The sequence below is a fragment of the Micromonospora sp. Utrum1 genome, assembly GCF_057197805.1.
Genome location: NZ_CM170071.1, coordinates 5,428,660 through 5,484,526, shown reverse-complemented (window position 1 = coordinate 5,484,526; position 55,867 = coordinate 5,428,660). Strand labels below are relative to the sequence as shown.

Sequence of the window (55,867 nt, the reverse complement as noted above, 5' to 3'; positions counted from 1 at the left end):
AACGTGCGGGCGCAGGTCGCCAAGGCCAGCCGGATCTGGGTCGAGGGCGTGCACGACGCGGCGCTGGTCGAGCGGATCTGGGGCGACGACCTGCGGATCGAGGGCGTCGTGGTGGAACCCCTCGACGGCATCGACGCCCTCGCCGCCGAGGTGCGCGCCTTCGGCCCCGGCCCGGGTCGCCGGCTCGGCGTGCTGGTCGACCACCTGGTGCCCGGCTCCAAGGAGAGCCGGATCGTGGCGCAGGTCACCTCGCCGCACGTGCTGGTCACCGGGCACCCGTACGTCGACGTGTGGCAGGCGGTGAAGCCGCGCGCGCTGGGCATCCCGGCCTGGCCGGTGGTACCGCCGGGGCGGCCCTGGAAGGAGGGGGTGTGCGCGGCCCTCGGGGTGGCCGAGCCGGCGGACATGTGGCGGCACATCCTGTCCCGGGTGGACAGTTTCGCGGACGTGGAGACGCCACTGATCAACGCGGTCGAGCGGTTGATCGATTTCGTCACTTCGCCTGAGTAGTGGTTGCACCCCCGGCCCGTCGTGTGTCGGGTGCGCGGTTCGGTTGCGGCGGGGTGACTCAGGGGCGCTACGAACTTGATGAGGTGAACGGATCGCGGGGTGAGTCGTCCGTGTCATCAAGTTCGTAGCGGCTGGAACGGAGTAGGGCGATTCACCTACGTCATCACGTTCGTAGCAGCTCGAACGGATCAGGGGCGATCCACCTGCGTCATCAAGGTCGTAGCGGCTGAACGGGAACTGGTCGTCCCGGCGAGGGCGGGTCAGGGTTCCTGGTCGGGGGTTCGGGTGAAGACGAAGGTGGCGATGTCGAGGGCGACGGGGTGGCCGGCGGCGTCGCGGATCACCGTGAGGAGTTCGCCGTCCTGGGAGCCGGAGCGGCCGCGCCAGCGGTCCGGTGCCTCCGGGGTGAACCGCAGCACCGGGCGGCCCACCGGGCCGCCCACCAGGTCGCCGGCGGGGTCGACGCGGAACTCGTACTCGCCGCCCATCCACCACCAGCGGCCGGTCAGCTCGGCCAGGTCGGCGGGCGGCGCCTCGGCTGGGCGCCACGGGGTGGGCGCGGCGGGCTCCGCGTCCAGCACCAGGGTGAGGATCTCGCGGGCCAGGCCGACGACGTGGTGGCCGGCGCGCAGCCCGTACGAGTTGGCGAAGTCGACCACGGCGGTGCGGGTGGGACGGTGCACGGCCAGCCCGGCGACGTACCCGGGCATCGAGCCGCCGTGGCCCACGTACACCCGGTCGCCGACCCGGTAGAGCTCCACGCCGAGGCCGTGCCCGCCGGTCCAGGCGTCCAGGTCGCTGATCACCACGGGCGCGCACATCTCGGTGAGCGTCGCCGGGGCGAGCAGATCCGGGGCCGGGTCGGCCAGGAAGGCCGCCCAGCGGGCCAGGTCCTCGACGGTCGACCAGAGCTGGCCGGCCGGCGCCATCGCCCCGGTGTCGGTGCGCGGCTCCTCCCGGAGCGTGTCGTGCCAGGGGTGCACCACGTAGCCGGGGGCGTACGGCTCGGTCGGGTGGTAGGTGGTGCGGCGCATGCCCAGCGGTTCGAGCAGGCGCTCGCGGAGCAGGTCGGCCCAGGGCGTGCCGGTGATCCGCTCCAGCACCCCGCCGAGCAGCCCGTACGCCAGGTTCGAGTAGTGGTAGACGTGGTGCGGCGGGTGAGCGATCTTCGCCGGGGTGAGCCCGGCGAGCAGGGTCGCGAGGTCGGCGCCCGCGGCCCGCTCCCACCACTGCCCGTCGGGCTCCCGCTGCAGGCCGCTGGCGTGCCCGAGCAGCTGGCGCAGGGTGAGCGCGCCGACCGGGGTGCCGGGCAGGTGCTTGGCCAGCGGGTCGTCCAGGGCCAGCCGGCCGGCGTCACGCTGCTGCATCACCAGCACGGCCGTCATGGTCTTGCTGATCGAGCCGATCCGGTACTGGAGGTCCCCGTCGGGGTGGGGCTGCTCGCCGGCGAGCGCGACGTGCGCCAGGTCGCCGTCCCGGACCACCCCGAGGGCGAGCGAGGGCCCGCGCCCCTCCGCCTGGGCCCGGGCGACCAGCAGGTCCACCTGTCGGGCGGTCTCGGGCAGCAGGGCCATGGCGTCCTCCTCGGCGGTCTTCGGGGCGGTGCCGAGCTTAGGTGATCATCGGGGGTCGTTGTGGCGAGCGTCGGCGTGTCACGATTCAAGGGTGGACGCCGTGTTCTGGATCGTGCTGGGTGTGTTGCTGGCGGTCGCCGAGATCTTCACGACGACGCTCTTCCTGATCATGTTCGCGGCCGGGGCCTTCGCCGCCGCCGGGGCCGCCGCGCTCGGCGCCCCGGTCGCGCTCCAGGCGCTGGTCTTCGCGGTGGTCTCCGCGCTGTCGGTGGCGCTGGTTCGGCCGGTCATCAAGCGGCACGCCATGCCGGCGCTGGAGAGCGGCGAGCAGCCGTTCGGGATCGAGGCGATCGAGGGCTCCAGCGCGGTGGTGCTGGAGCCGGTGGACGCGGAGCGCGGCCTGGTCAAGATCGACGGTGAGCTGTGGACGGCCCGGTCGTACGACGCGACGCGCAGCTACGCGGCGGGCGAGCGGGTGCAGGTGATAAAGGTCCGGGGCGCGACCGCCCTGGTCTGGCAGGACGAGATTTCCACCCCGGGCGGACTGCCCGAAGGGAAAAGGTGAAGGCATGGAGTTTGCAGCGGTCCTGTTGATCGCCATCGCGGTGATCGTCGTGGTGACGCTGGTGAAGGCGGTGCGGATCGTGCCGCAGCAGCGCCAGGACGTGGTGGAGCGGCTGGGCAAGTACAAGCGGACCTTGAACCCGGGGCTCAACCTGCTCGTGCCGTACATCGACGCGGTGCGGACCAAGGTCGACATGCGGGAGCAGGTGGTCAGCTTCCCGCCGCAGCCGGTGATCACCTCGGACAACCTCGTCGTCTCGATCGACACGGTGCTCTACTTCAAGGTGGTCGACTCGGTCCGCGCCACCTACGAGATCTCCAACTTCCTCCAGGCCATCGAGCAGCTCACCGTCACCACGCTGCGCAACGTGATCGGCTCGCTGGACCTGGAGCGGGCGCTCACCAGCCGCGAGGAGATCAACCGGCACCTCTCCGGGGTGCTGGACGAGACCACCGGCCGGTGGGGCATCAAGGTGACCCGGGTCGAGATCAAGGCGATCGAGCCGCCGCCGAGCATCCGCGACTCGATGGAGAAGCAGATGCGCGCCGAGCGTGACCGCCGCGCCGCCATCCTCAACGCCGAGGGGCACAAGCAGTCGCAGATCCTCACGGCCGAGGGTGAGAAGCAGGCCGCCGTGCTGCGCGCCGACGGTGACCGGCAGGCCCGGATCCTCCAGGCGGAGGGCCAGGCAAAGGCGATCCGGACCGTGTTCGACGCGATCCACCAGGCCAACCCGAGCCAGAAGGTGCTCGCCTACCAGTACCTCCAGGCCCTGCCGCAGATCGCCAACGGCACCGCCAACAAGGTCTGGATCGTCCCGACCGAGCTGACCAAGGCACTGGAGGGCATGGGCGGAGCGCTCGGTGGCCTGGCCAACATGGTCGGCGACGTGCCGTCGCCGGAGGCCACCAAGAGCGCCGTCGAGGTGGAGCGGGAGGCCGCCGAGGCCGCGCACGCCGCCGCCACCGCGGCCCAGGAGATCCACGACGAGGTACGCGTCGCCGAGGCGCAGGCCACCGGCGGCAACGCCCCGCAGGGGCTGCCGGCGCCCGAGCCGGTCTCACCGCAGAGCCTGCTCAACGACCCCTCCGACCAGCGCGAACGGGGCTGAACGAGGACGCCGCCGGCAAATCCGAGAATCCCTCATGCGGCGCCCCGGTGCCTGCCACGATCGGTCTGAGGACGGGTGGTGACCAGGACCGGGGCGCCGTTGCGCGTCCCGCGCCGCCCGCGGAGCGAGGTGACGCATGAAGGATCCGGCGAACCGGCTGTTTTCCAGGACCCCGGTCCCCGGCGCGCACGACCCAGCCGGGCCGCTCGGCAGCCGGCGTACCGGGGGTGGGTTCGGGGTGCTGCCGTTCGTCGCCGAGCCCGGGCCGGCCGCCCCGGCCACCGACGCGAGCTGGGCCTGGTCGGTGCGCCGGTTCGCCCGCGCGGCGGTCTGGCTGCTGCCCGCGTACGCGGTCCTCTACGGCCTGGTGGCGATGGCCAGCGACGGCGGGGTGGGCAACGACCCCTACCCGGCCGAGGGGCAGCCGCTCTACCTCGTGGGCTGGGTGGCCTCGGTCTGGCTCGGGCTGCTCGCCCTGCTGGCGCTCACCGGCCTGCTCGCCGCCACCCGGTGCCGGCGGATCGCCCTGGTCGGGCTGCTGGCCAACATCGGCGGAATGGTGCTGATGCTGCCCTTCGCCGGGCTGGCCGAGCAGGCGCCGGTCTTCGGCACCACCGCGCGCACCCTCGTCCTGATCGGCTCGACCTTCTACAGCCTGGGCTGGCTCCTCGTCGGCTGGTCGGTCGCCCGGTCCGGGATGTTCTCCTACGGCGACGGGACGATGCTCATGATCGCCGCCCCGCTGCTGGGCCTGGGCGGCGCGCTGATCGGCTCCTTGCAGACCTTCGGCGCGATCTTCGTGCTGGTCGCCGGCATCGGCATCGGCTACCGCTCCGGGCGCCTCGTGCCCGCCACGATCGCCCGCGACACCGTCGCGGCGAGCGTCGCCGCCACCCCGGCTCCGCCCCCCAACGGCCCGCTCGCCGCCGGCTGACCGTTCCGCCCGGTTCCGCGTCTCCGCCGGAGCTGGGAGGTCGCCGTGAGGTAACTGACAGTTGCCTGGCGGGGTGGCCGGTTGGCGACATTCGCGGCAATCCTGGAGTCCATGCCGTCTCCCCGGTCGCCACTGTCGCGGCTCTTCACCGTGCTGCTCGCCGGCGTCCTCGCCGGGCTGGTCCTCGCGGTCGCCGCGCTCCCGAGCGGCCTGCTCGGCGGGCTCGCCGCCAAGGCCGGCCTGGGTGCGTACGCGGAGCTGCCCGACGCGCTGCGCACCCCCGCGCAGCCGCAGCGCTCCTACCTCTACGCCAACGACGGCAAGACCCTGATCACCACGTTCTACGACGTCAACCGCACCGACGTGCCGCTGGCCGAGATCGCCCCGGTGATGCGGCAGGCGATCATCGCGGCCGAGGACCGCCGCTTCTACTCCCACGGCGGGGCCGACCTGCGGGGCATCGCCCGCGCCCTGGTCGCCAACGTCAAGGGCGGCGGCACCGAGCAGGGCGGCTCCACGCTGACCATGCAGTACGTCCGCAACGTGCTCAAGACCGACCCGACCCGCACCGCCGAGGAGCGGCAGGCCGCCACCGAGCAGACCGTCGGGCGCAAGCTCCAGGAGATCCGGTACGCGAACGCGCTGGAGAAGACGCTCAGCAAGGACGAGATCCTCAACCGCTACCTCAACATCGCGTACTTCGGCTCCGGGGCGTACGGCGTCGCCGCGGCCAGCCAGCGCTACTTCGGCAAGGCCCCGGCCGACCTGACCCTGGGCGAGGCGGCGCTGCTCGCCGGGCTGGTCCAGTCGCCCGACGAGTACAGCCCGATCGACGGCGACAAGGACCAGGCGCTCGCCCGCCGCGGCTACGTGCTCGACTCGATGGCCGCCACCGGCGCGATCACCGCCCAGCAGGCCGCCGCGGCCAGGGCGGAGCCGCTCACCCTGCACCCGACCGCCCAGCCCAACGGGTGCACCGCGACCGCCGCGGGCCACGACGACTGGGGCTTCTTCTGCGACTACCTGCGCCAGTGGTGGCTCGCCCAGCCGGCCTTCGGGGACACGGTCAAGGAGCGCGAGCAGGCGCTGCGCCGGGGCGGCTACACCGTGGTCACCACCCTCGACCCGAAGATCCAGCAGACCGCGCAGAAGCAGGCCACCTCCGTCTACGGCTACGGCAACAAGCGCGCCCTGCCGATCGCCGCGGTCGAGCCGGGCAGCGGGCGGGTGCTCGCCATGGCGGTCAACCGGCACTACAGCCTCGCCGACAACCCGGCCGGGCAGGCCAACCACCCGAACACCGTCAACCCGCTGATCTCCGGCGGCGCCAGCGTCGACGGCTACCAGGCCGGCTCGACCTTCAAGCTGTTCACCATGCTCGCCGCCCTGGAGGCCGGCAAGCCGCTCGCCACCGGCTTCGACGCCCCAGCCAAGCTGCCCACCCGCTACGCCTCCGACGCCGAGGGCAACTGCGCCGGCAAGTGGTGCCCGGCCAACGCCAACCCGGAGTGGATGGACGGCTACCGGATGATGTGGGACGGCTTCGGCCGCTCCGTGAACACCTACTTCGTCTGGCTGGCCGAGCAGGTCGGCGAGGACAAGGTGGTGGAGATGGCGCAGCGGCTCGGCATCACCTTCCGGGCCGACTCCGACGCCACCTTCGCCAAGGACAACGCGGAGAACTGGGGCGCGTTCACCCTCGGCGTGGCCGCCACCACCCCGCTGGACCTGGCCAACGCCTACGCCACCGTGGCCGCCGAGGGGACGTACTGCTCGCCGCTGCCGGTGGTCTCGGTGACCGCCGCCAACGGCGAGAAGGTCGACGTCGGCCAGCCCTCCTGCCGGAAGGTGCTGGACGCCGACGTGGCCCGGGCGGCGACCGACGCGGCCCGCTGCCCGGTCGGCCAGCAGTCGGCGTACGGGCAGTGCAACGGTGGCACCGCCACCTCGGTCGACCGGCTCGTCGGCCGCCCGGTGGCGGGCAAGACGGGTAGCTCCGAGCAGAACGCCACCGAGACCTTCGTCGGGTTCACCCCGCAGGTGGCCGTGGCCGGCATCGCGGCCAACCCCGACGACTCGACCGACCTGGTCGGCTCGGCGGTGCAGGCCAGGGTGATCGACGCCGTGGCCCGGGTGATCAGGACGGCGGTGGACGGCAAGCCGGTGCGGGACTTCACCGCGCCAAGCCGCGAGCTGGCCGGCGACCCGCAGCGCCCGCAGCCGCGTCCCACCCCGCCACCCGAGCGGCGCCAGCAGGACCGGGACAACCTCCCCTCGGACCTGCTCCGCTGGCTCCAGGGCCGCGGCCGCGGCTGACCTCGATCCGCGGTGTCACCCCGCCACCAGGGGTGACACCGCGCGGTCCAGGGCCGCGGCCACCTCGTCGGGCTCGGCGTCGCCGTCGAGCACCACGAACGAGCCGAACTCGGGCAGGGACCGGTAGGCGGCGTCCAGCGCGCGCAGGTGACCCAACTCCTCGGTGTCGATGCCCCGGGCCGCCACCCGCCGCTGCGCCACCTCCGGCGAGGTGGCCAGGAAGCAGACCACCGCCGGGCGCGGGAAGATCGCGAACGCGGCCCGGACCGCCCGCCGCCCCCGGTCGCCGCGGGCGGCCATGATGACGTCCTGGCACCAGGTCCACCGGTCCAGCACCGCGGTGCGCCCGGTCAGCCGGGCCACCAGCACCGTGCGGGCCATCGCCAGCGCGCGGACCGTCGCCTCCAGCGCCGGATAGAGGGTACGGCCGAACAGCGCCACCCCGTCCGGCCGGCCGAGCGCGCGGGCCAGCCGGTTCCACAGCGGCCGGCCGCCGGCGTTCTCGAAGTAGGTCGCCGGGATCCCCCCGGCCGTCAGCCGGCGGGCGAGCGCCCTGGCCTGGGTGCTCTTGCCGGAGCCGTCGACACCGACCAGGGCGATCATCACGCAACGGGCCACGGATCCGGACGGTAGTCGCCCTCGGCAAATCTCCGGAAAAGATCCGCGCCGGCTGTCGGATCGGGTCGGCCGGCTCCGACCCACCGGTGAGCGCGCCCGCCGGGGCGTCACCGAGCGAGGAGAGACACCATGCGCAAGCTCATCCACTGGGTGCACCAGTCGGTCGACGGCTTCATCGAGGGGCCGAACGGGGAGTTCGACTGGCCGGTCATGGGGCCGGAGCTGTCCGCGTACTCCTTCGAGCTGACCGACCGGGCCGACGCCTTCCTCTACGGCCGCAAGGTGTGGGGGTTGATGTCCTGGTACTGGCCGCGTGCCGAGCAGATCTCCCAGGACCCGCACGACCTGCGGTTCGCCCCGATCTGGGCCCGCACCCCGAAGATCGTCATCTCCCGCACGCTGGAGAGCGCCGAGTACGGCGCCCGGGTGATCGGCCGCGACCTGGCCGCCGAGGTCGCCGAGCTGAAGGCGCAGCCGGGCAGGGATCTGCTGCTCACCGGTGGCGCCGGCGCGGCGGCGGCCCTGACCGAGCTGGGGCTGATCGACGAGTACCAGGTGGTGGTGCACCCGGTCGTGCTGGGCGGCGGCACCCCGGTCTTCCCCGGCAAGGACCGCCTCGATCTGCGGCTGACCGGGACCCGCGGCTTCGACGGGCGGTCGGTGCTGCTGCGCTACGAGCGGGCCTGACGCCTCACCGGCCGCGGCGGCGGGGACGGTACGTGGCGAGTACCGAGGGCAGTCCCCGCCGGAGGATCTCCGTCCGGTCGCTGTCCCCGCGCAGCACCGCGGCGGCCGTCTTGCGGGCCTGCTCGACGGTGGAGTGCGGCGGCAGCATCAGCTCCGCCGGGTCCACGACCGCGTTCACCACCACCGGCCGGTCGGCGCTGAGCGCCCGCTGCCACAGGTCCGGCACCTGGTCGGGGGAGTCGACCAGCACACCCTCGAGCCCCAGCACCTCGGCCCACTTGTGGTAGCCCACGTCCGGCAGGTCCTGGCTCGCCGGGAACATCGGCGTCCCCTCGCCCGAGCGCTGCTCCCAGCTGACGAAGGACAGGTCGCGGTTGTTGAGCACCAGCACCACAAAGCGGGGGTCCGCCCACTCCCGCCAGTACTTCGCCACGGTGATCAGCTCGTTGACCCCGTTCATCTGCATCGCGCCGTCGCCGATCAGCGCGACCAGCGGGCGGTCCGGGTGGGCGAACTTCGCGCTGATCGCGTACGGCATGGCCCCGCCCATCGAGAGCAGGGTGCCGGAGAGGCTGGCCAGCATGCCGGGGCGGACCCGGACGTGGCGGGCATACCAGGCGGTCGCGGTGCCGCAGTCCACCGCCAGCATGGCGTCGTCCGGCAGGGCGTCGTCCAGGGTGGCGAAGAGCAGCTGCGGGTTCACCGGGTCGGCCGTCTGCTCGGCCAGTTCCCGCTGGGCCTGCCGCCACTTCCCGGTGGCGTCGGCCAAAGTGGCCCGCCAGGCGGCCGGCACCGGCCCGGTGCCCAGCTCGCGCAGCAGCGCCCGCAGGGTCGGCGCGGCGTCGCCGGTCAGGTTCACCTCGGTCGGATAGCGCAACCCCATCCGGCTGCCGTCCAGGTCGATCTGCACCGCCCGGGCCTGCCCCTGCGGCGGGTAGAACTCCGAGTACGGCATCTGACTGCCCACGATCAGCAGCCGGTCGCACTCCTGCATGAGCTGCCAGCTCGGGCGGCTGCCGAGCAGGCCGATCGCCCCGGTCACCCAGGGTTCCCGGTGGTCGACGGCGGCGAAGCCGAGCAGGGCGGTGGCGACCCCGGCGCCGAGCCGGTCGGCGACCCGGCGGACCTCCTCCTCCGCGCCGAGGGCGCCCTGCCCGACCAGCATGGCGACCTTCTGCCCGCCGCGCAGCACCTCGGCCGCCCGGCGCACCTCCTCCTCCGGCGGCACGGTCGGCATGCTGCTCGGCACCGCGCTGGTGTGGTAGTAGCCGTGCGCGTGCGGCGGCTCCGGCACCGCCGGCTCGTCCTGCACGTCGGAGGGGAGCACCAGGGCGGTGACCGTACGCCGGGCCAGCGCGGTCCGGCAGGCCCGGTCCACCAGGTGCCGCGCCTGCGACGGGTCGTCGAGCTGGGCGAGGAAGGCCGACGCCACGTCCTTGTAGAGGGCGAGCAGGTCCACCTCCTGGTAGTAGCCGCCGCCCTCGGCGGGCAGCGCGGTGTGCCCGAGCAGCGCCACCACCGGCTGGTGGTCGAGCTTGGCGTCGTACAGGCCGTTGAGCACGTGGATCGCGCCGGGGCCGCTGGTCACCACCACACAGCCCAGCGGGCCGCCGCCGTACTTCACGTGGGCGCTGGCCGCGAAGCCGGCCGTCTCCTCGTGCCGGACCTGGATGAACTGGGCCCGGCTGGCAGCCCGTTGCAGCGCGGAGGTCATCCCGTTGATGCCGTCACCGGGATAGCCGTAGTAGCGGTGCACGCCCCACTCGGCCAGCCGGGCCACGATGAAGTCGGCGACCGTGGCGTCCCGGGGCAGCCGGCCGTCGCCGGTGGGGTCCGCGCTCATCGTGGTGATCCCTTCGTCGCTGTCCGCTTTCCGGGGCTCCGTTCCCCGCCCGGGGCGGCGGAAACCCGGGCCGCGCCGGACCGGCCGGACCGACCAGGCAGAATCGTCCGGTGCCCGTCCACGAGATCACCGACCCCGACGACGACCGGATCGCCGACTACCGCGCGCTGACCGACGTGGAGCTGCGCACCCGCTGGGAGCCGCCGCACGGGCTGTTCATCGCCGAGGGCGAGCTGGTGCTGCGGCGGGCGCTGCGGGCCGGCTACCCGGCCCGGTCGTACCTGGTCGACGCCAAGCGGGTCGACCAGCTCGCCGACCTCGACACCGGCGACACCCCGGTCTACGCGGCCACCCAGGAGGTGCTCCAGCGGGCCACCGGCTTCCACGTGCACCGGGGCGTGCTCGCCTCATTCCGCCGCAAGCCGCTGCCGTCCGCCGCCCAGGTGCTGACCACCGCCCGGCGGATGGTGATCCTGGAGGACATCAACAACCACACCGCTATTGAGAGCGGTAAAGTGCCCCCATCAAAGTTCCTGGCCAGGAGGCGCATTGTCCGAGCAGCCGGCTTTTGAGCGGGCAGTCGCGCCCGAAGAATTGGACCGCATCCCGTTCGAGAAGAGGGCGCTCGGATACATCCGCGTGTCCGACGAGAAGGGTCGAGGCGAGTACCTTATCTCGCCCGAGATCCAGAAGCACTCGATCCAGACGCTCGCTGGTCGCGAGGACCTGGTCGTCGTTGCCTGGATCTACGACAAGGACAAGTCAGGTCGAAACTTCACCAAGCGCCGGGTAAAGGACGTCGCCCAGGGCGTACGCGACCGGCAGTGGAAGAACGTGCTGCTCTGGAAGTGGTCCCGCTGGGGCCGCAACATGAAGGAGTCGCTGGTCTACCTCAGCCACGTCGAGGACGAGGCGCGGGGCATCGTGCGGGCGGCCACGGAGGACTTCGATCCGAGGACGTCGGTCGGCAAGTTCAGCCGGAACCAGATGCTGCTCATCGCCGAGCTTCAGTCGGACATGATCAGCGACTCATGGAAGGAGGCGCAGGCCAAGCGTCGCCGCGACGGGCTGCCGCACACGGGCGGTCCGCGGTTCGGCTACGACTACGACAGGCGCACCGGCTACACCGTGAACGAGGACCAGATGAAGGTCCTCAAGAATGCCTACGAGCGGTACGTGGCTGGCGAGTCCATGCGCGCGCTGGCCCTGGAGTGGAACTCCCTGGGGTTGACTACCCTCAGGGGCAACCGCTGGTCGCTCCAGTCGATCTCCCGGATGATGGATACCGGCTTCGCCGCCGGCCTGATCCGCGAGCGCACCAACCCGCCCACCTCCAGTGAGGCCGGCGGGAGCAACGGGCGCTCGATCTGGTGCTTCGACGTATGGCGCGAGGGCAAGCACGAGCCGATCATCGACCGCGAGACGTGGGACGCCTACAAGAAGCGCCGCGACGAGCAGGCGCTCATGGCGCCACGCCTGCGGACCACGGTGCACACCCTGTCCGGCCTCATGACGTGCGGCTGGGAGGGCTGCGGCGGGCCGATGGTGTCGGTGTACTCGGGGCGCCACAAAAGGCACTCCTGGACCTGCTACCGGGCGCGGGACCGCAAGGAGCACCCGTTCAACTCGGTGTCCAACGCTCGCGCCGAGGCCGACGTGCTCGCCTGGCTGGATCGGGAGGCTGAGGGCGGTGACGACGTCGAGGGGCGCAAGGCGAGGCTGGAGGCGGGCCGCGATGCGGTCGCGGATGCGACGGCGCTGGACCGGGAGGTCCGCAAGCTGAAGGCCAAGCTCTCCCGGTATCAGGAGATGTACGCCGAGGGTGACCTGGACAAGGAGGGCTACCACCGGAGGCGTGACGGGCTCAAGCAGGAGATCGAGGTCGCCGAGTCCAACAGGGACGCCGCCCTGGCTCGTTCGGAGGCAGCCGACGCCTACGCGCAGCAGAGATTCATCGCGCTGCGGGAGGAGTGGCCGGAGTTCACCCCGGGTGAGCGTCGGGAGATGCTGCTGCACATGGTCAGCTCGATCACGGTCATGCCGGGGCCGTACGAGCCGGGCAAGAAGGTGATCCCGGTGCCCAAGTGGGCCAAGGCTGCCGCCTGAGACACGAGAATGCCCCGTTACCTTTTGATCGGCCCCAGCCAGGGACTGCTCGGTCGCCCGGCCCGGTATGACTTACTGCCCCTGTCGTACGGATGATCCGGGGGGTGTCCCTATGGGTTTGGTCAAGTCCCGGAAGGGGCCGACGTTAATCGGTGGGTGAGTTCGTCGAGGCAGGCGGTGAGGTCGGCGGCGGTGGACATTTCGTAGTGGGTGCTGATGACGGTGCCTGTGGAGATCTGGACGAGGTCAAGTTCGGCTTCGCCGCTGGTCCAGACGGTCAGCTGGGCCTCGCGGTCGGTGGTGGTCCAGACGATCCAGGCCGCTGACTTGTCGCGGGTGGGTCCGCGGTGCAGTTCCCATCGCACGCGTGCGCTGTTCCATTGGCTGGCGCGGGCGGTGACAGCATCGGCGAAATCGTCGAGGTCCAGGTCCATCACGCCGCTGATGCTAGAGCCGGCAGCGGCCGGGGCTGGTAAGGGATCTTGTCGCGGAGCATGGCGAACAGGACGTCGGAGCGGCGGCGGGCCAGGCAGATCAGGGCGGCGTTGTATTTCTTGCCTTGGGCGCGTTTGCGGTCGTAGTAGGCGCGGCTGACCGGGTCGGCCAGAGCAGCGAACGCGGCGAGGAAGAACGCGCGTTTGAGCTGTTTGTTGCCGCCGCGGGCGGGGTGTTCGCCGCGGATCGAGCTGCCGGAGCGGCGGGTGACCGGGCCAGGCCGGCGTAGGCGGCCAGCTGTCCTGGGGTGGCGAACGAGCTGCCGTCGCCGACTTCGAGCAGGATCCGGGCGGCGGTCCTGACGCCTCGACCCGGCACGGGCGGGTCCTGGTGGTGGTCGACCAGCCCGCTTCGATCGGGGCGCTGCCGGTCGCGGTCGCCCGTGCGTGCGGGCACCAGGTGGCCTATCTGCCTGGCATGCCGATGCGTCACATCGCTGACCTGCATCCGGGCGCGGCGAAGACCGACGCCCGCGATGCCTACTTCATCGCTGATGCCGGCCATAGTCGTTGGCCGTGGCCCGCAGGTAGACGCTCGTGTCGGTCACCGCTCGACCTTGCATCGGACGGGGCGCCGCTCGTCGTCGAGCCAGTACGCGAGATCATCTGCGGTGAATTGCCACGCATCGGCACCATACGTCCGACTGGCCAGGCTATACGACAGTTGGTGACAGGAGTGCGGGCGTGAGCAGGGAAAGCGTCTTCGTTCACACGGGAGACGGTCACAGTTCATCCTCGCGGCCCAGTTCCCAGAACGACACCGCAGCAGCCGCCGCCACGTTGAGCGAGTCCACGCTGCGTCGCATCGGGATGACCACCCGGACGTCGCTGGCTGCCTGCGCCGCTGCCGTCAGCCCCGGGCCTTCGGCTCCCAGCAGGAGGGCGGCCTTGGCTCGCTGAGCCGGGGTGAGGCGCTGAATCGGTACGGCGTCGGGTGCCGGCGTCATGGCGAGGATCGTAAAGCCGGCCTCGCGCACCAGGTCCAGCCCCGCCGGCCATGGGTCCAGCTTTGCGTACGGCACGGCGAACACCTCGCCCATGCTGACCCGGACGCTCCGCCGGTAGAGCGGGTCGGCGCACGTCGGCGAGAGCAGCACGGCGTCGATGCCCAGGGCGGCTGCGCCCCGATACACGGCTCCGAGGTTCGTGTGGTTATTGAGCCCTTCGAGCACCGCGACGCGGCGGGCGCCGGCCAGCACGTCCTCCGCCGCAGGCAACGGCTTGCGGTGGAAGCTGGCCAGGACGCCTCGGTGGACATGGAAGCCGGTGACGGCCTCCAGTACCTCCTGGCTGGCCGCGTACGCCGGCCCGTGGTCGAGCAGGTCGCGGAGCTGGTCTACTCGCTTCGCGTCCACGAGGAAGGACCGCGGCCGATAGCCGGCTCGCAGCGCCCGGCGCAGCACTAGCTCGCCCTCGGCGATGAACAGCCCGTGCGGGGGCTCCCACCTGGTGCGCAGCTCAACGTCCGTCAGGGCGCGGTAGTCGGCGATCCGCTCGTCCGCCGGGTCGGTGATCAGCTCTACGGTCACCCGCCGAGTCTTGCTCATCGGCTGCGTGAGCTGGGGAGGAGGGCTGGGGTGCAGGTTGGTGTTGTGCATAGGCCTGGGCGCGATCTTCCGGGCCGTGGCGGCGCCCGGGGTGGACGCCGTGCTGCTCTCACCGACCTGCGCCGACCGCTGTACCGGCGCAGCGTCCGGGTCAGCATGGGTGAGGTGTTCGCCATCCCGTACGCGAAGCTGGAGCCCTGGCCGGACGCGCTCGGCAGGTCCGGGCGGCGGGCTTCACGGTGCTGGCCATGACGCCCGTGCCGGACGCGGTGCCGATCCAGCGGCTGGATGCCGGGCAGCGGGCCCGCGCGGCCCTGCTCATGGGGGGCCGAGGGCGCCGGCCTGACCCGGGCCGCCATGGAGGCCAGCGACGTCCGGGTGGTGATCCCCATGCGGCGCGGGGTGGACTCGCTCAACGTGGCCGCCGCCACCGCAGTGGCCTGCTGGGAGCTGGGCCGCGGTGCCCCGCTGTTCGGCAGCGGGCAGCTCTGCGGCCGGTGTTCTTTGCATGACCATGCGACATGGTGCATAATCTTCCTTGTGTCCAAGGTTCTCACCTCCCTGCCCGCCGGCGAACGTGTCGGCATCGCCTTCTCCGGCGGCCTCGACACCTCGGTCGCGGTCGCGTGGATGCGCGACAGGGGCGCCGTCCCCTGCGCCTACACCGCCGACATCGGCCAGTACGACGAGCCCGACATCGCCTCGGTGCCCGGTCGCGCGCTCAGCTACGGCGCCGAGGTCGCCCGACTGGTCGACTGCCGCGCCGCCCTGGTCGAGGAGGGCCTGGCGGCGTTGACCTGCGGGGCCTTCCACATCCGCTCCGGCGGGCGGGCGTACTTCAACACCACCCCGCTGGGCCGGGCCGTGACCGGGACCCTGCTGGTGCGGGCGATGATCTCCGACGATGTCCAGATCTGGGGCGACGGCTCGACCTTCAAGGGCAACGACATCGAGCGGTTCTACCGGTACGGCCTGCTGGCCAACCCGCAGCTGCGCATCTACAAGCCGTGGCTCGACACCGACTTCGTCACCGAGTTGGGTGGGCGTAAGGAGATGTCGGAGTGGCTGCTCGCACGCGCCCTGCCATACCGGGACAGCACCGAGAAGGCATACTCCACCGACGCCAACATCTGGGGCGCCACGCACGAGGCGAAGACCCTCGAGCACCTCGACACCGGCATCGAGACGGTCAACCCGATCATGGGAGTCCGGTTCTGGGACCCCTTGGTGGAGATCCCGACCGAGGACGTCACGATCGGCTTCGACCAGGGTCGCCCGGTGACGATCAACGGTAAGGAGTTCGGCAGCCCTGTCGACCTGGTGCTGGAGGCCAACGCCATCGGCGGCCGGCACGGCCTGGGCATGTCGGACCAGATTGAGAATCGGATCATCGAGGCCAAGAGCCGGGGCATCTACGAGGCGCCTGGCATGGCGCTGCTGCATGCCGCGTACGAACGGCTGGTCAACGCCACCCACAACGAGGACACCCTGGCGAACTACCACAACGAGGGCCGCCGCCTCGGTCGGCTGATGTACGAGGGGCGATGGCTGGACCCGCAGGCGCTGATGCTGCGCGAGTCGTTGCAGCGCTGGGTCGGCACGGCGGTCACCGGCGAGGTGACGTTGCGGCTGCGCCGGGGCGAGGATTACTCGATCCTGGACACCACCGGCCCGGCGTTCAGCTACCACCCTGACAAGCTGTCGATGGAGCGTACCGAGGACTCGGCGTTCGGCCCGTCGGACCGGATCGGCCAGCTCACCATGCGCAACCTGGACATCGCCGACTCGCGGGCGAAGCTGGAGCAGTACGCAACCCTCGGCATGGTAGGCGGCGCGACCCCCCAGCGGATGGTCGGCGCCGCGCAGGCAGCCTCGACCGGTCTCATCGGTGCGATGCCAGAGGGCGGCGCGGAAGCCATCGCCTCCCGGGGCGTCCCCTCCGCCGACGACGAGGCACTCGACCGCGCCGCGATGGAGTTCGGCGTCGACTGAGCGACGCCTCGGGAAGGGATCAGTAGTGCCGCAGGGTTCGAAAGTGGCGTGCCGGGAGTTGGGCCGCGACGACCCGCTGGGACGCCGGGGGCGGCCTGGGCGGGCGCACGCTCGGAATCGGCGGTGACGCAGGGTAGCGTGTCGCCCGTGTTCCCTACCGTCCGTGAGGTGCTCGCCCTGGTGCCGGTGCGCCACGGCGCGCCGCGCCTGGTCGCTGGGGACGCGGGGCTGGACCGGCCGGTGCGGTGGGTGCACGTGGCCGAGGTGCCCGACATCGCCACCCTGCTCGGCGGGGGCGAGCTGGTGCTCACCACTGGCATCGGGCTGCCCGCCGACGACGCCGGGCTGCGCGCGTTCATCGGCGACCTGGCCGACGTCGGGGTCTCCGGGCTGGTGGTGGAGCTGGGCCGCCGCTACGTCAGCGGGGTGCCCCGGGTGATGGCGGCCGCCGCCGAGCGGCGCGGGCTGCCCCTGGTCGAGCTGCGCCGGGCCACTCCGTTCGTGCGGATCACCGAGGCGGTGCACGCGCTGATCGTGGACGCCCAGCTCACCGAGCTGCGCGCCACCGAGGAGATCCACCAGCGGTTCACCGAGCTGTCGGTCGAGGGCGCCGAGCCGGCCGAGGTGGTGCGGCAGGCCGCCGAGCTGGCCGGCTGCCCGGTGGTGCTGGAGAACCTGTCCCGGCAGGTGCTGGCGTACGACCCGGCGGGGGAGAACGCCGAGTTGCTGCTGGACGGCTGGGAGCAGCACTCCCGGCGGATCCGGCCGGCCGGGCGCACCGCGTACGACCCGGACAGCGGGTGGCTGGTGACCACCGTCGGTGCCCGGGGCCAGGACTGGGGGCGGCTGCTGCTGCGCTGGCCGGCCGGGGGCGACGAGTTGACCACGCGCGGTCCCGACCGCCCGTCGGCCGGCGTGGAGGACCGACCGTCGTCCGACGCCTTCCCGGCCACGACGGCCGGGGCGACCGGCCGGCCGTCCGGCGGGTACGACGCCGACCGCGGTCAGCCGATCGCCGGCGCCGCGCCGGTCGACGCGGCGCCGGTCGACGCGGCGCCGGTCGACACCGCGCCGGTCGGCGGCTGGACGCCACCGTATCCGCGTCGGGACCCGGGCTTCAGCGGGGGACCGGGCGCGACCCCACCCACCCGGCTCACCATCCTGATCGAGCGGGCCGCCTCCACCCTCGCCCTGGGCCGGCTGATCCGGCGCGACGCCGAGGGGCTGGAACGCCAGATCCACCGCACCCTGCTCACCGCCCTGATCGACCACTCCCGCCCGGTCGACGAGGTGGCGCTACGGGCCAAGGCGCTCGGCGTGACCCTGGACCGCCGCCACCTGGTCGGTGTGGTGGTCCGGCACCGGGCTGACGACCCGACCGAGGGCGGCGGGCCGGGCCCGGACGTCGGCCCCGAGGCCGGTCCGGCCCGGCTGCGCGACCTCGCCGAGGCGGTCGGCCAGGCGCTGCGCGAGGCCAAGCTCACCGCGCTGACCAGCGCCGTCGACGACCAGGCGGTCGGCGCGTTGCTGGCGCTGCCCGACCCGGCCGCCGAGGAGAAAGCGCTCGCCGCGTTCGCCGCCGCGTTGCGCCGGGTGCGCCTCGACGCCGACCCGGCCCGTCCGCCGGCGCCCCGGTCCGCCCGCCCCGCCGATTCGGCCGCCCGGACGGCGGCGGTCGGCGCGCTGCGCGCCGCGGACCCGGCGTCCCGCCCGCGCCCGGCCGGCCCGGCCGTGATCGTCGCGGCCGGGTCCGGGGTGGGCAGCCTGCGGGAGGCGCGCCGCTCACTGGTCGAGGCGCGGCAGATCGCCGAGGCGGCCCGGCGGGACCGGCGGGAGCTGCCCTACTTCCGGCTGCCGCACGTCGGGCTGGCCGGCCTGCTGCACCTGCTCCGGGACGAGCCGCGGTTGCAGACCTTCGTCGAGCGGGAGCTGGGCGGGCTGCTCGCGTACGACGCCCAGCACCCCCGGGAACAACTGCTCGGCACCCTCCGCGCGTATCTGGAGCAGGGCCGCAACAAGTCCGCCGCGGCCGCCGCCGCCCACCTGTCCCGGCCGGCCTTCTACGAACGCCTGGCCCGCATCGGCCGCATCCTCGACGTCGACCTCGACTCGGTGGAGCAGTGCCTGTCCCTCCACGTGGCCCTGCTAGCCCTGGACGCCGTCCGCACCCCCTGACCGCCGTCCTCGGTGATCATGAAGTTGGCGGCGACAATCCGGGCGATCCGCCCCGCTAACCTCATGATCAACGGGGCGAGCCGGGGCGAGGGCGGGGTGGGGTGGGTGGGCGGGGTCAGGTGAGGGCCGTCAGGGCCTTGGCGTAGGGGGCGGGGACGTAGGTGGGGCCGCCGGGGGTGAAGACGTCGGAGGTGGCGGCGGCCGACCAGGCCGTCGGCGGCACCGCGTCGACCAGGGCGCGGACCACGGGGGCGTCGCGCCACTGCTCCTGCTCGGCGAGCAGGCTCAGTGCGACCACCGACTCCTCGACCTCGCCGACGCACTCGAACGGCTTGTGCCCGTCCACGCCGAGCAGCTCCCGGTAGCCGGGAATCTGAGACTCGTCGGCCAGCAGGTCGCCGCCGAAGATGGCGGTGATCCGGTCGCGGGACATGAACGGCGCCATGGCCAGGAACACGAACCGGCACTTCGGGCAGTCGCGGCACCAGCGCTCGCTCGCATCGCGCAGCTTGAAGGCGGCGTTGCAGCTGGTCACCACCGCGTCGTACCGGTCGGTCTCGGCGAAGAGCCGCGCGATGTGCAGCTCGGACAGCGACCGCAGCAGCGAGAAGTACGGCTCGGTGAGACCGGCGTGCTCAGCCAGCGCGGCCCGCAGCAGGCCTTCCGCCTCGACGCCCTTGGACCACTGGTGGTTGATCTCGTGGCCCTGCCAGACCAGGTTCGGGTCGGACGCCGAACGCTCGTTGGACATCACCACCGGCCCGAGCCCGTGCAGCACGGCGGTGGCGACTGCGATCAGCGAGTTGATCGCGGTGACCGGGATGTGCCCGTTGCGCGCCCCGGCCGCGTTGAGGTCGAGCAGCACCGGGTCGATCCGCCGGCGGGCGGCGAGCGGCACCAGGTCGGACGCCTCGTTGACCGAGACGATGACGTGGTTCGGGTTGACCGAGAAGGGCACCGGGTCGAAACCGGCCCGGCGCAGCGCCTCCAGCGTGACGATGGAGTCCTTGCCGCCGCCGACGGCAGAGAGCGGCCGGCGGTCCGAGTCGTCGTACACGCGCGGCGCGGCGACCTCACCGGCCGGCACCTCCGGGCGCAGCTCCAGCACGTGCGGCAGCTGGTTGCGGTACGCGTACTCGGCGAGACCCTTGGTGTAGACGGCCGTGACCAGGTCGGCGGCGGCCGCGCCCAGCGGCGCCGGCAGCACCAGCCGGGGCGGCGCGGCGGCCTTGTAGTAGCTGACCCCGGCGACCACGTGCAGCAGTTCGAGGACCCGGGCGAGGGTGGCCGCGGTCTCGTCGGACACCGGCTCCGCCGGCAGGGGAAGGGTGACCACCTCGGTGAACCGCTGCTCGCCGTCGGGGCCGGTCAGGGCGTAGTCGAACAACACCTCGCCGGTGGCGAAGTCGATCGAGTAGGACGGGAAGGTGAAGGCGTCCATCCGCCGGAGCTGCTCGTTGGGCACACGCCATACTACAGCGTGTCTCAATAGTCCGTTGGGTCATGAGACACCGCCCTTCTCGGGCGTCCCTGCCGTCGCGGGTGTTCGTGGCGGTGGGGTTCCTCCATCATCAGGGCTGGTTGCGCCGGCGCGTGGGCGCTGGCCAGAGCCGTTCCCTCGGGAGGCGTTGGTGACCGGGCCTCGTGCTTCGGGGTCCCGGGTCTGGGCATGGTGTCGCTCGGCCCAGACGGCGAGGTTGACCGCCGCGTTGACGTCCCGGTCCGCCGTATGCCCGCACTCGTCGCAGCGGAAGATGCGTATGGACAGGGGTAGGGCGGGGCCGATGGTGCGGCAGGCACTGCACATTCTGGTGGACGGGTACCAGCGGGGTGCCCGGGTGGCCTGCCCGCCCCGCCAGCGTTGTTTGTAGCCGATGATGCGGGCCAGTTCAGCCCAACCCGCATCGGAGATGGCGGCGGCCAGACGCCGGTTGCGCAGCAGACCGGCGGTGTGGAGGTCTTCCAGAGCCAGCCGGTCGTGGGTCTTGACCAGCCGGTTGGCGACCTTGTGCAGAAAGTGGCGACGCACATTCGCGACACGGTGGTGGGCACGAGCCAGCCGGGCGACAGCCTCGGCCCGATTGCGCGAGCCTCGCTGTTTGCGGGTGACCTGGCGGGATAGCCGCCGTAGCCGGGGCAGGGCGGTCCGCAGCGGGCGCGGTGGATCAGTGACGCGCAGCCGCTGTCGGCCGGTGGTGTCGGCGGCTACGACGAGGGCAGCGAGGCCCCGGTCGATGCCTACCCAACCACCGCAGTCGGCGTCGGGGCGGGGCGGGTGCTGGCGGGCGGGATGCAAATCCGCCGCCTCCACTGTCACGGTGATGGTCCATCGGCCGGCCCGGCACGAGGCGGTGGCATACCGGATGTGGGCTCGGCCTGTGCGCATCATCCGCCGGAGTCGGCGGGTGTCCTCCCGCACCCTCAGGACCCCGATCCTCGGCAGACAGATACTCCGAGGCCCCGCCGTCGGATCCCCCACCCGGATGCTCGCCCGACCCGCCTTGGTTTCGCAGCGGATCCGGAACGACGGCTGGGTGCGGCTCTTGCGTTTGAATGTCGGGAACCCCACCCGGCGGCCCGGCCGTTTCCCCCGCCGGGAGTCGGCCCAGGCGGTCAGGGCGCGGCCCAAGTCGACAGCGGCTTCCTCACACACCTGCTGACACACCTGCGTCCGCCACGACAACCCCGTCGACACGATCTCGGCCGAACCGGCCGAGTCGACCACGAAGCGGCGACTCGCCTGCGCCGAGGTCTTTCACGAGTTGAACGCGTTGATCAGGTCGAAACCCGACCGCGGCACCACCACTGACCCGCCCCGATGCTTCGCATCCAGGGCGTCCTTCACCAGAGCCAGGCACTGGTTGAACGCGAACCGAGCCGCCCCCGTATGACGGACCAACACCACCACCTGCGACGGTGACGGGTCAGCTGTGAACCGGAACGCGGTAAACCTCCCCACAGCCCCACAGCATGCCTGCCACCTACGACACAACAGTTAACGTCGCTGCAGGACAGGGCGGAATCCCCTGCCCCCGAAGAACAGCCGGTGCCGGATGGGCGACAGCGGCCACCAGCCGTTCGAACGGCCGTGAACCTCAGCCTGTATAGGCTGGAATCGCCCTCATTCTTCATGAGGGGGAGGATGTCAACGAGGAGAGCCTGTGCGCCTGTCTGATCTGCGCGGACGTCATGTCGCCGTCTGGGGCGCCGGCCGGGAGGGCCGGGCCGCGGTGACCGCGATCGCCGCGCACGGCCCGGCCGGCCTGGTCGCCGTCGACGACAGCGCGAACTTCCTCACCCTGCCGTGGGAGGGCCCGCTCGCCGAGGCCGCGCCGCTGGTGACCGGGGAGGAGGGCTTCGCCCGGCTGGCCGCCGCCGACGTGGTGGTCCGCTCGCCCGGGGTGCCGAACACCCACCCGTGGATGGTCGAGCTGCGCCGTCGGGCCGTCCCGGTCACCCAGGGCAGCGCCCTCTGGATGGCCGACCACGCGGACCGGACCGTCGGGGTGACCGGCAGCAAGGGCAAGAGCACCACCTCCAGCCTGATCAGCCACCTGCTCACCGCGATGGACCGGCCGAACGTCTTCGGCGGCAACATCGGCGTGCCGCTGCTCGACCTGCCCGAGGCGGGGCTGTACGTGCTGGAGCTCTCCAGCTACCAGTGCGCCGACCTGACCGACTCGCCCCGGGTGGCCGTGGTGACCGCCCTCTTCCCCGAGCACCTCGACGCGCACGGCGGCGAGCGGGAGTACTACCGGGACAAGCTCAACCTGCTGGCGCACGGCCCGCACACCGTGGTGGTCAACGGCGCCGACCCGCGGCTGGCGCTCGAACTGGGGGACCGGGCGGCGGTCCGGGCCGGCTCGCCGGACACCACCCACGTGGCGAGCGGCCCGGACGGCGCCCCCTGGTTCCACCTGCGGGACACCCCGCTCTTCCCGCGCGCGGTGCTGCCCCTGGTCGGCCGGCACAACGAGGGCAACCTCTGCGTTGCGCTGGCGGTGCTCGACGCGCTCGGCGTCGACGTGGTGGCGGGCAAGGACAGCCTCGCCATCGCGGTCGCCGGGTTCCAGGGCCTCGCCCACCGGCTCACCGAGATTCCCGACGCGTCCGGGCTCACCTTCGTCGACGACACCCTGGCCACCAGCCCGTACGCGGCCATGCACGCGATCGACGCGTACGAGGGGCGGCCGTTGACCGTGATCGTCGGAGGGACGGACCGAGGGCTGGACTACACCCCGCTCCGCGACCACCTGGCCGAGCGGGATATCACCGTGATCGGCATCCCGGACAGCGGCCCCCGGATCGTCGACGCCCTGGCGGGGCTGCCGGCGGTGCGGACGGAGATCGCCGAGGACCTGGTCGCCGCCGTGGGGCTGGCCCGCAAGCTCACCCCGGCCGGCGGGGTGGTGCTGCTCTCCCCGGCCGCGCCGAGTTACGGCCAGTTCCGCAACTACGAGCACCGCTCCGAGGTCTTCGCGCAGGCGGTGGTCGACACCGCCCGCTGACTCAGCCCCGGTCGGCCGGGGCCGGGGACTCCGCGCCGGGCGGCAGCGCGGGCTCGGCGTCGTCCGCCGGCGCGCCGATCCAGAGCACGGTCCTGCTGAACAGCCTGCTCGGCCCGATCACCTGCGTCTACCGGACCGCCACCAACAGCATCACCGGCACGGCGGCCAACGCCACCAACTCGATCGCCTTCACCAACCAGGTGCTGACCAAGTCGTCCGGGCCGAGCCTCTGCTTCGGCACCGCGTACTTCTCCGCGACGTACTCGCCGGCGCAGGACGCCACCCAGGCGGGCAACCCCGTCTACGTCAACTGACCCCGGTCCACGGGCCGGTGCGCGGTGGTTCGCCGGGCACCGGCCCCGCCGTGCGCCGGTCAGCCGGCCGCCAGCGCCGTGTGCAGGGCGCGCATCGACCGGACCGCCGAGCGGATCTCCTGGAGGTAGCGCCCGGCGGTGAGGGTGGGCTCCGGCACCGGGACCGGCGGGGCCAGCGCCGGGTCCACCCCGACCGTGTCGATTCCGCAGCCGAACGGCACGGCGAGGGTGCGCAGCGCGTCGCAGTGCTGGAACGGCACGTAGATCGGGGCCGTCACCACCAGCACCGGATCGTCCGCGCGCAGCCGGACGTGCGCGGCCCAGAACCGCTGGGTGTCGGCGGTGTGTGCCCGCCGGTGGTCCGGCTCGCTGGACGGAGCGGCCAGGACCCGGACCGGCGGCAGCCCGGCGGGCCGGTAGGTGCGCGAGGACCAGGCCCGGTGCGGGTGGTCCGCGGTCTCGCCGGTCTCCTCGCTCGGCGCGTCCACCCCGAACGCCAGCCGCACCCCGGCGTCCAGCGCGTCCACCTCGGTGGCGCAGCCGTGCACCCCGACGTCGCCGAGCAGCCGCGACTCGACCGGGGAGAGGGCCCGGAAGCTGCCCAGCACCGCCACCTCGCCGGCGACCCCGGCGACCGCCCGGGCCAGGTGCGCGGCGTACGCGGTGCGCCGCAGGCAGGCGTGCGCCAGGCCGCCGAGGACGAGCAGGTGCGCGTACCGGGGCAGGGTGGGCGGGACGGCCCGGACCAGGCCCAGCGCCGTCGCCGCGTCGAGCACCAGCCCGACCGTGGCCGGGTCGAACGCCGGCTCCCGGGCGTCGGGGCGTTCCCGCCCGTCGCGGAAGTCCCAGTGCCGGGCGGAGAAGTCGTCCAGCCCGGCCAGCACCGCGCTCAGGTCACCGGCCGGCCAGTCGCCGCCGAAGTGCCCGACCAGGGCCCGCATCGGCGGCGAGTCCGCCCAGGCTCGGATCCCCGCCGCCAGTTCTGCCCGGGTCGTCCCCGCCGCGCCGGCCGGCAGCGCCACCTCCGTCGTCCGCACCAGGCGGATGCTACCGGCGGCGGGCGGCGGCCGACCGGCCGTTGTGGATCGTGGCTACGCTGAGCACACGAGTGATCGGGGGTGGCCGGTGGCGGGTGAGGCGATGCGGCGACGGGCGCGGGGCCGGAGCGGCTCGGCGGAGAACCTGGTGCGGCTGGTCGCGCACACCGACCCGGTGGCTCTGGTCGGCATCACGCTCTCGATCCTGCTGTCCGTGACGCTCGACCTGACCAACGCGGCCACCGGGGTCGAGTCGCTGCTCGCCGGGCTGATGGGCATCACCATCTCGCTGGTGCTCGACTCGCTGGCCCGGGCCGAGCGCCGGTTCCACCTGCGCACGCTGTTGGACGGGCCGCCCTGGCTGGTCCGCGCCACCCCGCAGCTCGCCGGCGCGCTCCGCGAGGCCGCCGAGCGGCACGCCGGGACCCGGGTGGCGGCCGAGGCGCAGCGGCGCTTCGAGGAGTTCCGCCGGGAGGCGGAGCAGCTCGCCGCGGGCCGGATCATCCGGCGCGGCGACGACGACGAGGACCTGCTCGGCGCCACCCGGGACTGCGCCCGGGAGCTGGTCGCGCTGACCAACGTGATGCCCCGGGTCAGCGGCGAGCTGAGCTGGTGGCGCGGGGATGTCGGCCGGCGCTACTGGGAAGCGAACCTGGCCGCCCTGGAGCGGGGCGTGCGAATCACCCGGATCTTCACCTACGCCACCCTCAGCCCGGAGCTGTCCGAGCTGGTGGAGACGCAGCGGCGGGCTGGCGTGCGGGTGGGCCTGTTGCCGCTCGGCGCGGTCAGTCCGCACCTGCACATCAACCTGGCGGTCTGGGACGGGTCGAGCTGCTGGGAGGCCAAGATGACCGCGCACGGCGAGATCAGCGAGAATGAGTTCTCCGTCCACCCGGCCGACGTGGAGCGGCTGACCCGGGCCTTCCGGCTCTGCGCCGACATCGCCACCTTCCAGGACTGAGGCGCCATGACGTGGAGTGCCGTCCTGCTGGTGACCGCCGTGGTCTGGGCGGTCAGCGTGATCCGCTCGGTCCGGGTGCGTGCGTTCGTCTACAGCCTGCCGCTGCCCATGACCCTGGCCCTGGTCACCACCGGCCACCGGGTGGACGGGCCGCAGCTGCTCGGGGTGGTCGGCCTCAACCTCTTCTTCGTCACGGTGGCGCTCACCCACCGCCGGCTGCGCTGGCCGATCCTCCTGGCCGACCTGGCCGGCGTCGCGGTCTACGTGGCGCTCAGCGCCGGGGTGCTGGCGGTGCCGGTGCCGTTCGAGGCGGCGCTGGCCGGCACCGTGGCGCTCTGGGCGCTGACCATGGTGCTGCTGCGCCGCCGGGCCGCCGCCGCGCCGCCACCGGAGCCGGCGGAGAACCGGCGGGACGGCCTGGCCGCGCCGGTCAAGCTGGTGGTCATCTTCGGTGGCGCGCTGCTCACCGGGCTGCTCGGCGAGCTGCTGCGGGGCATGGTGGTCACCTTCCCCTACTCGGGGGTGCTGGTCGCCGTCGAGGCCCGCCACCAGCTCGCCGAGTTCAGCCGGCACTTCGCCCGCAACAGCCTGGGCCTGATCGGCTTCCTCGCCGGTTACCACTACCTCCAGGACACCGCGCCGGCCCTCGCCCTGGCCGGCGGCTGGGCCGCCTTCGCGCTGGTCTCCGCCGCACTGCACCTGCCCCGCCGCCGTCCCGCCCGGCCGGCCGCCGCGCAGACCGGGCCGGAGCGCGCCGAGCCGCGTCCGGGCCGCCGGCCGCTGCCCGGCCCCGAGCGCCCCGCGGCCACCTGACCGACCCGCCGCCGGGGTTCAGGCCGCGGCCGCCACCAGCTCCGCGATCCGCGTCAGGGGCTCGGCGTACGCGGGCCAGTCCAGGCCGTCCACGCTGGGCGTCGCCCGCCGGCGTACGCCGTCCACGGCGCCGGCCCGCGCGACGATCGCGGTGAGCACCTCGGCGGACCACTCGGGGCGGAGCAGGTCGCGCAGGGCGGGCACCTCGGGGCGCAGCACCGCCAGCGCGCCGACCAGCGCGGCGGCCGCCCAGTTGGAGGTGCCGCCGACCAGCAGCGTCTCGCAGCCGACCACGCAGCGGATCCGCTCGCCCCGGTCGACCACCCGGGTCACCAGTTCGGCCGGCAGCAGGCCCATGCCCAGCTCGTTGCCGCCGTCGCCGATGCCGATCCGGAACGCGGGCCCGGCGGTGAAGAGCCGGTCGAGTGGGGCGCTGTGCCCGCCGATGTCCTCGCCGCGCATGTTGCGGGGCCGGCCGTCGACGCCCGGGCCGACCCGCTCGCAGGCGATCACGTGCGACAGGCGCGCGTACCGGGGCAGCATGGTCGCGGCCCAGTCGTCGTACCCGCGCAGTGGCGCCACGTCGAGCGGGACGCCGGGCGCGCCGGCGGCGATCGCGGCCTCGACCACCGGCGCGCAGGGCGCGTCGGTGACCAGCCGGGCCTGCCCGCCGAGCGCGCGCAGCGCGGCGGCGAGATGCACGGCGCCGATCGGGCCGTCGGTCTCGGCCGCGGGTGGGTCGGCGCCGGGGATGAAGAAGCCGGTCAGCACGGCGGCGTCCGGCGCGGGCCGGCCGGCGAGCGACCGGGCGGCGGTGAGCAGCCCGCCGGCCGTCGGTACGGCGAGCGCCTCGCTGCCCCGGCCCACCTCCCGGGCGGCGACCCGGGCCAGCTCGGCGACGGCTTCCTCGACCCGCATGACGCTCCCTCCGCCGGCGACGGGCCCAGGGTAGACACTCGGCTCCACTACTGCGGATCGGGTGGTCGTGCAGGCCGCTGACCAGCGAAATGCTGGGTGCCGCTCGGATTGCGCTCCGGAAACCGCAGTGGGTCGGTTGACGCGGTGTCAGGTGGGCGGCCCCGCTGCGCTACACAGTGACAGTTGTCCCTGCCTTCAGGTGGTGAGAGCGTGCGGAGACCAACCGCCGCTGAAGGGTGCGCCGATGACCTCCGACGATTTGCTGGCCCGGCACCGGGCCGTGCTCCCGTCCTGGATGCCGCTCTACTACGCCGAACCGCTCGAGCTGGTCTCGGGCTCCGGCCGCCGGGTGACCGACGCGGCCGGACGCAGCTACCTGGACTTCTTCGGCGGCGTGCTGACCAACATGATCGGCTACGACATCCCGGAGATCCGGGAGGCGGTCGAGCGGCAACTGCGCACCGGCATCGTGCACAGCTCGACGCTCTATCTGATCCGGCAGCAGGTCGAGCTGGCCGAGAAGATCGCCCGGGTCTCCGGCATCCCCGACGCCCGGGTCTTCTTCACCAACTCTGGCACCGAGGCCAACGAGGCGGCCCTGCTGGTCGCCACCAACTACCGCCGCTCGCACCAGATCCTCGCCGTGCGCAACAGCTACCACGGCCGGTCGTACGCGGCCATGGGCGTCACCGGCAACCGGGGCTGGTCGGCCAGCGCGCTCAACCCGCTCCAGGTGGCCTGGCTGCACTCGGGTGAGCGGCTGCGCGGCCTGCTGGCCCGGCTCGACGAGGACGACCGGATCGACGCGGCGGTGGAGGACCTGCGCGAGGTGCTCGCCACCCAGACCGCCGGCGACGTGGCCTGCCTGATCGCCGAGCCGATCCAGGGCGTCGGCGGCTTCGTGCACGGCCCGGACGGGCTCTTCGCCGGCTGGAAGAAGGTGCTCGACGAGCACGGCATCCTGCTCGTCTCCGACGAGGTGCAGACCGGCTGGGGCCGCACCGGCGAGCACTTCTGGGGCTACCAGGCGCACGGGGTCACCCCCGACCTGCTCACCTTCGCCAAGGGCATCGGCAACGGCTTCGCCCTGGCCGGCGTGGTCGGCCGGGCCGACGTGCTGGAGGCGGTGCCGGCGATCAGCTTCTCCACCTTCGGCGGCAACCCGGTCTCCACGGCGGCCGGCAACGCCGTCCTCGACTACCTGCTCGACCACGACCTCCAGGCCAACGCGGCGCGGGTCGGCGCGATCCTCGGCGACGGCCTGCGGGCCGCCACCGGCGGTCTCGACCGCGTCGCCGAGGTCCGCGGCAAGGGCCTCATGCTCGGCGTCGAGTTCGTCCGCCCGGGCACCACCGAGCCGGACCCGGCGCTCACCACCCGGGTCTTCGAGGCCTGCCGCGAGGGCGGCCTGCTGGTCGGCAAGGGCGGCCTGCACGGCAACGTGGTGCGGATGGGCCCACCGCTGACCCTGACCGAGGACGAGGCCCGCGAGGGCCTGGCCATCCTGGTCGAGGCCATCCGTTCCTCCGTCGCCGCGGAGGTGACCGCATGACCACCACCATCGGGCACTTCGTCGACGGGAAGCGGGTCAGCGGGGACTCCGAGCGGCGCGGGGACGTCTTCGACCCGGCCACCGGACGGCGTACCGGGCAGGTGGCGCTGGCCTCCGCCGCCGACGTGGCGGGCGCCGTCGAGGCGGCCGAGCGGGCCGCCGGGTCCTGGCGGGACGCCTCGCTGGCCAAGCGGACCGCGGTCATGTTCGCCTTCCGCGAGCTGGTCAACGCCCGCCGCGACCGGCTCGCCGAGGTGATCACGGCCGAGCACGGCAAGGTCCTCGCGGACGCCGCCGGCGAGGTGCAGCGCGGCCTGGAGGTGATCGAGTACGCCTGCGGCATCCCCTCGGCGCTGCGCGGCGGCTTCAGCGAGAACGTTTCCACCGAGGTCGACTCGTACAGCCTGCGGCAGCCGCTGGGCGTGGTGGCGGTGATCTCCCCGTTCAACTTCCCGGTGATGGTGCCGCTCTGGTTCGTCCCGGTGGCGATCGCCTGCGGCAACGCCGTGGTGCTCAAGCCCAGCGAGAAGGACCCGAGCGCGGCGCTGCTGCTGGCCGAGTGGTTCACCGAGGCCGGGCTGCCGGACGGCGTGCTGAACGTGGTCAACGGCGACAAGGAGGCGGTCGACGCGCTGCTCGACCACCCCGGTGTGAAGGCGGTGTCGTTCGTCGGCTCCACCCCGGTGGCCCGCTACGTGCACCAGCGCGGCTCGCTGGCCGGCAAGCGGGTGCAGGCGCTGGGCGGGGCGAAGAACCACATGGTGGTGCTCCCGGACGCCGACCTGGACCTGGCCGCCGACGCGGCGGTCAACGCCGGCTTCGGCTCGGCGGGGGAGCGGTGCATGGCGATCTCCGCGCTGGTCGCCGTGGAGCCGGTGGCCGACGCCCTGGTCGCCCGGATCGCCGAGCGGATGGGCCGGCTGCGCACCGGGGACGGCCGGCGGGGCTGCGACATGGGCCCGCTGGTCACCGCCGCGCACGCCGAGCGGGTCCGCTCCTACGTGGAGTCGGGCATCGCGGCCGGCGCGGTGCCGGTGGTGGACGGGCGCGAGGTGACCCCGGACGGGGACGCCGACGGGTTCTGGCTCGGCCCGACCCTCTTCGACCACGTCACCCCGGAGATGTCGATCTACACCGACGAGATCTTCGGCCCGGTGCTCAGCGTGGTCCGGGTCGGCTCGTACGACGAGGCGGTCGAGCTGGTCAACGCCAACCCGTACGGCAACGGCACGGCGATCTTCACCAACGACGGCGGGGCCGCCCGGCGCTACCAGCACGAGGTGGAGGTCGGCATGATCGGCGTCAACGTGCCGATTCCCGTGCCGATGGCCTACTACTCGTTCGGCGGCTGGAAGGCCTCCCTCTTCGGTGACCTGCACGCGCACGGTGCCGACGGGGTCGCCTTCTTCACCCGGGGCAAGGTGGTCACCAGCCGCTGGCTGGACCCGCGCCACGGCGGGGTCAACCTCGGCTTCCCCACCCAGACCTGAGCAGCCGCAGCACCCCCGCCCCGGCCAGGTACGCCACCAGCGCCGGGGCGGGCAGTCCCAGGGGCTCGGGCGCGGCCTTGCGGGTGAGGCTGTTCAGCAGCAGCCCGGCGACGAGCCCGGCGTACCCGAGGACGGCCAGCGCGGTGCGGAGCCGGCGGGCGCCCTCGCCGGCCGGGCCGGTCGCGGGCAGGCGGCGGGTGCGGGCCTCGATCGGGCCGAAGACGGCGACCAACGCGGCCAGCACCACGGTGAGGGCGAGCAGCCAGGGGATCCGCCAGCCCCACCAGGCCGCCGAGCCGACCGGGGGAGTGGGCAGCACGCCCAGCGCGTCCAGCAGCCCGGTGAGCAGCACCGCCGCGGTCAAATGCCAGAGGAACACGGTGAGCACCACGGCGTTCACCGCGATCACCGCCTGCCACGGCCGGGAGCGCCGGAGCCGGCGCTGCGCCGGCTCGCGCAGCAGCAGGATCAGGCCGAGCTGGGCGGCCGCCGCGGCGAGCAGCGCCAGGCTCGGCGGGGCCGCGTTGTCCAGCCGCTCGCCGGGCACGTTGAGCATCGCCACCGGGTACGGCCCGACCACCGTCAGGAGCACCAGCGCGACCAGCCCGCCGGCGAGCAGGGCCGCCCCCGCCCGGCGGGACAGCGGCAGCCGGCGCCGGCGCAGGCCGCGCGGCCTGGCGTCGACCGGCCCGGCCGTCGGGTCGTCGGGGCGCCCGGCCGGGGCGCGGGTGTCGTACCAGGCGAAGCCGAGTTGATGTACGGCCAGCCAGCCGAACAGGTAGTTGCCGGTCGCCAGGCCCGCCGGGCCGAAGATCCGTCCCAGGTCGCCGAGCGCGACGAGGGCGACCAGCACCAGCGGCACGGCCAGCCCGAAGCGGCGGTGCAGCGCGTACATCGGCGGGCTCAGCGGCACCACCACCAGGTAGGCCACCAGGAACCAGAGCGGGATGGTCGCGAACCAGACCACCGTGCGGACCTCGGCCGGGCCAGCGCCGCGCAGCGTGGCCACCGCGGCGCCGGCCGCCAGCACCACCAGCAGCGCGGTGGTCGGCCGGACCAGCCGGGCGCTGCGGTCGATCAGCCAGCCGGTGGCGGTGCCGCCCCGGTCGCGGCGGGCGGTCAGCGAGGCGGCGTTGGCGTAGCCGCCGACCAGGAAGAACACCGGTATCACCTGGGCCACCCAGGTCAGCGGCCAGGCCCAGGGCAGGTCGCCGAGGGCGGAATGGCCGGCGGGGCGGCCGGCCCGGTCGTAGTCGATGACGGTGACGCCCCAGTGGCCGAGCACGACCATGGTGATGGCGAGCGCTCGCAGCAGGTCGACGTAGCGCTCCCGGCCGGCCGGCGTGCGCTCGGCGAGCTGCCGGAGGCGGCGCATGGGCTCAGGCTATGCCAGCCGCCGCCAACTGGTACGGATAACGGTTCGGTCGTGAGGTCTTGTGGTCCGGGCCGCGCTGCCGTAGAAATTCTTCAGCAACATCAACTGAATTGAAGACAAGCAACAGCTGACACCCCCAGAGCCTCGACGCCGCGGCCGCCGTTCCCCCAGACCCGGCGGGCCGTGCGTACCCGAACCGAGGAGATGCGATGAACAGGCGTGAAATCCTCCGGCGGACCGCCGCCACCGGCCTCCTGGCCACCCCCGCCGCCGGCCTGCTCGCCGGCTGCGCCACCTCCGGTGGCGACGACAAGGGCGACTCCAGCGCCTACAAGGGCACCAAGAGCGAGCAGAACCCGCTCGGTGTCAAGGAGGACGCCCCGCTCGAGGTGGTGATCTTCAACGGCGGCTTCGGCGAGGAGTACGCCAAGGCCCACGAGGCCATGTACAAGGAGAAGTACCCGAAGGCGAAGATCAACCACTCGGCCACCCAGGAGATCAGCAAGACGCTCCAGCCGCGCTTCGTCGACGGCACCCCGCCGGACGTGGTGAACAACTCCGGCGCCGGGCAGATCGATCCCAACGGCCTGGTCTCCCAGAACGCCCTGGCCGACCTCGGTGACCTGCTCGCCGCGCCCAGCCTCGACATCCCCGGCAAGACGGTCAAGGACACCCTGCTCCCCGGCGCCGTCGAGGTCGGCTCCTACGACGGCAAGTTCCTGGTGATGAACTACACCTACACGGTGTACGGCATCTGGCACTCCACCAAGCTCTTCGCCGATCGCGGCTGGCAGTACGCCAAGACCTGGGACGAGCACATCGCGCTCTGCAAGCAGATCAAGGCCGCCGGCATCGCCCCCTGGACGTACGCCGGCCTGCACCCGCGCTACATGAGCTGGCCGCTGATCTCCACCGCGATCAAGCTCGGCGGGCCGTCGGTGGCGCTGGCCATCGACAACCTGGAGCCCAACGCCTGGAAGTCCGACGCCATGAAGGCCGCCGCGGACGCCTGGCACCAGATCGTCAAGGACAAGTACATCCTGGAGGGCTCGCCCGGCCTGGACCACAAGCAGTCGCAGACCGCCTGGTGTCAGGGCAAGGCCGCCTTCATCTCCTGCGGCTCCTGGCTGGAGAGCGAGCAGAAGGACGTCACCCCGGCCGGCTTCAACATGACCGTGGCGCCGACCCCGAGCCTGGGCAGCGGCGACAAGCTGCCGTTCGAGGCGATCCGGGGCACCGCGGGCGAGCCGTTCATCGTCCCGGCCAAGGCCAAGAACGTGGCCGGCGGGCTGGAGTACTTCCGGACCATGCTGTCCAAGAAGGGCGCCCAGGACTTCACCAAGAAGGTCGCCAGCCTCACCGTGGTGGCCGGCACGACCGAGGGCGTCGAGCTGCCGTTCGGGCTGAGCACCGTGGTCAAGGCGCTGGACGCGTCCGGGTCCAACGGCTTCAACTGGGTCTACAACAACTACTACCGCAAGCTCGAGCGCAACCTGGTCGACGCCGCCTGCGGCGAGTTCTTCAGCGGCCGGATCGGGCCGGCCGACTTCCTCGACCAGTGCCAGAAGGGCGCCGACTCGATCGCCCAGGACAGCTCGATCAAGAAGTACAAGCGGGCCGCGTGACGTGCCCGGTGGGGGTGGGTCCGCCCACCCCCACCGGTCGAACCAGGGAGGGGTCGCCAGGTGCGACATGGCAGATACCCGCTGATCGTCAGCTTCCTGCTGCCGCCGCTGGTGCTGTACGGCGTCTTCGTGCTCTCGCCGTACCTTCAGGCCTTTCAGATCTCGACCACCAACTGGCTGGGCTACTCCGCGCAGGCCGACCCGGTGGGCATGGCGAACTTCCGCACCATGCTGCACGACGGCTACGTCTGGAACGCGTTGACGAACAACGCGGTCCTGCTCCTCGTGGTGCCGGTGCTGACCATCGCGCTCGGCCTGTTCTTCGCCACCATGCTCACCATGGGCGGCCGCAAGGGCCGGGCCGGTGTGACCGGCGTCCGGGGCGCCGCGATCTACCAGCTGGTCTACTTCTTCCCGCAGGTGCTCTCGGTGGTGATCATCGCGCTGCTCTGGAAGGAGATCTACAACCCGCGCAGCGGCCTGCTCAACGGCGCGTTGCACGCGCTCGGCCTGCCCACCCCGGCCTGGCTGGGCGACCCGCGGTTCGCCTTCTGGTGCGTGCTGGCCGTGATGGTGTGGAGCAACGTCGGCTTCTACGTGGTGCTCTTCGGGGCGGCCATGCAGGCCATCCCGCGCGACATCTACGAGGCCGTGATGCTCGACGGGGCGTCCCGGGCGGTGATGCTCCGCAAGATCACCATCCCGCTGCTCTGGGACACCGTCCAGGTGGCCTGGATCTACCTGGCCATCGCCGCGCTGGACGGGTTCATCCTGGTCCAGCTCATGACCAACGGCGGCCCGAACTTCTCCACCGACGTGATCGGCATGCGGATGTACGACACCGCGTTCGGCAGCGAGACCAAGTTCGGCTACGCCTCCGCGATCGGCGTGGTGATGTTCTTCCTGACCCTGTCGGTGGCGGTGCTGGCGCTGCGGGCCGCCCGGCGCGATCGGATCGAGTACTCATGACCAGTGTGGACTCCGGCACCCGGCCGGCCCCGGCGGCGCTCGCCGAGCCGACGACCGGCCGGCCGCCGCGCCGGGAACTGGGCGTGGCGAACGTCTTCTCGCACGGCTTCCTGCTGCTCTGGGCGGCCATGACCGTGTTGCCGCTGGCCTGGATGGTGCTCAGCTCGCTGAAGAGCAACAGCGACATCCTGACCGACCCGTGGGGGCTGCCCGGGGCGCTGCACCTGGACAACTGGGCGCGGGCCTGGACCAAGGCGCACATCGGTCGCTACTTCCTCAACAGCGCCGTGGTGGTGGCCGGCTCGCTGACCCTGACCATGCTCCTCGGCGCCACCGCCGCGTACGTCTTCGCGCGCTACGAGTTCCGTGGCCGCCAGGTGGTCTACTACCTGTTCGTCGGCGGGATGATGTTCCCGGTCTTCCTCGCCCTGGTGCCGCTCTTCTTCGTGGTCCGCAACGCCGGCCTCTTCGGCACCTGGACCGGCCTGATCCTGGTCTACACCGCCTACTCGCTGCCGTTCACGGTGTTCTTCCTGACCGCGTTCTTCCGCACCCTGCCGACCGCGATCGCCGAGGCCGCCCTGATCGACGGCTGCGGCCACTTCCGACTCTTCTTCCGGGTGATGCTGCCGATGGCGCGTCCGGGACTGATCAGCGTCGGGATCTTCAACTTCCTCAGCCACTGGAACCAGTTCCTGCTGCCGCAGGTGCTCATGCAGGGCGATGAGTCGAAGTGGATGCTCGCCCAGGGGCTCAACGCGCTCGCCGTCAACCAGGGCTATGCCGGCGACTACGCCCAGCTCTTCGCCGGCCTGACCATCGCGGTGCTGCCGGTGCTGGTGGTCTACGTGAGCTTCCAGCGGCAGATCCAGGCGGGCCTCACCGCCGGTCAGCTCAAGTGAGGTGCCGGCTGCGGTGAGGTGGTGGTTGCCACAGGCAACGGGGCAGCGGGACCGCTGAAGGCCCCTCTATCGTGGGCCGGCACCTTCACCGATTGACAGGAATCACATGTTTGAACTTGTCTACGAGCTCCTGCTGATTCTCGGCGGCATCGCGATGGTCGCCATCGGCATCGCCATCAAGGAGCAGGGCACCGGCTCTCGGATCTTGAACGTCGTCGTGGGCCTCGGCTTCTTCGGCTACGGCTTCTACCTGATGTTCCTCGCTCCCGTGGGCAGTAGGTACACGATCTTCTTCTACGCCTTCATCCTGCCGATCCTGCTGATCGTGCGCGCGGTGAAGGCCCGCAAGGAGGCCCGCGAGCAGGCCGCGGCGCACCAGTTCGCCGGCGCGCCCCAGCCCGGCCAGTTCGCCCCGTCCGCCCCGGGCCAGCCGGCCCAGGGTTGGCCGGCCCCGCAGGGCCAGCCCGACCCGTACGGCCAGGCGCCGCAGGGGCACTACGGCCAGGCCCCGCAGCAGCCGGGCCAGCCCGGCCACCCGCAGGCGCCGTACGGCCAGCAGGCCCCGCAGGGCCAGTACGGCCAGCAGGCTCCGCAGGGCCAGTACGGCCAGCAGCAGGGCCAGTACGGCCAGCCCCAGGGTCAGTACGGCCAGCAGCAGGGTCAGTACGGCCAGCCCCAGGGGCACCCGGGCTACCCGAACGCCTGAGCCTCGCACCCCGCGAAGCGGGCCGGTCGACGCGCTGTCGACCGGCCCGCTGCTTTCGTCTCGGCCCCCGCCCCAGGGCGCCACGTCGGCAAGCTGGCGGAGTCGGCTCGCGGGGGGGTGACCGATTTTGACCACCGATTCGAGCTTTCGCGCCGCGGTCGCCCGCACCGGTTCCTTCCTCCGCCCGCCGTACAGTCTTGGCGACTTACCGTTCGTGGTGAACAACAACTCTCCAAGATCCGGAGCCAGCGTGGCCGGGTGGACAAGCCTGCGGCACTGCGAAACGTCGTCGAGTTCCAGGGGCCGGGCAAGCTGGCGCGGCGGTGGTGCGGGTCAGGCCGGGGGGACCAGGAGGGCGTGCAGTGCCGCCGGGTCGGTGACCTCGGGCAGGTCGCGGGCGGCCAGCCAGGCGGCCGCGGCCGCCCCGTTACCGGCGCTGTGCAGCGGGGCGTCCGGCCACCGGCGGGCCAGTTCGGCGCGGACCGCGGCGGCGAGCGGGGTGTCCCCGGTGAGCAGGCCGCCGCCGAGCACCACCGGGTCGGTCGCGCCGGCGGGCCGGATCCGGGAGACGCTCTCGGCCAGCAGCGCGGCCGCCTCGGCGACCAGGGCCACGCCGGTCTGCTCGCCGCTGCGGGCCGCCGCGACGACCAGCGGCGCGAGCCGGGCCAGTTCGACCGGGGGTCGCCGGGTCACCGCCTGCACCACCGCCTCGGCGGTCGCCCGGGCGCGGGTGGCCACCTCGGTGGTGCCGGTCAGGTCGGCGAGCACCTGGCGGGCCAGGTCGCCCGGCGGGTCGGCCCGGTCGAGGTCGGTGAGCAGCCGGCGGACCGCCTCCCGGCCCAGCCAGAACCCGGAGCCGGCGTCGCCGAGCAGCCAGCCGTGCCCGTCGGCGGTGCGGTCGAGGCGCAGGTCGCGTACCTGGGCGGCGATCGCGCCGGTGCCGGCGACGAGCACGGTGCCGTCCGGGGCCGCCGTGCCGGAGGCGTAGGCGACCAGGGCGTCGCCGTGCACGGCGTACGGGCAGCTCAGGCCGGCGTCGGCCCAGGCCCGGTCGAAGGCGGCCCGGCCCTGCGGGTCGGCGAGGAGCCGGCCGGCCCCGGCCAGCCCGATGACGCCGGCGCGGACCCGGGTCGGGTCGACGTCGGTGAGCGCGGCGCGCAGCGCGGCGAGGAGTTCGGCGGCGGCCCGCTCGGCGCCGTGGCTGGTCGGGTTGCCCCCGCCGGCGCGTCCGGTGCCGAGGCGTGACCCGTCGAGGCTGAGGGCGGCGGCGCGGGTGGACGTACCCCCGACGTCGAGGCCGACCACGACGGTGTCCGACATCCCTTCATGCTGGTCGGCCGGGCTTCCGGGCGCAAGATCCGGGCTGTGCGCCAGGTAACAGTTTGAAAACTTCGCCCACGCTCTTGACACAGAGGGGCCTTCAGTAAGAACTTTTACCACTAACAGTTAACACTCTTTTCCGAAAGGCATCCCATGGTTGATCACGAGGTGGACACCCCCGCGGGGACCGCGGTGGTCGACGCCGACGCGGTCGACCGGCGGGGTGCGGTGATCGTCTCCTCCGACGGCGTGCTGGCCAGGGTCCGGGCCGGGGCGGGGGAGCTGACGGGGGCGTTGCGCCGGGTCGCCGAGCACGTGCTCAGCGACCCGGAGGCGGCGGCCCGGGCCACCATCGTCGAGCTGGCCGAGCGGAGTGGCACCTCGCCGGCGACCATCACCCGGTTCTGCCGGGCCATGGGCTTCGAGGGCTACGCCGACCTGCGGCTCGGCATCGCCGCGGAGACGGGCCGGGCCCGCTCGGCGGGCTGGACTGTCGACATCGGCCGGGAGATCCAGCCCAGCGACCCGCTGTCCCGGGTGCTCGACCAGATCATGGCCGCCGACACCCGGGCCATGCACGACACCGCCGCGCTGCTCGACCTCCGCGAGGTGGAGCGGGCGGCGGTGGCCATCGCCGGGGCCAGCCGGGTGAACATCTTCGGCGCCAGCGGCAGCGCCCTGGTCGGCGAGGAGATGCAGTTCAGCCTGCACCGCATCGGGGTGGCCGCCTGGGCCTGGAGCGACGTGCACGAGGGGCTGGCCAGCGCCGCGCTGCTCGGCGTCGGCGACGTCGCGCTCGGCATCTCGCACACCGGGCAGACCCGGGAGACCATCGAGATGCTCGCCGAGGCCGGCAGTCGGGGAGCCACCACCGTCGCGCTGACCGGCTTCCCCCGCTCGCCGCTGGCCGAGCTGGCCGACATCGTGCTGGTCACCGCCAGCCAGGCCACCACCTTCCGGCCCGACGCGCTCTCCGCGCGGCACCCCCAACTCGTGGTGCTCGACCTGCTCTACATCGCGGTGGCGCAGCGCACCCACGACCGCGCCCACGCGGCCTTCCGGCGTACCGCCCAGGCCGTCGACGGGCACAAGGCCGAGAAGGGGGCCACCTCATGATCAGTGCCCAGCGCTACGCGGACGCCGTCCGCCCGGTGCTCGACCGGCTGGTCGACACCCAGGCGGAGGCGGTCGACCGGGCGGCCGACGTGATCGCCCGCGGGCTGCGCGCCGGCGGTGTGCTCCAGGCGTTCGGCGCCGGCCACTCCGAGGCGTTCGCCGCCGAGCTGGTGGCCCGGGCCGGCGGCCTGGTCCCGACCAACCGACTCTCCCTGCACGACCTCGTGCTGCACGGCGACGCGCCCCGCGACGTGCTCGCCGACCCCAAGCTGGAACGCGACCCGGCCGTGGCGCACCAGCTCTACGCCCTGGCGGCGCCGCAGCCGGAGGATGTGTTCGTGGTCGCCTCGCAGTCCGGCATCAACGGCTCGGTGGTCGAGCTGGCGGCGCTGGTCCGGGAGCACGGCCACCCGTTGATCGCGGTCACCTCGGTCGAGCACACTGCTCGGGTCGCCCCGCGGCACCCGTCCGGTCAGCGGCTCGCCGACCTCGCCGACGTCGTGCTGGACAATGGCGCGCCGTACGGCGACGCACTGCTGCCGCTCGAGGGCGGCGGCGCGGTCTGTGCGGTCTCGTCGGTCACCGCGGCGCTGCTGGCGCAGCTGCTGACCGCCGAGGTCGTGCGACGGTTCCACCAGGCCGGTGAGGTACCCCCTATCTACCTCTCCGCCAACGTCCCCGGTGGGGACGAGCACAACCTCGCCCTCGAGTCGCGGTACGCCGGGCGCCTCCGGCGGACCGCCTGACCCGTCACACAAGGAGAGACAAAGATGTCGGTTACCCCCGAGAACCTCGGCGACCTCAGCCGCCGGACCCTGCTTCAGCGGGCCGCCGCGGCCGGCCTCCTCGCCGCCCCGGCGATGGGCCTGCTCAGCGCCTGCGCCGGCAGCGAGCCGGAGAAGTCCGACACCGGCGGCGCGGCCAAGAGCAAGGACAACCCGTTCGGCGTCAAGGACGGCAGCGCCGTCAAGGTGGTCGTCTTCAACGGCGGTCTGGGCGACCAGTGGGCCAAGGAAGACAAGGTCATCTTCAACGCCAAGCACCCGAACGTCACGGTCAACATGTCTTCGACCCAGAAGATCAAGACCGAAGAGCAGCCGAAGATGGCGACGCAGCCGAGTGACCTGGTCATGAACTCGGGCGCCGACATGATGGACCGCAGCACGCTGATCAACGAGGGCGCCATCGAGCCGCTCGACGACCTGCTCACCGCGCCCGCCTGGGACGGCGAGGGCACCGTGGCGGACTCGCTGCTGCCGGGCACGGTCGGCGACGGCACCCAGAACGGCAAGTTCTACGTCGTGAACGTGGCCTACACGGTGTGGGGCAACTGGTACAACGCGGCGCTGTTCAAGAAGGAGGGCTGGCAGGCACCGACCACCTGGGACGAGTTCTTCGCCCTGGCCCCGAAGATCAAGGCCAAGGGCATGGCGCCGTACGTGCACGACGCCGCGCACGGCTACTACCCGCGCTGGGCGCTCATGGCCAGCATCTGGAAGACCGCCGGCAAGCAGGTCGTCGTCGACATCGACAACCTGAAGGAGAACGCCTGGAAGGCCGACGGCGTGCTCAAGGCGCTGGAGCCGTGGGAGAAGCTGGTCAAGGACCGGCTGCTGCTGCCGGGCAAGCTCGACCACACCCAGTCGCAGCAGGCCTGGCTCGACGGCAAGGCGGCGTTCATCCAGGTCGGCACGTGGCTGAAGAACGAGATGGCCGCCACCATCCCGCCGGGCTTCGAGCTGACCCTGTCCGACTACTGGCACAACGCCGACGACAAGGCACCGAAGGACGTGTTCGCCGCGTCCGGTGAGGGCTTCGTCGTGCCGAGCAAGGCCCCGAACAAGGAGGCCGCGAAGGAGTTCCTGCGGGCGATGCTGTCCAAGGCGGGCTCGGCCAAGTTCGCCGAGCTGACCAAGTCGCTGGCCTCCACCAAGGGCTCCGGCGACAACGTGCAGGACACCGCGCTCGCCAGCGCCAACAACCTGATGAAGAACGGCGGCACCGAGCTGATCTCGGTCAAGTTCCAGGACTTCTACGCCGACCTGGACAAGGAGAGCCAGAACCTCTCCGAGGAGCTGATGGCCGGCCGGCTCACCGCGCAGCAGTTCGTCGACAAGATGCAGGCGGCCGCCGACAAGGTCGCCAAGGACTCGTCGATCAAGAAGCAGACCCGCACCGCCTGATCAGACGGAGAGAGTGAGTCCAATGCGGCACGGAGTCGCGCGTTTCGTCACGGGCTTCCTGGCCCTGCCCGTCGCGCTGTACCTGTTCTACGTGGTGTGGCCGTTCGCGCAGGCGGCGGGATACTCGCTGACCGACTGGGGCGGGTATTCGGATTCCCAGAACTTCGTCGGGCTGGACAACTACGTCCGGCTGCTCTCCGACGAGCTGATCCGGAAGGCGTTCTGGCACAACGTTTTCTTCCTGGTCACCGTGCCGCTGTTCACCATCGCGCTGGCCCTGTTCCTCGCGTTCCTGCTCAACGTGGGCGGACGCGAGGACAGGGCCGGCATCCGCGGGGTGTTCGGCTCCGCCCTCTACAAGGTCATCTTCTTCTTCCCGCAGGTGCTGTCGCTGGTGGTCATCGCCGTCATGTGGCAGCAGATCTACCGGACCGACCAGCAAGGCCTGATCAACGGCCTGCTCATCAAGATCGGGCTGATCGACGCGGAGAACCCGATCGCCTTCACGGCCGACCCGGAGCCGTTCCTCGGCGTCCCGGCGGTGCTGTGGTGGCTGCTGCTGATCGCGGTCTGGAGCGGCGCCGGTTTCTACATGGTGCTCTTCTCCGCGGCCATGCAGTCGATCCCGAAGGACATCTACGAGGCGGCGATCCTCGACGGGGCGGGCCGGTTCCACACCTTCTTCCGGGTCACCCTGCCGCTGCTCCGGGACACCATCTCGGTCGCGTGGGTCTACCTGGGCTTCATCGCCCTGGACATGTACGCCCTGGTCTTCGTCATGACGCCGAGCCAGGGCGGCCCGAACCACGCCAGCGAGATCTTCGCCTCAGTGATCCAGTTCAACGCGTTCCAGAAGGGCCAGTTCGGCTACGCCTGCGCGATCGCCGTGGCGCTGGCCATCTTCACCATCCTGCTGGCCGCCCTCCAGCTGAGGATTACCCGCCGTGAGCGGATCGAGTTCTGAGGAGGCCTGGACGATGAGCACGGTGACCCACACCTCCGACCAGAGGCGACCCGACGCGGCGCCGCCGACCGGTCCCGCAGGGGGCCGACGGGCGGGATCCACCGCCGGCAGCATCGGCGGCCGGATATTCAACGGCTTCTCACACCTGTTCCTGGCCGTGTGGGCGATCATGGTGGTCTACCCGCTGCTCTGGGTGGTGATGTCCGCACTCAAGACCGACTCCGAGGTGATCCGCGAGCCGCTCTCGCTGATCCCCGAGTCGCTGCAGTGGGACAACTTCGCCCGGGCGTGGACGGCCGGGATCGACAGCTTCTTCCTGAACACGCTGCTCGTGCTGGTCTTCAGCGTGACCCTGACGATGCTGCTGGGCTCGATGGCGGCGTACGCGCTGGCCCGCTACGAGTTCCGGGGCAACCGGCTGATCTACTGGATGTTCCTGTCGGGGCTGACCCTGCCGGTCTACCTCGCCGCGGTGCCACTGTTCAAGGGCGTCTACAACATGAACGTGGTGTTTCCGCTGCTCGGCCCGAACAAGCACGTCACGCTGATTCTGGTCTATGTGGCCTGGTCGCTGTCGTTCACCGTCTTCTTCATGCACTCGTTCTTCCGGACGCTGCCCGACACGATCGCCGAGGCGGCCCAGGTCGACGGCGCCTCGCACACCAGGACGTTCTTCAGCGTGATGCTGCCGATGGCCAAGCCCGGCCTGATCAGCATCGGCATCTTCAACGTGCTCGGCCAGTGGAACCAGTGGTACCTGCCGACCCTGCTCATGCAGTCGGTCGCCGGCGAGCCGAAGCACCAGGTGATCGCCCAGGGGTTGATCGAGCTCTCGGTCAACCAGGGCTACAAGTCCGACTGGTCCGGCCTCTTCGCCGGGGTCACCATGGCCATGCTGCCGGTGCTGATCGTGTACATCGTGTTCCAGCGCCAGGTGCAGTCGGGCCTCACCGCCGGCGTCGGCAAGTAACCCCCGCAACCCCGCTGCCCGGTCCCTCCCACGTCTGTCGGAGGGGCCGGGCAGAATCGCGTCCGTGCTGGTGGCGGTGGAGTCCGACGAGCGGGGCGGCGGAGTGCTGCAACCGCTCGACCCGGCCGGCCGCCCCACCGGCCCGGCCGAGCCGGTGGCCGATCTGGCCGCCGCGGTGGCCGCGCGGGAGGCCGCCGACCGGCCCCGCTGGGTCTGGGCCACCGGCGCCACCCTCTACCCGGCGCTGCTGCGCGCCGGCGTCCGGCTCGACCGGTGCCACGACGTCGAGCTGACCGAGGCGCTGCTGCTCGGGCACGCCGGCCGCTGGGGCGAGCCGCGCTCGCTCGCCGCGGCCTGGGCCCGGCTCACCGGGGCGCCGGTCCCGCCGGACCCGGCGCCCCGCCCGCCGGAGCCGCCCGGCCACGGCCAGGGCGCGCTCTTCGACGCGCCGTCCGGCCCGCCCGGCCCGGGCGTCGCGGCGTTGACCCGGGTGTACGCGGACCAGCTCGCCCGGATCGCGCGGACCGGGCACCCCGGCCGGTTCCGGTTGCTGGTGGCCGCCGAGTCGGCGGGCGCGCTGATCGCCGCCGAGATGGGCGCGGCCGGGCTGCCCTGGCGCGCCGACGTGCACGACGCGATCCTGGCCGACCTGCTCGGCGAGGCGTCCCCGGTCGGCGGGCCGCCCCGCCGGCTGGCCGAGCTGGCCGCCCGGATCGCCGAGGCGTTCGGCGTCCGCCAGGTGCACGCCGACTCTCCGGCCGAGCTGCTGAAGGCGTTCGCCCGGGCCGGCGTGGAGGTGCCGAACACCCGGGCCTGGGTGCTGCGCGGGGTGGAGCATCCGGCGGTGCCGCTGGTCCTGGAATACAAGGAGCTCTACCGGATCTGGACGGCGCACGGCTGGGCCTGGCGGGACGCCTGGGTCTCCGGCGGCCGCTTCCACCCGGAGTACGTGCCGGGCGGCGTGGTCTCCGGCCGGTGGGCCACCCGGGGCGGCGGGGCGTTGCAGATTCCGAAGGTGATTCGGCGGGCCGTGGTGGCCGACTCGGGCTGGACCTTCGTGGTGGCCGACGCGGGCCAGCTCGAGCCGCGGGTGCTCGCCGCGGTCTCCGGCGACGAGCGACTGGCGGCCGCCGGGGGCGCCGGTGACCTCTATGCGGCGCTGGCCCGGGACGCCTTCGCCGGTGACCGGGCCCGGGCCAAGGTGGCCCTGCTCGGCGCCATGTACGGGCAGACCGGCGGCGCCGCGGTGCCGGCCCTGGCGGTGCTCAGGAAGAACTACCCGACCGCGTTCGGCCACGTCGAGGCGGCCGCCCGCACCGGCGAGGCGGGTGGGCTGGTCCGGTCGTGGCTGGGGCGCACCTGCCCGCCGGGGTCGGCCGGCTTCGACGAGGGCGACGAGGCGGCGGCGGACGCCGGGGCGGATCCGCAGAGCCCGCGCGCCCGGGCGGCCCGCTCGCGCGGGCGGTTCACCCGCAACTTCGTCATCCAGGCCACCGCCGCGGAGTGGGCCTCCACGCTGCTGGCCACGCTCCGCACCGAGCTGGCCGGCACCCGGGCCGAGCTGGTCTTCTTCCAGCACGACGAGGTGATTGTGCACTGCCCGGCCGAGGCGGCGGAGGCGGTCGTCGCCGCCGTCACCGAGGCCGGGGATCGGGCCACCCGGCTGCTCTTCGGCGAGACGCCGGTCCGCTTCCCGCTCGACCTGTCCGTGGTGGACTGCTACGCCGACGCGGCATAGTCGGTCAATTTTCCGTTTTGCCCCGCTACCCGCTCCCGGGCGCGCTCGTTGGGCCCGGTGTGCGTACGACGGGACGGACCGGGCGCGGCTGCCTACGGTCCGTCCCCCAGGTCGAGGGGGCACCGCTGAACCGGATCGCAGGAATGATCATCGCCGCTGGTGGGGGCCGCCGGATCGGCGGGCCCGAGGCGCTGCTGCACCAGGGGAAGAAGCCCCTGGTGAGCCAGATGATCGACACGCTGGCCGGGGCGGGCTGCGTGGAGGTCGTGGTCGTGCTGGGCGCGGCGGCGGACCAGGTGCGGCAGACGACCGACCTGACCGCGGCCACCGTGGTGGTCAACCGGGCCTGGGGGACCGGGGTCGGCTCCTCGATCCGGGCCGGGCTGGCCGCGCTGACCGACGAGACCATCGAGGCGGTGGTCGTGGTGCCGGTGGACATGCCCGGGCTCACCGCCGCGGCGGTCCGCCGGGTCGCCGCCCTGCCGTACCCCGACGTGCTGGTCTGCGCCACCTACGACGGGCTGCGCGGCTACCCGATGCTCTTCGGTCGGCGGCACTGGTCCGGCATCGCCACCCTGGCCAGCGCCGACGTCGGCGCCCGGCCCTACCTGCTGGCGCACAAGGACCAGATCGTCGACATCGCCTGCGACTCGGTGGCCGACGGCAGCCGGATCGACAGCCCGGAACTGATGGCCCTCTACGGCCTGAGCATCCCCGAGCAGCGGGTCGGTGTCTGAGGCGGACTGAGTATCCGTACGGATGTGGCGGGCGGCAGAGCGCCCATACTCATTCCCATGCGTCGACTCGCCACCGCCCTGCTGTGCCTGGCCGCGCTCGTGAGCTGCGCCAGGCCGGGCGAGACGCCCACGCCGGGCGACTCCGCCGAGGACACCCGCTGGGCCACCTACCAGGCCGACGTCACCGCGGTACGCCTCAGCGACGACCCACGCTCGCTCGTGCTGACCGTGGCGCTGCTCGCTGACGCCGACGGATGCTCCCGCAATCCGCGAGTCACCTACTTCGTCGAGGAGAACAACCGCATCTTCGCCAACGTGGTGCAGGACTCCCGCCTGTCGGGGGTGGTCGGGGCCTGCCCCACCCACACACCCGGCGAGGTGAGGCTGTCCGCGCCGGGCCCGATTGCCGGCCGCGTCGTCGTGCTCAACGGCGAGCCGTGGAAGGTCGACGGTGGAGATTACCGCCGCTGCGATCCGACGTTCGGTTGTGACCCGATGCCGGCAAACCACTGTGACCCCGCCTGGATCAGCGTCGCCGTCCGGGGCATGGACGTGTCCCGGCACTCCGTCGGCTCGCCCGAGGGCTGCGACGGCACGTGGCTGGTCATGACGGTGCCGTTCGATCCGGTGCCGTGCGGCGCCGAGGCGAGGCCGGGCTGCGAACCGACGGTCAACGTGCGCCGCTATTTCCTGCGCTGGGCCGGCCAGCGCGGCTGGGCCACGATCGCCAGTTCGACGGAGGCCGGCTGCGGACGTGCCCGCACCGTGGAGCCGGCCTTCCCGGAGAAGCTCTGCGCCGACCTGCCCAGGCCGTCCTGATCCGTCCGCCGGGGCGTCCCGGGATGTTCCTGGGTGCCAGGATGCCGGTATGGCGTATGACGAGGACCTCGCGGACCGGGTCCGGGAACTGGTCGGGGGCGAGCCCGGGTTCGCCGAGCGGCGCATGTTCGGCGGCCTGGCGATGATGGTGCAGGGCAACATGGCGGTGGTCGTCCGCGGTGCCGGCGGGCTCATGGTCCGCGTCGACCCGGCGGAGTCCGAGCGGCTGGAGGCGGAGCCCGGTGCGCAGGCGACGGTGATGCGGGGGCGGCCGATGCGGGGATGGATCACGGTGGATCCCTCGGCCTGCGCGGGTGATGCCGATCTGGCCCGTTGGGTCGATCGCGGCGTCAGCTACGCCGGGACCCTGCCGGCGAAGTAGGGCGGCGACCACTGGACGGCGGCTCGAGACCGAGCCGGTCGGCCAGCTCGCCCACGATCGCCGCCAGTGCGGAGGGGGCCGGCCGCCGGGTGACCAGGAAGAGGGTGAAGCGGCCCGGCACCGGCGCCGCCGAGACCTCTTCGTCCGGGCCGGCGTAGACGTGCGCCAGCCCGCGCGGCAGGACGACCGGGCAGCGCAGCAGCCGGCCCGTGCGTACCGCGGTCTCGGCGGTGGCCACCCGCTTCGGGCGGGAATGGGCCCGTGACGAGACCCGGCGTCGCCGGGACGTCTTCGCGCCGATGGCCCTGGAGCGCGTACGGTCCGGTCGGTGGCCGTCCCGGCCGGTAGGCTGCGCGCGATGACCCGACCTCCGCTCGATCTGGTCCCCGCCGAGGTGCCCGCGCAGCCGTTGACCCACAACCCGCTCAACGGGGTGACCGGCGGCATCTGGCGGACCCGTCGGGACGGACGGCCGGCGGTGCTCAAGCTGATCACGCCGCCGGGCGGCAGCGGCCCGGCGCACTGGGCGGCGAGCGCCGACGCCGGTCACTGGAACTACTGGCGGCGCGAGGTCGAGGCGTACCGCAGCGGGTTGGCCACCAGCGCCTGGGCCGGCGCGGGCCTGGCCGCACCGGATGTGCTGGCGGTCGAGGACCGGCCGGACGGCACGGTCGCGCTCTGGCTGGCCGAGGTGGACGGCCGGCCGGGGACCGCCGGCACGGTGGGCGACTTCGCCGAACTGGCCCGCCGGCTCGGCGCGGCGCACGCCGCCTGGCTGGACCGGGGCGGCGAGCCGTCCCGCCAGGACTGGCTGGCCCGGGATTGGCTGCGCGACTACACCTTGAGCCGTCCGGTGAGCGAGCCGGTGCCGTGGGACCACCCGGTCGCCGTCACCGCCTGGCCCGCCCCGCTGCGGGAGGACCTCCGCCGGCTCTGGGAGCGGCGGCACGCGATGCTGGCCGCCACCGACCGGCTGCCCCGGACCCTCTGCCACCACGACGTGTGGCCGGCAAACCTGATCTTCACCGACGGCGCGCCGGTGCTGCTGGACTGGTCCTTCGTGGGTCCCGGCCCGATCGGCGAGGACGCGGCCAACCTGGTGCTGGACACCTTCTTCGACGGCCTGGTGGACGTCGCGCTGCTGAGCGACGTGGCGGACGCGGTGGTGGCGGGATACGTGGAAGGGCTGCGCGGCGCGGTGGACCCCGCGCTGGCCGCCCGTGCGGTCCGGCTCACCGGCGCGGCCAAGTACTTCTGGCTCGCGCCGGTGATGCTGAACCGGGCCGGCGGCGCCACCGGCCAGACCTACGACCGGCGGGACGAGGGGGAGATCTTCGCCGGCCGCCGGCCGGTGCTGGAGCTGCTCGCCCGCTGGGCGGACGAGCAGCTCCGGTGACCGTCAGGCGTCCGGCAGCCGGTTGGTGGTGGCCAGGCGGCGGTACCAGTGCGCGCTGTCCTTCCAGGTGCGCGCCTGGGTGTCGTAGTCGACCCGGATGATGCCGAACCGGCGGTCGTACCCGTACGCCCACTCGAAGTTGTCCAGCAGCGACCAGACGAAGTAGCCCCGGACGTCGGCGCCCGCCGCGATCGCGTCCGCCACCGCGCCGATGTGCCGGCGCAGGTAGTCCACCCGCCGGTCGTCGTGCACCGCGCCGTCGGGCGAGACCACGTCCTCGAACGCCGCCCCGTTCTCCGTGATCATCAGCGGCTGGTCCGGGTACTCCCGGTGCAGGCGCAGCAGCAGCTCGGTCATCCCGCCCGGGTCGATGTTCCAGCCCATCGCGGTGTGCGGACCGGGCTGGGGCAGGAAGTCGACGTCGCCGGCGCCCACCCACGGGGTGTGGGCCGAGGCACCGTGCCCGTCGGCGTCGGACCGGGGCGACGCCCCGTCCCAGGCCCGGACGAGCGTGCTGGAGTAGTAGTTGACGCCCAGCACGTCCAGCGGCACGGCGGCGGTGCGCTCGTCGCCGTCGCGCACGAAGGACCAGTCGGTCACCGCGGCGGTGTCGGCGAGCAGGTCGGCCGGGTACGCCCCGGTCAGCATCGGGCCGAGGAACGCCCGGTTGGCCAGCGCGTCGATCCGGCGTACGGCGTCGTGGTCGGCGGCCGAGTCGGACTCGGGCCGGATCACGTGCAGGTTCAGCGTGACCGAGAGCCGGGCGGCCGGGGCCAGCTCGCGGACCCGGCGTCCGGCCAGGCCGTGCGCCAGGTTCAGGTGGTGCACGGCGGCCAGCGCCGCGGCCGGCTCGGTCCGGCCCGGGGCGTGCACGCCGGAGGCGTACCCGAGGTAGGCCGAGCACCACGGCTCGTTGAGCGTGGTCCAGGTGTGCACCCGGTCGCCGAGGGCCTCGACGATCCCGGCGGCGTAGTCGGCGAACCGCAGGGCCGTGTCCCGGGCCGGCCAGCCGCCCGCGTCCTCGACCTCCTGCGGCAGGTCCCAGTGGTACATCGTGGCCACCGGCTGGATGCCGAGGTCGAGCAGCCGGTCCACCAGCCGCGAGTAGAAGTCCACCCCGGCCGGGTTGAGCCGGCCGGCGCCGCCCGGCTGCACCCGGGGCCAGGAGATCGAGAACCGGTACGCCCCGACCCCGAGCTCGGCCAGGTGGCGCAGGTCCTCCGCCCACCGGTGGTAATGGTCGGCGGCCACGTCGCCGGTGTCCCCGTTGTGGGTCAGCCCCGGCGTGTGGCTGTAGGTGTCCCAGATGGACGGTCCCCGGCCGTCCTCCTTCGCCGCCCCCTCGATCTGGTAGGCCGCCGTGGCCGTACCCCAGACGAATCCCTCGGGAAACTCGACTCTGCTCATCCCGTCACCTCCACCACGTATCCCGACGAAGACCCCGACACCAGCTCGGCGTCGGCCGTACCGTCCCGGTAGCGCACCTCGAACTCGGCGCCCGGCCCGCCGTCGGGCGCCGGCACCCGTACCCGGGTCCGCTGCCCCTCGACCGGCGCGAACAGCCGCAGCCGCACGCCGTCGGCCCAGGCGTAGTCGGGCCGGTCGTCGCGCGCGCCGGTGGGGATCACCGCACCGGGTCGGACGAGCACCGGCACGCTGTCCGGGTCGTGCTTCTCGGTCACCCAGCCCGGGCCGCTCACCCGCTCGCCGGTGACCAGGTGGGTCCAGGTGCCGGCCGGCACGTAGTAGGTCACCTGGCCGTCCGCGCTCAGCACCGGCGCCACCAGCAGGTCCGGGCCGAGCATGTACTGCCGGTCGAGGTACGCGGCGGTCGGGTCGTCCGGGAACTCCAGCAGCATCGGCCGCATGATCGGCAGGCCCTCCCGGTGCGCCTCCTCGGCGGCGGCCGCCAGGTACGGCATCAGGCGCAGCTTGAGCCGGGTGAAGTGGCGCAGCACGTCCACCGCCTCGTCGTCGAACGCCCACGGCACCCGGTAGGAGCCGGAGCCGTGCAGGCGCGAGTGCGAGGAGAGCAGCCCGAAGGCGATCCACCGCTTGAACACCGTGGCGTCCGGGGTGCCCTCGAAGCCGCCGATGTCGTGGCTCCAGTAGCCGAAGCCCGACGCGGCCAGCGACAGCCCGCCGCGCAGCGACTCGGCCATCGCCTCGAAGGTGGACTCGCAGTCGCCGCCCCAGTGCACCGGGAACTGCTGCCCGCCGGCGGTGGCCGACCGGGCGAAGAGGACAGCCTCACCCTCGCCGCGTTCGGCCTCCAGCAGCTCGAAGACGGTCTTGTTGTAGAGGTAGGAGTAGTAGTTGTGCATCCGCTGCGGGTCGGCGCCGTCGTGCCAGACCACGTCGGTCGGGATCCGCTCGCCGAAGTCGGTCTTGAAGCAGTCGACGCCCATGTCGAGCAGCACCTTGAGCTTGCCGGCGTACCAGGCGGCCGCGTCCGGGTTGGTGAAGTCGACCAGGGCCATGCCGGCCTGCCACATGTCCCACTGCCAGACCGAGCCGTCGGGCCGGCGCACCAGGTAGCCGGCCTGCCGGCCCTCCTCGAACAGGTACGACCGCTGGGCGATGTACGGGTTGATCCAGACGCAGACCTTCAGGCCGCGCTCGTGCAGCCGGCGCAGCATGCCCTCCGGATCGGGGAAGGTCGCCGGGTCCCAGATGAAGTCGACCCAGTGGAACTGCCGCATCCAGAAGCAGTCGAAGTGGAACACCGACAGCGGCACCTCCCGCTCGGCCATCCCGTCGATGAACTCGTTCACCGTCTTCTCGTCGTACGAGGTGGTGAACGAGGTGGACAGCCAGAGCCCGTACGACCAGGCGGGTACCCGGGCCGGGCGGCCGGTCAGCGCGGTGTACCGGCGCAGCACGTCCTTGGGGGTGGGGCCGTCGATCAGGTGGTAGGTGAGCGACTGCCCCGCCACGCTGAACTGGGTCTGCGACACCACCTCCGAGCCGATCTCGAAGGAGACGTGCTCGGGGTGGTCGACGAAGACTCCGTACCCGGCGCTGCTCAGGTAGAACGGCACGTTCTTGTACGCCTGCTCGCTGGCGGTGCCGCCGTCGGCGTTCCAGATGTCGACGGTCTGGCCGTTCTTGACGTACGCCCCGAACCGCTCGCCGAGGCCGTGGATCGTCTCGCCGACGCCGAGCGTGAGCCGCTCGTGCACGTACGTGCCGCCGTCGGCGTCGGTGACGATGCCGACGCTGCGCTCGGTGGACGAGGTGACCAGCCGGTCGCCGCGCAGGAAGTCGACCCGCCAGCGGCCGGTGAGGGCCACCCGGACGGTCAGTTCGCCGGTGGTCAGCAGGGCGTGCAGCCCGGTGACCTCGACGTGCACCGGGTGCGCGGCGGAGTCGGCGAGGGCGAAGCGGGGCTGCCGGGGCAGCCCGCCGGTGTGGTGGCCGATGGTCACCCCGATCACCCCGGGCGCCGGGGAGAAGAACCGGACGGTGACCACCGGCCGGTTGAGGGTGTCGCCGCGTCCGGTGATCCGGCCGGTCGGGGCGAAGACGGTGAATCCGCGCTCGTCCGGCTCCACCGACTCGACCGTGCCGGGCCGCAGCACGCGGACCCCGGGGCGCAGTTGCCAGTACCCGTCGGTGAACTTCACTTCTCGGCTCCTGCCGTGATGCCCCGCGCCAGGGTGCGCTGGAAGATGAGGAAGAACAGGATCGCCGGGAGCAGGCTGAGCAACGCGCCGGCGTTGGTGGTGGGGGCGTCCATCAGCCGGTCGCCCTGCAACGAGGCGAGCGCGACCGGGACGGTCTGCGTCTGGTTGTCGATGAGCATGACCAGCGGGATGAGGAACTCGTTCCAGGTCCAGATGAAGAAGAAGACCAGCAGCACGGCGAGGGTGGGCCGTAGGTTCGGCAGCACCACCCGCCAGAGGATCCGCCACTTGCCGGCGCCGTCCAGCGCCGCGGCCTCCAGCAGTTGGCGCGGGAAGGTGCTCAGCACCGAGGCCAGCAGGTAGGTGCCGAAGGCGCTCTGGATGACCGTGAAGATGATGATCACGGCGAGCCGGGTGTTGTAGAGCCCGGCCTCCTTGGCGAAGTGGTAGAGCGGGTAGACCAGCGCCTCCTGCGGCAGCATGTTGGCCAGCAGGAAGAGGCCGATGATCCAGAGCCGGCCGCGGACCCGGCCGATGCCCAGCGCGTACGCGTTCAGCAGGGAGACCAGCACGCCGGCCACGGCGACCGAGCCGGCGATGAGGACCGAGTTCCACAGCTTCACCGGGAAGTCGACCTGCTCCCAGTAGGTCCGCAGGCCCTTGGTGTAGAACTCGGACGGCCAGCTCAGCGGGCCGTTCGTCGAGTAGTCGCCGGGGGACTTGAAGGCGTTGAGCAGCATGAACGCGAACGGCACCAGCATGGCCAGCGCCGCAACGGTGACCAGGGCGAGAACCGCCCAGCGGCCGGCGCCGCGGTGGCGCCGGTCCCGGACCCGTGGCGCCGGGCCGGCCGGGGTGGTCGTGACGGCCATCAGAGTCCTCCGTCCCGTCGCTCGGCCCGGTTCTGCGCCCGGATGAAGAGCACGCTCACCACCACGATGATCAGCGTGAGCACCATGGAGATCGCCGAGCCGTAGCCGACGTGCAGCTTCTTGAAGAAGGTGTAGTAGGCGAAGTAGGACGGGACGTTGGTGGCGTTCTCCGGCCCACCCCGGGTGAGCGCGTAGATCGGCCCGAACACCTTCATGGCCGCGATGGTGCAGGTCAGCCCGACCACGAACGTCTCGGGCCGGATCTGCGGGAGGGTGATCGCCCGGAACCGGCGGAACCAGCCGGCGCCGTCCATCTCGGCGGCCTCGTAGAGCTCCGGGTCGACCCGTTCCAGCGCCGCCATGAAGACGACCACCGGGTAGCCGATCTGCACCCAGATCATCACCGCCATCACCGCGGGCAGCGCGGTGTCCGGGTCGCCGAGCCAGTCGTGCCGCAGCGCGCCGAGCCCGACGGCGTCGAGCAGCCCGTTGAACGCGCCGTCCGGGCGCAGGATCCAGCCCCAGACGATGCCGGCGACCACGACCGGAAGCACCTGCGGCAGGTAGAAGGCGGCCCGCAGCGCGGCGGCGGTGCGCGGCCGGAACGTGCGGCCGATGGCGTCGAAGAGCACCGCGGCGAGCACCAGGCCGATCAGGGTGGGCAGCACGACCATCGCGACGATCATCGCCAAGGTGTTGCGGAACGAGGCCCAGAAGACGTCGTCGTGCAGCAGGTTCTGGTAGTTCTCCAGGCCGATGAAGGTGGGGTCGCCGACCCCGGACCAGCGGGTCAGCGAGAGGTAGCCGGTGTAGGCCAGCGGGCCGCCGATGACCAGCAGGAAGAGCACCGCGCCGGGGAGCAGGTAGAGCCAGTACGCCCGGTCGGGGCGGGGGCGGCGACGCCGGGCGGTCACCGCCGGCGGGGGTGGCGTGGTCGCGCGCTCGGGGGCGGCCACGGTGTCGGGCACTGCCATGGGAGGGTCCTTCCGCGGTGGGGCGGCGGCGCCCGGTCGCGCCGGGCGCCGCCCACCCGCGCCGTCGTCAGTCGCGCTTGATCTCCGCGACGCCGTCCTGGTAGGGCTTGGCGATCGCGTCGAGCACCTGCTCGGGCGACTTGGACCGGTTGATCAGCCCCTGGAAGCCGGAGACGAGCACGTCGTAGTAGCCGGGCACCGGCCAGTCCGGGTAGAAGGCAAGGCCGTCCTGGCCGCTGATCGCGTTGAAGTTCTCAATCAGCTTCTTGTCCTTCGGGTCGCTGATCTTGGCCGGGTCACCGGCGACCGGGACGCCGCCGTTGTTGCCGATCAGCGCCTGGACCTCCGGGCGCAGCGTGATGTCGACGAAGTCGTACGCCAGGCTCTTGGCCTTGCTGCTGGCCGGGACCACCCAGAGGTTGCCCGACGAGCCGGCGTTGAGCTTGTTGCCGGGGAAGAGGAAGGTGTCCCAGTCGAACTTGATCTCGTCCTTGAACCGGCCGTACCACCAGCTGCCGGAGACGATCATCGGGGTCTTGCCGGCGATGAACGCGGTCCCCATGTCCTCCGCCTTGGCGCTGGCGGAGTCCTTCGACACGTAGCCCTTGCCCACCCACTGCGCGAAGGTCTCCGCGCCGTACTTGAGCGGGTCGGCGTGGAAGTCGACCGGGTTCTTGTAGAGCTGGTAGTCGTTCACGAACGCCCGGTCCGCCTTCGACAGGGCGAGCTGGTAGAAGAGCTGCCCGGCCGGGTACTCGGCGCCCGCCGTGCCCAGCGGGGTGACGCCCTTGCCAACGAAGGTGTCCATCGCTGCGGTCATCTCGTCGAGCGTGGTCGGCACCTTGACGCCGTACTTCGTGAACAGGTCCTTGTTGTAGTAGACCATCACGTACTCGCCGTAGTTCGGCACGCCGAACCAGTTGCCCGAGCCCATCACGCCCTTGTCGTCGTAGCGGGCGGTGGTCTGCAGGCTGGGGCTGAGCGCCTTGTCCCAGCCGCGCTTCGTGGCCTCGCCGGTCAGGTCGGTGAGCAGGCCCTGGGAGGAGAGCAGGCCGGCCGTGGCGTTGCCCTTGTTGTACTCCATGATGTCCGGGCCCTCGGACGAGTTGATGATCATGCCGGCGTTCTGCTGGATCTGCTCGAACGCCTTGCGCTCGAAGCGGACCTCCACGCCGGGGTGCTCCTGCTTGAAGATCTCGATCGCCTTGTCCCAGGCGACGCCCATCGCGCTGTTGGCGCTCTCGTAGTGCCAGAGCTTGAGGACCTTCGCCCCGCTGCCCTTTTCGCCGTCGTCGCCGCAGGCGGTCACGCCGGTCGCCGCGAGCGCGGCCACCACGGCCGCCGCGGCGACTCTCCGGAGTCGCTGCATTGCTAGTCTCCTTGATGAGTATCGAGCCGGTACTCCCTCAGGCCCGTCGTCGCGTGGCAGCGCGGCGGCGGGCTGCTTCCTCGGTGCGCGCCGGCGCCGGCCTGGCAGGGCCGGCCCCGGTGGTGCTGTCGCCACCCGCCGCACCGGGTGGTCCGCTCGAGCCGCGGACCTCCAGGACGCAGGGGAGCAGTTGCTGGTGGATCTCGCCGCTGCCGGCGTCGAGGTGCCGCAGCAGCGTCTCGACCGCGATCCGGCCCAGCGCGGAGCCGGGTGAGGTCATCGCGGTGAGCGCCGGTGTCGCCAGCTCGGCGACCTGGGGTGAGGTGACCATCGAGATCACCGAGACGTCGCTCGGCACGCTCAGGCCCCGTCCGACCAGCTCGCCGAGGATGCCGAAGACGGCGTTCTCGTTCATGGCGAGGACCGCGGTGAGGTCGGGCGCCCGGCCGAACGCGTCGCTCAGCGCGGCCCGCCCGCCGGCCGCACTGTCCTCCGCGGCGATCATGAGCGGGTCGAGGCCGTGCCCGGTCATCGCCGCCACGAAGGCGTCCCGGGTGCGCAGCGCCGGGCCGTAGCCCTGCGCGATGGTCGCCGTGGAGTGGTTGACGTAGACGATCCGCCGGTGCCCGAGCCCGACCAGGTGGTCGACGGCGTCCCGGACCGTGCGGTCGAAGTCGATGTCGACGTACGACAGGCCGGTGGTGTCAGCGGTGCGCCCGATCAGCACCAGCGGGACGCCCAGCTCGCGCAGCAGGTCCACCCGGGGGTCGTCGAGCTGCACCTCCATGAGCAGCGCCCCGTCGAGCATCCGCTGGCTGGCCAGCCGGCGGAGTTCGTCGCTGTCACCCGCGCCGATCGGGGAGAGCACCAGGTGGTAGCCGGCGGCGCTGGCGGCGGCCGCCGCGCCGGTGACGAAGGCGGTCTCGGTGGCGCCCAGGCCGCGCTCGTCCATCGGCATGAGCAGCCCGAGGATCCGGCTGCGCCGGCTGGCCAGCCCCCGGGCCATCGCGTTGGGCTGGTAGTCCAGGTCCGCCATCGCGGCGTGCACCTTGTCCCGGGTGGCCTGGGAGATCGGGCGGGCGCCGGTGAGCACGTACGACACGGTGCTGACCGACACGCCGGCGCGGCGGGCGACGTCCTGCATGGTGGCCATCCCGCACCTCCTCCGGCGCTTCAGGGCGGTTGTCGAAGCGCTTCGACGAAGCGTTTCGACAGCAAGGTAGGCCAGGTGTTGCGGGCACGTCAATAGCCGGTGACAAGATGGCGCCGCCGCCGGCGCGGCGGCCGGCTCAGGCCAGGTCGAACAGCGTGGCGGCCGCGTCCCAGCAGACCGCCCGCAGCCAGTCGTCGCCGAGGTCGAGCCGGGCCAGCCCGGTCAGCTGGCTGGCGTACGGGTAGGGGATGTTCGGGAAGTCGCTGCCGAGCAGCACCTTGCCGGCCAGCCCCAGCTCCCGCAGCCGCGGCAGCTCCGCCGCGGGGAACGGCACGAACCGGTCGAAGAACGAGGTGAACGCCATGGTGGTGTCCAGCCGCACCTGCCGGTACCGCTCGGCCAGGTCGAGGAAGGCCGAGTAGTCGGGCGCGCCCAGGTGCGCCACGATCGCGGGCAGCCCCGGGTGCCGGGCGAGCAGCGCCGCGAACGAGGCCGGTCCGGTGTGGGCGGTGCCGACCGGCGCGTGCCCGGCGTGCACCACCACCGGCACGCCGGCCTCGGCCAGCAGCCCCCACACGGCGTCCAGCGCGGGGTCGGTCGGCGCGA

General features: G+C 72.5%; 49 protein-coding genes and 4 pseudogenes (2 of these 53 running past the window's edge). 31 read left to right on the top strand and 22 right to left on the bottom strand.

Translation table 11 applies throughout. The annotated features are described in order from the left end of the window. Positions 1 to 510: the 3' portion of a DUF3097 domain-containing protein gene (locus AC0OLQ_RS25735; protein WP_484528421.1), read on the top strand. It extends 303 nt beyond the left edge of the window; the window shows 510 of its 813 coding nt (coding positions 304-813); its start codon lies beyond the left edge, outside the window; it ends in the stop codon at positions 508 to 510. Positions 511 to 770: 260 nt separating this feature from the next. On the opposite strand, the gene AC0OLQ_RS25730 is transcribed toward AC0OLQ_RS25735, so the two are convergent. Beyond that, positions 771 to 2,084 (bottom strand): serine hydrolase domain-containing protein, encoded by a 1,314-nt coding sequence (locus tag AC0OLQ_RS25730; RefSeq protein WP_484528420.1) that lies wholly within the window; start codon positions 2,082 to 2,084, stop codon positions 771 to 773. A 91-nt stretch (positions 2,085 to 2,175) separates the two neighbouring features. On the opposite strand from AC0OLQ_RS25730, the gene AC0OLQ_RS25725 reads away from it, so the two are divergent. The 4 genes from AC0OLQ_RS25725 to AC0OLQ_RS25710 all read left to right on the top strand — a co-directional run bounded on the left by AC0OLQ_RS25725 (position 2,176) and on the right by AC0OLQ_RS25710 (position 7,010). Beyond that, positions 2,176 to 2,649, top strand: a complete 474-nt coding sequence (locus AC0OLQ_RS25725) for an NfeD family protein (protein WP_484528419.1) — start codon at positions 2,176 to 2,178, stop codon at positions 2,647 to 2,649. Between the two features lie 4 nt (positions 2,650 to 2,653). Then, the gene (locus AC0OLQ_RS25720) at positions 2,654 to 3,760 is read left to right on the top strand and encodes an SPFH domain-containing protein (protein ID WP_484528418.1); all 1,107 of its coding nucleotides are present in this window, start codon (positions 2,654 to 2,656) and stop codon (positions 3,758 to 3,760) included. A 136-nt stretch (positions 3,761 to 3,896) separates the two neighbouring features. Further along, positions 3,897 to 4,694 (top strand): hypothetical protein, encoded by a 798-nt coding sequence (locus tag AC0OLQ_RS25715; protein WP_484528417.1) that lies wholly within the window; start codon positions 3,897 to 3,899, stop codon positions 4,692 to 4,694. Positions 4,695 to 4,805: 111 nt separating this feature from the next. Further along, positions 4,806 to 7,010: a transglycosylase domain-containing protein gene (locus tag AC0OLQ_RS25710; RefSeq protein ID WP_484528416.1), complete on the top strand. Its 2,205-nt coding sequence runs from the start codon at positions 4,806 to 4,808 to the stop codon at positions 7,008 to 7,010. A 15-nt stretch (positions 7,011 to 7,025) separates the two neighbouring features. Here the strand turns inward: AC0OLQ_RS25710 and AC0OLQ_RS25705 are convergent, their stop codons facing one another. Further along, a complete protein-coding gene (locus AC0OLQ_RS25705; RefSeq protein WP_484528415.1) occupies positions 7,026 to 7,628 on the bottom strand; it encodes a dTMP kinase in 603 nt (200 codons plus the stop codon). A gap of 129 nt (positions 7,629 to 7,757) precedes the next feature. On the opposite strand from AC0OLQ_RS25705, the gene AC0OLQ_RS25700 reads away from it, so the two are divergent. After that, entirely contained in the window at positions 7,758 to 8,315 is a 558-nt protein-coding gene (locus AC0OLQ_RS25700; protein ID WP_484528414.1) for a dihydrofolate reductase family protein, read from the top strand. Between the two features lie 4 nt (positions 8,316 to 8,319). On the opposite strand, the gene AC0OLQ_RS25695 is transcribed toward AC0OLQ_RS25700, so the two are convergent. Further along, positions 8,320 to 10,158: a thiamine pyrophosphate-requiring protein gene (locus tag AC0OLQ_RS25695; RefSeq protein ID WP_484528413.1), complete on the bottom strand. Its 1,839-nt coding sequence runs from the start codon at positions 10,156 to 10,158 to the stop codon at positions 8,320 to 8,322. A 110-nt stretch (positions 10,159 to 10,268) separates the two neighbouring features. Between AC0OLQ_RS25695 and AC0OLQ_RS25690 the strand changes: the two are divergent. After that, positions 10,269 to 10,667: pseudogene (locus AC0OLQ_RS25690) on the top strand (TrmH family RNA methyltransferase); the annotation flags it as partial. Then, entirely contained in the window at positions 10,660 to 12,264 is a 1,605-nt protein-coding gene (locus tag AC0OLQ_RS25685; RefSeq protein WP_484528412.1) for a recombinase family protein, read from the top strand. The pseudogene AC0OLQ_RS25690 and the gene AC0OLQ_RS25685, both read left to right, overlap by 8 nt. A 122-nt stretch (positions 12,265 to 12,386) precedes the next feature. Here the strand turns inward: AC0OLQ_RS25685 and AC0OLQ_RS25680 are convergent, their stop codons facing one another. Next, on the bottom strand, positions 12,387 to 12,698 hold the full coding sequence (locus AC0OLQ_RS25680) for a hypothetical protein (RefSeq protein ID WP_484532429.1): 312 nt from the start codon (positions 12,696 to 12,698) through the stop codon (positions 12,387 to 12,389). After that, positions 12,698 to 13,077, bottom strand: a pseudogene (locus AC0OLQ_RS25675) (transposase); the annotation flags it as partial. The pseudogene AC0OLQ_RS25675 and the gene AC0OLQ_RS25680, both read right to left, overlap by 1 nt. Here AC0OLQ_RS25675 and AC0OLQ_RS25670 point away from each other — a divergent pair. Further along, positions 13,075 to 13,266, top strand: a pseudogene (locus AC0OLQ_RS25670) (IS110 family transposase); the annotation flags it as partial. The pseudogenes AC0OLQ_RS25675 and AC0OLQ_RS25670 sit on opposite strands and share 3 nt — an antisense overlap. Positions 13,267 to 13,480: 214 nt before the next feature. Here the strand turns inward: AC0OLQ_RS25670 and AC0OLQ_RS25665 are convergent. After that, positions 13,481 to 14,356, bottom strand: a complete 876-nt coding sequence (locus AC0OLQ_RS25665) for a TrmH family RNA methyltransferase (RefSeq protein ID WP_484528411.1) — start codon at positions 14,354 to 14,356, stop codon at positions 13,481 to 13,483. A 4-nt stretch (positions 14,357 to 14,360) separates the two neighbouring features. On the opposite strand from AC0OLQ_RS25665, the pseudogene AC0OLQ_RS25660 reads away from it, so the two are divergent. The 3 genes and pseudogenes from AC0OLQ_RS25660 to AC0OLQ_RS25650 all read left to right on the top strand — a co-directional run. Further along, positions 14,361 to 14,776, top strand: a pseudogene (locus AC0OLQ_RS25660) (TrmH family RNA methyltransferase); the annotation flags it as partial. A gap of 69 nt (positions 14,777 to 14,845) precedes the next feature. Further along, positions 14,846 to 16,297 (top strand): argininosuccinate synthase, encoded by a 1,452-nt coding sequence (gene argG, locus AC0OLQ_RS25655; RefSeq protein WP_484532428.1) that lies wholly within the window; start codon positions 14,846 to 14,848, stop codon positions 16,295 to 16,297. A 147-nt stretch (positions 16,298 to 16,444) separates the two neighbouring features. Beyond that, positions 16,445 to 18,472, top strand: a complete 2,028-nt coding sequence (locus AC0OLQ_RS25650; protein WP_484528410.1) for a PucR family transcriptional regulator — start codon at positions 16,445 to 16,447, stop codon at positions 18,470 to 18,472. A 115-nt stretch (positions 18,473 to 18,587) separates the two neighbouring features. Here the strand turns inward: AC0OLQ_RS25650 and AC0OLQ_RS25645 are convergent, their stop codons facing one another. The 3 genes from AC0OLQ_RS25645 to AC0OLQ_RS25635 are packed head-to-tail and all read right to left on the bottom strand — an operon-like array spanning position 18,588 to position 21,431. After that, positions 18,588 to 19,937 (bottom strand): MurL-like N-terminal domain-containing, encoded by a 1,350-nt coding sequence (locus tag AC0OLQ_RS25645; RefSeq protein WP_484528409.1) that lies wholly within the window; start codon positions 19,935 to 19,937, stop codon positions 18,588 to 18,590. A gap of 36 nt (positions 19,938 to 19,973) precedes the next feature. Beyond that, on the bottom strand, positions 19,974 to 21,167 hold the full coding sequence (locus tag AC0OLQ_RS25640) for an RNA-guided endonuclease InsQ/TnpB family protein (protein ID WP_484532427.1): 1,194 nt from the start codon (positions 21,165 to 21,167) through the stop codon (positions 19,974 to 19,976). Between the two features lie 60 nt (positions 21,168 to 21,227). Beyond that, the gene (locus AC0OLQ_RS25635) at positions 21,228 to 21,431 is read right to left on the bottom strand and encodes a helix-turn-helix domain-containing protein (protein WP_484528408.1); all 204 of its coding nucleotides are present in this window, start codon (positions 21,429 to 21,431) and stop codon (positions 21,228 to 21,230) included. A 202-nt stretch (positions 21,432 to 21,633) separates the two neighbouring features. Here AC0OLQ_RS25635 and murD point away from each other — a divergent pair, with 202 nt between their 5' ends. Continuing rightward, positions 21,634 to 22,980 carry a UDP-N-acetylmuramoyl-L-alanine--D-glutamate ligase gene (gene murD / locus AC0OLQ_RS25630; RefSeq protein WP_484528407.1) on the top strand — a complete coding sequence of 449 codons (1,347 nt, stop codon included), beginning with the start codon at positions 21,634 to 21,636 and terminating at the stop codon, positions 22,978 to 22,980. Between the two features lie 127 nt (positions 22,981 to 23,107). On the opposite strand, the gene AC0OLQ_RS25625 is transcribed toward murD, so the two are convergent. Continuing rightward, on the bottom strand, positions 23,108 to 23,275 hold the full coding sequence (locus AC0OLQ_RS25625; RefSeq protein ID WP_484528406.1) for a hypothetical protein: 168 nt from the start codon (positions 23,273 to 23,275) through the stop codon (positions 23,108 to 23,110). Between the two features lie 78 nt (positions 23,276 to 23,353). After that, complete coding sequence (locus tag AC0OLQ_RS25620; RefSeq protein WP_484528405.1) at positions 23,354 to 24,331, bottom strand: hypothetical protein; 978 nt, start codon at positions 24,329 to 24,331, stop codon at positions 23,354 to 23,356. Positions 24,332 to 24,434: 103 nt separating this feature from the next. Between AC0OLQ_RS25620 and AC0OLQ_RS25615 the strand changes: the two genes are divergently transcribed. Further along, entirely contained in the window at positions 24,435 to 25,292 is an 858-nt protein-coding gene (locus AC0OLQ_RS25615; RefSeq protein ID WP_484528404.1) for a hypothetical protein, read from the top strand. Between the two features lie 6 nt (positions 25,293 to 25,298). Then, complete coding sequence (locus tag AC0OLQ_RS25610; RefSeq protein WP_484528403.1) at positions 25,299 to 26,105, top strand: hypothetical protein; 807 nt, start codon at positions 25,299 to 25,301, stop codon at positions 26,103 to 26,105. An 18-nt stretch (positions 26,106 to 26,123) separates the two neighbouring features. Here the strand turns inward: AC0OLQ_RS25610 and AC0OLQ_RS25605 are convergent, their stop codons facing one another. Then, the gene (locus AC0OLQ_RS25605) at positions 26,124 to 27,023 is read right to left on the bottom strand and encodes a glutamate cyclase domain-containing protein (RefSeq protein ID WP_484528402.1); all 900 of its coding nucleotides are present in this window, start codon (positions 27,021 to 27,023) and stop codon (positions 26,124 to 26,126) included. A gap of 244 nt (positions 27,024 to 27,267) precedes the next feature. Here AC0OLQ_RS25605 and AC0OLQ_RS25600 point away from each other — a divergent pair, with 244 nt between their 5' ends. Together AC0OLQ_RS25600 and AC0OLQ_RS25595 are read left to right on the top strand one after the other, a co-directional pair. Then, entirely contained in the window at positions 27,268 to 28,575 is a 1,308-nt protein-coding gene (locus AC0OLQ_RS25600) for an aspartate aminotransferase family protein (RefSeq protein WP_484528401.1), read from the top strand. After that, on the top strand, positions 28,572 to 30,065 hold the full coding sequence (locus tag AC0OLQ_RS25595; protein WP_484528400.1) for a CoA-acylating methylmalonate-semialdehyde dehydrogenase: 1,494 nt from the start codon (positions 28,572 to 28,574) through the stop codon (positions 30,063 to 30,065). The genes AC0OLQ_RS25600 and AC0OLQ_RS25595 overlap by 4 nt, the downstream gene beginning before the upstream one ends. On the opposite strand, the gene AC0OLQ_RS25590 is transcribed toward AC0OLQ_RS25595, so the two are convergent. Then, positions 30,037 to 31,440 (bottom strand): acyltransferase family protein, encoded by a 1,404-nt coding sequence (locus tag AC0OLQ_RS25590; protein WP_484528399.1) that lies wholly within the window; start codon positions 31,438 to 31,440, stop codon positions 30,037 to 30,039. The two genes, AC0OLQ_RS25595 and AC0OLQ_RS25590, sit on opposite strands and share 29 nt — an antisense overlap. A 209-nt stretch (positions 31,441 to 31,649) precedes the next feature. On the opposite strand from AC0OLQ_RS25590, the gene ngcE (AC0OLQ_RS25585) reads away from it, so the two are divergent. From ngcE (AC0OLQ_RS25585) to AC0OLQ_RS25570, 4 genes are all read left to right on the top strand, one after another. After that, positions 31,650 to 33,065: an N-acetylglucosamine/diacetylchitobiose ABC transporter substrate-binding protein gene (gene ngcE / locus AC0OLQ_RS25585; RefSeq protein WP_484528398.1), complete on the top strand. Its 1,416-nt coding sequence runs from the start codon at positions 31,650 to 31,652 to the stop codon at positions 33,063 to 33,065. Positions 33,066 to 33,125: 60 nt separating this feature from the next. Continuing rightward, on the top strand, positions 33,126 to 34,034 hold the full coding sequence (locus tag AC0OLQ_RS25580) for a carbohydrate ABC transporter permease (protein ID WP_484528397.1): 909 nt from the start codon (positions 33,126 to 33,128) through the stop codon (positions 34,032 to 34,034). Beyond that, entirely contained in the window at positions 34,031 to 34,936 is a 906-nt protein-coding gene (locus AC0OLQ_RS25575; RefSeq protein ID WP_484528396.1) for a carbohydrate ABC transporter permease, read from the top strand. The genes AC0OLQ_RS25580 and AC0OLQ_RS25575 overlap by 4 nt, the downstream gene beginning before the upstream one ends. A gap of 106 nt (positions 34,937 to 35,042) precedes the next feature. After that, entirely contained in the window at positions 35,043 to 35,642 is a 600-nt protein-coding gene (locus AC0OLQ_RS25570; RefSeq protein ID WP_484528395.1) for a hypothetical protein, read from the top strand. A gap of 333 nt (positions 35,643 to 35,975) precedes the next feature. On the opposite strand, the gene AC0OLQ_RS25565 is transcribed toward AC0OLQ_RS25570, so the two are convergent. Beyond that, positions 35,976 to 36,962: an N-acetylglucosamine kinase gene (locus AC0OLQ_RS25565; protein ID WP_484528394.1), complete on the bottom strand. Its 987-nt coding sequence runs from the start codon at positions 36,960 to 36,962 to the stop codon at positions 35,976 to 35,978. A 153-nt stretch (positions 36,963 to 37,115) separates the two neighbouring features. Between AC0OLQ_RS25565 and AC0OLQ_RS25560 the strand changes: the two genes are divergently transcribed. The 9 genes from AC0OLQ_RS25560 to AC0OLQ_RS25520 all read left to right on the top strand — a co-directional run bounded on the left by AC0OLQ_RS25560 (position 37,116) and on the right by AC0OLQ_RS25520 (position 45,871). Next, a complete protein-coding gene (locus tag AC0OLQ_RS25560) occupies positions 37,116 to 38,078 on the top strand; it encodes a MurR/RpiR family transcriptional regulator (RefSeq protein WP_357340135.1) in 963 nt (320 codons plus the stop codon). Further along, positions 38,075 to 38,824: a sugar isomerase domain-containing protein gene (locus AC0OLQ_RS25555; protein WP_484528393.1), complete on the top strand. Its 750-nt coding sequence runs from the start codon at positions 38,075 to 38,077 to the stop codon at positions 38,822 to 38,824. Before AC0OLQ_RS25560 ends, AC0OLQ_RS25555 begins: the two co-directional genes overlap by 4 nt. Positions 38,825 to 38,848: 24 nt before the next feature. Continuing rightward, on the top strand, positions 38,849 to 40,261 hold the full coding sequence (gene ngcE / locus AC0OLQ_RS25550; RefSeq protein WP_484528392.1) for an N-acetylglucosamine/diacetylchitobiose ABC transporter substrate-binding protein: 1,413 nt from the start codon (positions 38,849 to 38,851) through the stop codon (positions 40,259 to 40,261). A gap of 22 nt (positions 40,262 to 40,283) precedes the next feature. Then, positions 40,284 to 41,225, top strand: coding sequence for a carbohydrate ABC transporter permease (locus tag AC0OLQ_RS25545; protein WP_357340129.1), 942 nt, complete (start codon positions 40,284 to 40,286; stop codon positions 41,223 to 41,225). A 13-nt stretch (positions 41,226 to 41,238) separates the two neighbouring features. Further along, positions 41,239 to 42,195: a carbohydrate ABC transporter permease gene (locus AC0OLQ_RS25540; protein ID WP_484528391.1), complete on the top strand. Its 957-nt coding sequence runs from the start codon at positions 41,239 to 41,241 to the stop codon at positions 42,193 to 42,195. Positions 42,196 to 42,259: 64 nt separating this feature from the next. After that, complete coding sequence (locus AC0OLQ_RS25535) at positions 42,260 to 43,933, top strand: bifunctional 3'-5' exonuclease/DNA polymerase (RefSeq protein WP_484528390.1); 1,674 nt, start codon at positions 42,260 to 42,262, stop codon at positions 43,931 to 43,933. A 143-nt stretch (positions 43,934 to 44,076) separates the two neighbouring features. Further along, entirely contained in the window at positions 44,077 to 44,670 is a 594-nt protein-coding gene (locus AC0OLQ_RS25530) for a nucleotidyltransferase family protein (RefSeq protein ID WP_484528389.1), read from the top strand. A gap of 57 nt (positions 44,671 to 44,727) precedes the next feature. Further along, positions 44,728 to 45,489: a hypothetical protein gene (locus AC0OLQ_RS25525; protein ID WP_484528388.1), complete on the top strand. Its 762-nt coding sequence runs from the start codon at positions 44,728 to 44,730 to the stop codon at positions 45,487 to 45,489. 49 nt (positions 45,490 to 45,538) lie between these two features. Next, complete coding sequence (locus tag AC0OLQ_RS25520) at positions 45,539 to 45,871, top strand: TfoX/Sxy family protein (protein ID WP_484528387.1); 333 nt, start codon at positions 45,539 to 45,541, stop codon at positions 45,869 to 45,871. On the opposite strand, the gene AC0OLQ_RS25515 is transcribed toward AC0OLQ_RS25520, so the two are convergent. After that, positions 45,840 to 46,109 (bottom strand): hypothetical protein, encoded by a 270-nt coding sequence (locus AC0OLQ_RS25515; protein ID WP_484528386.1) that lies wholly within the window; start codon positions 46,107 to 46,109, stop codon positions 45,840 to 45,842. The two genes, AC0OLQ_RS25520 and AC0OLQ_RS25515, sit on opposite strands and share 32 nt — an antisense overlap. Positions 46,110 to 46,229: 120 nt before the next feature. On the opposite strand from AC0OLQ_RS25515, the gene AC0OLQ_RS25510 reads away from it, so the two are divergent. Beyond that, the gene (locus tag AC0OLQ_RS25510) at positions 46,230 to 47,267 is read left to right on the top strand and encodes a phosphotransferase (protein WP_484528385.1); all 1,038 of its coding nucleotides are present in this window, start codon (positions 46,230 to 46,232) and stop codon (positions 47,265 to 47,267) included. Positions 47,268 to 47,270: 3 nt separating this feature from the next. Here the strand turns inward: AC0OLQ_RS25510 and AC0OLQ_RS25505 are convergent, their stop codons facing one another. The 7 genes from AC0OLQ_RS25505 to AC0OLQ_RS25475 form a co-directional block, all read right to left on the bottom strand. Then, on the bottom strand, positions 47,271 to 48,674 hold the full coding sequence (locus AC0OLQ_RS25505) for a GH1 family beta-glucosidase (protein ID WP_484528384.1): 1,404 nt from the start codon (positions 48,672 to 48,674) through the stop codon (positions 47,271 to 47,273). Continuing rightward, on the bottom strand, positions 48,671 to 50,893 hold the full coding sequence (gene yicI / locus AC0OLQ_RS25500; protein ID WP_484528383.1) for an alpha-xylosidase: 2,223 nt from the start codon (positions 50,891 to 50,893) through the stop codon (positions 48,671 to 48,673). The genes AC0OLQ_RS25505 and yicI overlap by 4 nt, the downstream gene beginning before the upstream one ends. Then, on the bottom strand, positions 50,890 to 51,765 hold the full coding sequence (locus AC0OLQ_RS25495) for a carbohydrate ABC transporter permease (RefSeq protein ID WP_484528382.1): 876 nt from the start codon (positions 51,763 to 51,765) through the stop codon (positions 50,890 to 50,892). Before AC0OLQ_RS25495 ends, yicI begins: the two co-directional genes overlap by 4 nt. Continuing rightward, positions 51,765 to 52,739, bottom strand: coding sequence for a carbohydrate ABC transporter permease (locus AC0OLQ_RS25490; RefSeq protein WP_484528381.1), 975 nt, complete (start codon positions 52,737 to 52,739; stop codon positions 51,765 to 51,767). The genes AC0OLQ_RS25495 and AC0OLQ_RS25490 overlap by 1 nt, the downstream gene beginning before the upstream one ends. A gap of 67 nt (positions 52,740 to 52,806) precedes the next feature. Then, the gene (locus tag AC0OLQ_RS25485) at positions 52,807 to 54,108 is read right to left on the bottom strand and encodes an ABC transporter substrate-binding protein (protein WP_484528380.1); all 1,302 of its coding nucleotides are present in this window, start codon (positions 54,106 to 54,108) and stop codon (positions 52,807 to 52,809) included. Between the two features lie 37 nt (positions 54,109 to 54,145). After that, positions 54,146 to 55,261: a LacI family DNA-binding transcriptional regulator gene (locus AC0OLQ_RS25480; protein ID WP_484528379.1), complete on the bottom strand. Its 1,116-nt coding sequence runs from the start codon at positions 55,259 to 55,261 to the stop codon at positions 54,146 to 54,148. Between the two features lie 136 nt (positions 55,262 to 55,397). Further along, on the bottom strand, positions 55,398 to 55,867 hold the 3' portion of the coding sequence (locus AC0OLQ_RS25475; protein WP_484528378.1) for an amidohydrolase family protein. The gene runs 460 nt beyond the window's last position; the window shows 470 of its 930 coding nt (coding positions 461-930); its start codon lies beyond the right edge, outside the window — the gene reads right to left on this strand; it ends in the stop codon at positions 55,398 to 55,400.

Coding starts and splice junctions, on each gene's coding strand:
- AC0OLQ_RS25530 (WP_484528389.1), top strand. CDS start 44,077: ATGATCATCGCCGCTGGTGGGGGCCGCCGGATCGGCGGGCCCGAGGCG.
- ngcE (WP_484528398.1), top strand. CDS start 31,650: ATGAACAGGCGTGAAATCCTCCGGCGGACCGCCGCCACCGGCCTCCTG.
- AC0OLQ_RS25600 (WP_484528401.1), top strand. CDS start 27,268: ATGACCTCCGACGATTTGCTGGCCCGGCACCGGGCCGTGCTCCCGTCC.
- AC0OLQ_RS25575 (WP_484528396.1), top strand. CDS start 34,031: ATGACCAGTGTGGACTCCGGCACCCGGCCGGCCCCGGCGGCGCTCGCC.
- AC0OLQ_RS25525 (WP_484528388.1), top strand. CDS start 44,728: ATGCGTCGACTCGCCACCGCCCTGCTGTGCCTGGCCGCGCTCGTGAGC.
- AC0OLQ_RS25560 (WP_357340135.1), top strand. CDS start 37,116: ATGGTTGATCACGAGGTGGACACCCCCGCGGGGACCGCGGTGGTCGAC.
- AC0OLQ_RS25730 (WP_484528420.1), bottom strand. CDS start 2,084: ATGGCCCTGCTGCCCGAGACCGCCCGACAGGTGGACCTGCTGGTCGCC.
- AC0OLQ_RS25615 (WP_484528404.1), top strand. CDS start 24,435: ATGCGGCGACGGGCGCGGGGCCGGAGCGGCTCGGCGGAGAACCTGGTG.
- AC0OLQ_RS25610 (WP_484528403.1), top strand. CDS start 25,299: ATGACGTGGAGTGCCGTCCTGCTGGTGACCGCCGTGGTCTGGGCGGTC.
- AC0OLQ_RS25595 (WP_484528400.1), top strand. CDS start 28,572: ATGACCACCACCATCGGGCACTTCGTCGACGGGAAGCGGGTCAGCGGG.
- ngcE (WP_484528392.1), top strand. CDS start 38,849: ATGTCGGTTACCCCCGAGAACCTCGGCGACCTCAGCCGCCGGACCCTG.
- AC0OLQ_RS25590 (WP_484528399.1), bottom strand. CDS start 31,440: ATGCGCCGCCTCCGGCAGCTCGCCGAGCGCACGCCGGCCGGCCGGGAG.
- AC0OLQ_RS25485 (WP_484528380.1), bottom strand. CDS start 54,108: ATGCAGCGACTCCGGAGAGTCGCCGCGGCGGCCGTGGTGGCCGCGCTC.
- AC0OLQ_RS25695 (WP_484528413.1), bottom strand. CDS start 10,158: ATGAGCGCGGACCCCACCGGCGACGGCCGGCTGCCCCGGGACGCCACG.
- AC0OLQ_RS25480 (WP_484528379.1), bottom strand. CDS start 55,261: ATGGCCACCATGCAGGACGTCGCCCGCCGCGCCGGCGTGTCGGTCAGC.
- AC0OLQ_RS25490 (WP_484528381.1), bottom strand. CDS start 52,739: ATGGCAGTGCCCGACACCGTGGCCGCCCCCGAGCGCGCGACCACGCCA.
- AC0OLQ_RS25510 (WP_484528385.1), top strand. CDS start 46,230: ATGACCCGACCTCCGCTCGATCTGGTCCCCGCCGAGGTGCCCGCGCAG.
- AC0OLQ_RS25715 (WP_484528417.1), top strand. CDS start 3,897: ATGAAGGATCCGGCGAACCGGCTGTTTTCCAGGACCCCGGTCCCCGGC.
- AC0OLQ_RS25605 (WP_484528402.1), bottom strand. CDS start 27,023: ATGCGGGTCGAGGAAGCCGTCGCCGAGCTGGCCCGGGTCGCCGCCCGG.
- AC0OLQ_RS25720 (WP_484528418.1), top strand. CDS start 2,654: ATGGAGTTTGCAGCGGTCCTGTTGATCGCCATCGCGGTGATCGTCGTG.
- AC0OLQ_RS25555 (WP_484528393.1), top strand. CDS start 38,075: ATGATCAGTGCCCAGCGCTACGCGGACGCCGTCCGCCCGGTGCTCGAC.
- AC0OLQ_RS25665 (WP_484528411.1), bottom strand. CDS start 14,356: ATGCACAACACCAACCTGCACCCCAGCCCTCCTCCCCAGCTCACGCAG.
- AC0OLQ_RS25570 (WP_484528395.1), top strand. CDS start 35,043: ATGTTTGAACTTGTCTACGAGCTCCTGCTGATTCTCGGCGGCATCGCG.
- AC0OLQ_RS25680 (WP_484532429.1), bottom strand. CDS start 12,698: ATGGACCTGGACCTCGACGATTTCGCCGATGCTGTCACCGCCCGCGCC.
- AC0OLQ_RS25520 (WP_484528387.1), top strand. CDS start 45,539: ATGGCGTATGACGAGGACCTCGCGGACCGGGTCCGGGAACTGGTCGGG.
- AC0OLQ_RS25565 (WP_484528394.1), bottom strand. CDS start 36,962: ATGTCGGACACCGTCGTGGTCGGCCTCGACGTCGGGGGTACGTCCACC.
- AC0OLQ_RS25710 (WP_484528416.1), top strand. CDS start 4,806: ATGCCGTCTCCCCGGTCGCCACTGTCGCGGCTCTTCACCGTGCTGCTC.
- AC0OLQ_RS25540 (WP_484528391.1), top strand. CDS start 41,239: ATGAGCACGGTGACCCACACCTCCGACCAGAGGCGACCCGACGCGGCG.
- AC0OLQ_RS25700 (WP_484528414.1), top strand. CDS start 7,758: ATGCGCAAGCTCATCCACTGGGTGCACCAGTCGGTCGACGGCTTCATC.
- AC0OLQ_RS25505 (WP_484528384.1), bottom strand. CDS start 48,674: ATGAGCAGAGTCGAGTTTCCCGAGGGATTCGTCTGGGGTACGGCCACG.
- AC0OLQ_RS25545 (WP_357340129.1), top strand. CDS start 40,284: ATGCGGCACGGAGTCGCGCGTTTCGTCACGGGCTTCCTGGCCCTGCCC.
- AC0OLQ_RS25495 (WP_484528382.1), bottom strand. CDS start 51,765: ATGGCCGTCACGACCACCCCGGCCGGCCCGGCGCCACGGGTCCGGGAC.